This is a genomic window from Lentibacillus songyuanensis (assembly GCF_039548255.1).
GTDB classification, from domain to species: Bacteria; Bacillota; Bacilli; order Bacillales; family Amphibacillaceae; genus Lentibacillus_C; species Lentibacillus_C songyuanensis.
This window is the reverse complement of sequence record NZ_JBCLVH010000002.1, coordinates 1-57,671: the sequence shown is the minus strand read 5'-3', so window position 1 is coordinate 57,671 and position 57,671 is coordinate 1. Positions and strand designations below refer to the sequence as shown.

At 40.8% G+C, this 57,671-nt stretch carries 61 protein-coding genes (1 of these 61 running past the window's edge); all 61 read left to right on the top strand.

Translation table 11 applies throughout. The annotated features are described in order from the left end of the window. A protein-coding gene (locus WMZ97_RS02290; RefSeq protein ID WP_343270441.1) for a hypothetical protein crosses the window boundary here: on the top strand, positions 1–269 show its 3' portion. 43 nt of this gene lie to the left of the window's left edge; 269 of the gene's 312 nt are visible here — the last part of the coding sequence; its start codon lies beyond the left edge, outside the window; the stop codon is at positions 267–269. A gap of 410 nt (positions 270–679) precedes the next feature. Next, positions 680–1,624 carry a tyrosine recombinase XerC gene (gene xerC, locus WMZ97_RS02285; RefSeq protein WP_343270440.1) on the top strand — a complete coding sequence of 315 codons (945 nt, stop codon included), beginning with the start codon at positions 680–682 and terminating at the stop codon, positions 1,622–1,624. Next, a complete protein-coding gene (gene hslV / locus WMZ97_RS02280) occupies positions 1,614–2,159 on the top strand; it encodes an ATP-dependent protease subunit HslV (protein WP_343270439.1) in 546 nt (181 codons plus the stop codon). Before xerC ends, hslV begins: the two co-directional genes overlap by 11 nt. Before the next feature lie 15 nt (positions 2,160–2,174). Next, positions 2,175–3,569 (top strand): HslU--HslV peptidase ATPase subunit, encoded by a 1,395-nt coding sequence (gene hslU, locus WMZ97_RS02275; RefSeq protein ID WP_343270438.1) that lies wholly within the window; start codon positions 2,175–2,177, stop codon positions 3,567–3,569. Positions 3,570–3,595: 26 nt separating this feature from the next. Then, positions 3,596–4,375: a GTP-sensing pleiotropic transcriptional regulator CodY gene (codY, locus tag WMZ97_RS02270; RefSeq protein ID WP_343270437.1), complete on the top strand. Its 780-nt coding sequence runs from the start codon at positions 3,596–3,598 to the stop codon at positions 4,373–4,375. Between the two features lie 584 nt (positions 4,376–4,959). Then, positions 4,960–5,355, top strand: a complete 396-nt coding sequence (gene flgB, locus WMZ97_RS02265) for a flagellar basal body rod protein FlgB (protein WP_343270436.1) — start codon at positions 4,960–4,962, stop codon at positions 5,353–5,355. A 2-nt stretch (positions 5,356–5,357) separates the two neighbouring features. Beyond that, the gene (flgC, locus tag WMZ97_RS02260) at positions 5,358–5,813 is read left to right on the top strand and encodes a flagellar basal body rod protein FlgC (RefSeq protein WP_343270784.1); all 456 of its coding nucleotides are present in this window, start codon (positions 5,358–5,360) and stop codon (positions 5,811–5,813) included. Between the two features lie 90 nt (positions 5,814–5,903). Beyond that, positions 5,904–6,206 carry a flagellar hook-basal body complex protein FliE gene (gene fliE, locus WMZ97_RS02255; protein WP_343270435.1) on the top strand — a complete coding sequence of 101 codons (303 nt, stop codon included), beginning with the start codon at positions 5,904–5,906 and terminating at the stop codon, positions 6,204–6,206. Positions 6,207–6,611: 405 nt separating this feature from the next. Further along, entirely contained in the window at positions 6,612–8,210 is a 1,599-nt protein-coding gene (gene fliF / locus WMZ97_RS02250; protein ID WP_343270434.1) for a flagellar basal-body MS-ring/collar protein FliF, read from the top strand. A gap of 12 nt (positions 8,211–8,222) precedes the next feature. Then, positions 8,223–9,236, top strand: coding sequence for a flagellar motor switch protein FliG (gene fliG, locus WMZ97_RS02245; protein WP_343270433.1), 1,014 nt, complete (start codon positions 8,223–8,225; stop codon positions 9,234–9,236). Beyond that, the gene (fliH, locus tag WMZ97_RS02240) at positions 9,229–9,996 is read left to right on the top strand and encodes a flagellar assembly protein FliH (RefSeq protein WP_343270432.1); all 768 of its coding nucleotides are present in this window, start codon (positions 9,229–9,231) and stop codon (positions 9,994–9,996) included. The genes fliG and fliH overlap by 8 nt, the downstream gene beginning before the upstream one ends. Further along, a complete protein-coding gene (fliI, locus tag WMZ97_RS02235) occupies positions 9,993–11,315 on the top strand; it encodes a flagellar protein export ATPase FliI (protein ID WP_343270431.1) in 1,323 nt (440 codons plus the stop codon). Before fliH ends, fliI begins: the two co-directional genes overlap by 4 nt. Beyond that, positions 11,312–11,755 (top strand): flagellar export protein FliJ, encoded by a 444-nt coding sequence (gene fliJ / locus WMZ97_RS02230; protein WP_343270430.1) that lies wholly within the window; start codon positions 11,312–11,314, stop codon positions 11,753–11,755. Before fliI ends, fliJ begins: the two co-directional genes overlap by 4 nt. A 5-nt stretch (positions 11,756–11,760) precedes the next feature. Then, a complete protein-coding gene (locus tag WMZ97_RS02225; RefSeq protein ID WP_343270429.1) occupies positions 11,761–12,363 on the top strand; it encodes a MotE family protein in 603 nt (200 codons plus the stop codon). Between the two features lie 25 nt (positions 12,364–12,388). After that, entirely contained in the window at positions 12,389–13,891 is a 1,503-nt protein-coding gene (locus WMZ97_RS02220; protein ID WP_343270428.1) for a flagellar hook-length control protein FliK, read from the top strand. Positions 13,892–13,928: 37 nt separating this feature from the next. Then, positions 13,929–14,417, top strand: coding sequence for a flagellar hook assembly protein FlgD (gene flgD, locus WMZ97_RS02215; RefSeq protein ID WP_343270427.1), 489 nt, complete (start codon positions 13,929–13,931; stop codon positions 14,415–14,417). Position 14,418: 1 nt separating this feature from the next. Next, positions 14,419–14,790 carry a TIGR02530 family flagellar biosynthesis protein gene (locus WMZ97_RS02210; protein WP_343270426.1) on the top strand — a complete coding sequence of 124 codons (372 nt, stop codon included), beginning with the start codon at positions 14,419–14,421 and terminating at the stop codon, positions 14,788–14,790. A gap of 199 nt (positions 14,791–14,989) precedes the next feature. Further along, entirely contained in the window at positions 14,990–15,862 is an 873-nt protein-coding gene (gene flgG / locus WMZ97_RS02205; protein ID WP_343270425.1) for a flagellar basal body rod protein FlgG, read from the top strand. Positions 15,863–15,915: 53 nt separating this feature from the next. Then, positions 15,916–16,134: a flagellar FlbD family protein gene (locus tag WMZ97_RS02200; protein ID WP_343270424.1), complete on the top strand. Its 219-nt coding sequence runs from the start codon at positions 15,916–15,918 to the stop codon at positions 16,132–16,134. Next, positions 16,127–16,543 (top strand): flagellar basal body-associated protein FliL, encoded by a 417-nt coding sequence (gene fliL / locus WMZ97_RS02195; protein WP_343270423.1) that lies wholly within the window; start codon positions 16,127–16,129, stop codon positions 16,541–16,543. Before WMZ97_RS02200 ends, fliL begins: the two co-directional genes overlap by 8 nt. A gap of 66 nt (positions 16,544–16,609) precedes the next feature. Continuing rightward, positions 16,610–17,605, top strand: a complete 996-nt coding sequence (gene fliM, locus WMZ97_RS02190; RefSeq protein WP_343270422.1) for a flagellar motor switch protein FliM — start codon at positions 16,610–16,612, stop codon at positions 17,603–17,605. Then, a complete protein-coding gene (fliY, locus tag WMZ97_RS02185; RefSeq protein ID WP_343270783.1) occupies positions 17,595–18,749 on the top strand; it encodes a flagellar motor switch phosphatase FliY in 1,155 nt (384 codons plus the stop codon). Before fliM ends, fliY begins: the two co-directional genes overlap by 11 nt. A gap of 12 nt (positions 18,750–18,761) precedes the next feature. Continuing rightward, the gene (locus tag WMZ97_RS02180) at positions 18,762–19,124 is read left to right on the top strand and encodes a response regulator (protein ID WP_343270421.1); all 363 of its coding nucleotides are present in this window, start codon (positions 18,762–18,764) and stop codon (positions 19,122–19,124) included. A gap of 16 nt (positions 19,125–19,140) precedes the next feature. Further along, entirely contained in the window at positions 19,141–19,809 is a 669-nt protein-coding gene (locus tag WMZ97_RS02175) for a flagellar biosynthetic protein FliO (protein ID WP_343270420.1), read from the top strand. Further along, positions 19,802–20,470: a flagellar type III secretion system pore protein FliP gene (gene fliP, locus WMZ97_RS02170; RefSeq protein WP_343270419.1), complete on the top strand. Its 669-nt coding sequence runs from the start codon at positions 19,802–19,804 to the stop codon at positions 20,468–20,470. The genes WMZ97_RS02175 and fliP overlap by 8 nt, the downstream gene beginning before the upstream one ends. Before the next feature lie 104 nt (positions 20,471–20,574). Next, positions 20,575–20,844, top strand: coding sequence for a flagellar biosynthesis protein FliQ (fliQ, locus tag WMZ97_RS02165; RefSeq protein ID WP_343270418.1), 270 nt, complete (start codon positions 20,575–20,577; stop codon positions 20,842–20,844). A 4-nt stretch (positions 20,845–20,848) separates the two neighbouring features. Continuing rightward, positions 20,849–21,628, top strand: a complete 780-nt coding sequence (gene fliR / locus WMZ97_RS02160; protein ID WP_343270417.1) for a flagellar biosynthetic protein FliR — start codon at positions 20,849–20,851, stop codon at positions 21,626–21,628. Position 21,629: 1 nt separating this feature from the next. Beyond that, positions 21,630–22,709, top strand: a complete 1,080-nt coding sequence (flhB, locus tag WMZ97_RS02155; RefSeq protein WP_343270416.1) for a flagellar biosynthesis protein FlhB — start codon at positions 21,630–21,632, stop codon at positions 22,707–22,709. A 65-nt stretch (positions 22,710–22,774) separates the two neighbouring features. Further along, positions 22,775–24,808: a flagellar biosynthesis protein FlhA gene (gene flhA, locus WMZ97_RS02150; RefSeq protein ID WP_343270415.1), complete on the top strand. Its 2,034-nt coding sequence runs from the start codon at positions 22,775–22,777 to the stop codon at positions 24,806–24,808. After that, on the top strand, positions 24,805–25,914 hold the full coding sequence (flhF, locus tag WMZ97_RS02145; RefSeq protein WP_343270414.1) for a flagellar biosynthesis protein FlhF: 1,110 nt from the start codon (positions 24,805–24,807) through the stop codon (positions 25,912–25,914). Before flhA ends, flhF begins: the two co-directional genes overlap by 4 nt. Next, a complete protein-coding gene (locus tag WMZ97_RS02140; protein ID WP_343270413.1) occupies positions 25,904–26,770 on the top strand; it encodes a MinD/ParA family protein in 867 nt (288 codons plus the stop codon). Before flhF ends, WMZ97_RS02140 begins: the two co-directional genes overlap by 11 nt. A 5-nt stretch (positions 26,771–26,775) precedes the next feature. Further along, a complete protein-coding gene (locus WMZ97_RS02135; protein WP_343270412.1) occupies positions 26,776–27,381 on the top strand; it encodes a CheB methylesterase domain-containing protein in 606 nt (201 codons plus the stop codon). A gap of 1 nt (position 27,382) precedes the next feature. Further along, entirely contained in the window at positions 27,383–29,401 is a 2,019-nt protein-coding gene (locus tag WMZ97_RS02130; protein ID WP_343270411.1) for a chemotaxis protein CheA, read from the top strand. A 244-nt stretch (positions 29,402–29,645) separates the two neighbouring features. After that, positions 29,646–30,116: a chemotaxis protein CheW gene (locus WMZ97_RS02125; RefSeq protein WP_343270782.1), complete on the top strand. Its 471-nt coding sequence runs from the start codon at positions 29,646–29,648 to the stop codon at positions 30,114–30,116. Between the two features lie 8 nt (positions 30,117–30,124). Then, positions 30,125–30,763 (top strand): chemotaxis protein CheC, encoded by a 639-nt coding sequence (locus WMZ97_RS02120; RefSeq protein ID WP_343270410.1) that lies wholly within the window; start codon positions 30,125–30,127, stop codon positions 30,761–30,763. Continuing rightward, positions 30,756–31,250, top strand: a complete 495-nt coding sequence (locus WMZ97_RS02115; RefSeq protein WP_343270781.1) for a chemotaxis protein CheD — start codon at positions 30,756–30,758, stop codon at positions 31,248–31,250. Before WMZ97_RS02120 ends, WMZ97_RS02115 begins: the two co-directional genes overlap by 8 nt. 26 nt (positions 31,251–31,276) lie before the next feature. Continuing rightward, the gene (locus WMZ97_RS02110; protein ID WP_343270409.1) at positions 31,277–32,053 is read left to right on the top strand and encodes a FliA/WhiG family RNA polymerase sigma factor; all 777 of its coding nucleotides are present in this window, start codon (positions 31,277–31,279) and stop codon (positions 32,051–32,053) included. A gap of 77 nt (positions 32,054–32,130) precedes the next feature. After that, positions 32,131–32,418 carry a hypothetical protein gene (locus WMZ97_RS02105; protein WP_405027648.1) on the top strand — a complete coding sequence of 96 codons (288 nt, stop codon included), beginning with the start codon at positions 32,131–32,133 and terminating at the stop codon, positions 32,416–32,418. Between the two features lie 11 nt (positions 32,419–32,429). Further along, positions 32,430–32,879 carry a DUF6115 domain-containing protein gene (locus WMZ97_RS02100; RefSeq protein ID WP_343270407.1) on the top strand — a complete coding sequence of 150 codons (450 nt, stop codon included), beginning with the start codon at positions 32,430–32,432 and terminating at the stop codon, positions 32,877–32,879. A gap of 176 nt (positions 32,880–33,055) precedes the next feature. Then, positions 33,056–33,817: a 30S ribosomal protein S2 gene (gene rpsB, locus WMZ97_RS02095; RefSeq protein ID WP_343270406.1), complete on the top strand. Its 762-nt coding sequence runs from the start codon at positions 33,056–33,058 to the stop codon at positions 33,815–33,817. 153 nt (positions 33,818–33,970) lie between these two features. Continuing rightward, a complete protein-coding gene (gene tsf, locus WMZ97_RS02090; RefSeq protein WP_343270405.1) occupies positions 33,971–34,855 on the top strand; it encodes a translation elongation factor Ts in 885 nt (294 codons plus the stop codon). A gap of 131 nt (positions 34,856–34,986) precedes the next feature. Further along, positions 34,987–35,709: a UMP kinase gene (gene pyrH, locus WMZ97_RS02085; RefSeq protein ID WP_343270404.1), complete on the top strand. Its 723-nt coding sequence runs from the start codon at positions 34,987–34,989 to the stop codon at positions 35,707–35,709. Between the two features lie 3 nt (positions 35,710–35,712). Further along, the gene (gene frr, locus WMZ97_RS02080) at positions 35,713–36,270 is read left to right on the top strand and encodes a ribosome recycling factor (protein ID WP_343270403.1); all 558 of its coding nucleotides are present in this window, start codon (positions 35,713–35,715) and stop codon (positions 36,268–36,270) included. A gap of 433 nt (positions 36,271–36,703) precedes the next feature. Beyond that, positions 36,704–37,471 carry an isoprenyl transferase gene (locus tag WMZ97_RS02075; protein WP_343270402.1) on the top strand — a complete coding sequence of 256 codons (768 nt, stop codon included), beginning with the start codon at positions 36,704–36,706 and terminating at the stop codon, positions 37,469–37,471. Between the two features lie 14 nt (positions 37,472–37,485). After that, the gene (locus WMZ97_RS02070) at positions 37,486–38,280 is read left to right on the top strand and encodes a phosphatidate cytidylyltransferase (RefSeq protein ID WP_343270401.1); all 795 of its coding nucleotides are present in this window, start codon (positions 37,486–37,488) and stop codon (positions 38,278–38,280) included. A gap of 168 nt (positions 38,281–38,448) precedes the next feature. Next, a complete protein-coding gene (rseP, locus tag WMZ97_RS02065) occupies positions 38,449–39,711 on the top strand; it encodes an RIP metalloprotease RseP (RefSeq protein WP_343270400.1) in 1,263 nt (420 codons plus the stop codon). A gap of 91 nt (positions 39,712–39,802) precedes the next feature. After that, entirely contained in the window at positions 39,803–44,092 is a 4,290-nt protein-coding gene (locus tag WMZ97_RS02060) for a PolC-type DNA polymerase III (protein ID WP_343270399.1), read from the top strand. A gap of 497 nt (positions 44,093–44,589) precedes the next feature. Next, positions 44,590–45,060, top strand: a complete 471-nt coding sequence (gene rimP, locus WMZ97_RS02055; protein ID WP_343270398.1) for a ribosome maturation factor RimP — start codon at positions 44,590–44,592, stop codon at positions 45,058–45,060. 14 nt (positions 45,061–45,074) lie between these two features. Next, a complete protein-coding gene (gene nusA, locus WMZ97_RS02050; protein WP_343270397.1) occupies positions 45,075–46,196 on the top strand; it encodes a transcription termination factor NusA in 1,122 nt (373 codons plus the stop codon). 12 nt (positions 46,197–46,208) lie between these two features. Continuing rightward, entirely contained in the window at positions 46,209–46,481 is a 273-nt protein-coding gene (gene rnpM, locus WMZ97_RS02045; protein ID WP_343270396.1) for an RNase P modulator RnpM, read from the top strand. Then, complete coding sequence (locus tag WMZ97_RS02040; protein ID WP_343270395.1) at positions 46,481–46,783, top strand: YlxQ family RNA-binding protein; 303 nt, start codon at positions 46,481–46,483, stop codon at positions 46,781–46,783. Before rnpM ends, WMZ97_RS02040 begins: the two co-directional genes overlap by 1 nt. A gap of 20 nt (positions 46,784–46,803) precedes the next feature. Continuing rightward, positions 46,804–48,987: a translation initiation factor IF-2 gene (gene infB / locus WMZ97_RS02035; protein ID WP_343270394.1), complete on the top strand. Its 2,184-nt coding sequence runs from the start codon at positions 46,804–46,806 to the stop codon at positions 48,985–48,987. Then, positions 48,984–49,262 carry a DUF503 domain-containing protein gene (locus tag WMZ97_RS02030; RefSeq protein ID WP_343270393.1) on the top strand — a complete coding sequence of 93 codons (279 nt, stop codon included), beginning with the start codon at positions 48,984–48,986 and terminating at the stop codon, positions 49,260–49,262. Before infB ends, WMZ97_RS02030 begins: the two co-directional genes overlap by 4 nt. A 26-nt stretch (positions 49,263–49,288) precedes the next feature. Continuing rightward, positions 49,289–49,633: a 30S ribosome-binding factor RbfA gene (gene rbfA, locus WMZ97_RS02025; RefSeq protein ID WP_343270392.1), complete on the top strand. Its 345-nt coding sequence runs from the start codon at positions 49,289–49,291 to the stop codon at positions 49,631–49,633. Between the two features lie 281 nt (positions 49,634–49,914). Beyond that, complete coding sequence (gene truB, locus WMZ97_RS02020; RefSeq protein ID WP_343270391.1) at positions 49,915–50,802, top strand: tRNA pseudouridine(55) synthase TruB; 888 nt, start codon at positions 49,915–49,917, stop codon at positions 50,800–50,802. A gap of 57 nt (positions 50,803–50,859) precedes the next feature. After that, entirely contained in the window at positions 50,860–51,798 is a 939-nt protein-coding gene (locus WMZ97_RS02015) for a bifunctional riboflavin kinase/FAD synthetase (RefSeq protein WP_343270390.1), read from the top strand. Between the two features lie 151 nt (positions 51,799–51,949). Beyond that, complete coding sequence (rpsO, locus tag WMZ97_RS02010; protein WP_343270389.1) at positions 51,950–52,219, top strand: 30S ribosomal protein S15; 270 nt, start codon at positions 51,950–51,952, stop codon at positions 52,217–52,219. Positions 52,220–52,448: 229 nt separating this feature from the next. Then, positions 52,449–54,560 (top strand): polyribonucleotide nucleotidyltransferase, encoded by a 2,112-nt coding sequence (gene pnp / locus WMZ97_RS02005; protein WP_343270388.1) that lies wholly within the window; start codon positions 52,449–52,451, stop codon positions 54,558–54,560. Positions 54,561–54,902: 342 nt separating this feature from the next. Further along, entirely contained in the window at positions 54,903–55,853 is a 951-nt protein-coding gene (locus WMZ97_RS02000; protein ID WP_343270387.1) for a polysaccharide deacetylase family protein, read from the top strand. 30 nt (positions 55,854–55,883) lie between these two features. Continuing rightward, the gene (locus tag WMZ97_RS01995) at positions 55,884–57,104 is read left to right on the top strand and encodes a M16 family metallopeptidase (RefSeq protein WP_343270386.1); all 1,221 of its coding nucleotides are present in this window, start codon (positions 55,884–55,886) and stop codon (positions 57,102–57,104) included. A gap of 60 nt (positions 57,105–57,164) precedes the next feature. Further along, entirely contained in the window at positions 57,165–57,398 is a 234-nt protein-coding gene (locus WMZ97_RS01990) for a YlmC/YmxH family sporulation protein (protein WP_343270385.1), read from the top strand. The last annotated feature ends 273 nt before the right edge of the window (positions 57,399–57,671 follow it).

Genomic DNA, 57,671 nt, shown 5'->3' with positions numbered 1-57,671 from the left:
ACATTCGTGAGATTTCTTTACCTGAAAACGGTATTGAGTATGAAATAAATGCAACACCTGAAGAGGTCAAAGCTATTAAAATGTTATTTATGAAAAAAAATAAAAACGAAAAAGATGCGGTAAAATATCTGGGAAAACCATTTGACGAGTGGGGCGCTGATACCGAACGAAATAATTACGATGCCCATATTATTGCTATTTATGATAAATTGTATGAACTGGGTACGAATGAAACGAAAAATAAAATAAAAGAATTACATTTACTATAGAAATGTTGGTTTAACCGGTAATTTTGCTGCAAATAAAACATATTCGAATCATATAATAGTTCATTGTTGACTATTCCATTTGTAACAGCTATAATTACCAATTGGAAAGCCTGTTTACTTGACAGGGCGATTAAGAAAGGATAAGATTCACGAGTAGGATTGAGGTCAATTCAGAATTTTATTGCAATTTTGTTAAATATGTTGCTTTTCAAATTGTTATATGATATGATTTATTCGCTGTTTAGGGTATGAGATCTGTTTGTGACTTCGATTTTAATAGGCAGAACTGGATTTGGGTTTGTAACCGGTATGCTTTTTCTTAATCCGTGTGATAAGTCGAGGTAATAGGATTTATAGTCGGTTTAACGTCGGCTATTGTTGTGATGCTTCTAGCTTGGCGAGGTGAAATTTTGCATAAGTTTTCAAGAAATCGCGAGGCATTTACGGAGTATCTGCAAATAGAGAAGAATGCCTCGCCATATACCGTGAAGTATTATCTGAATGATCTGGAAACGTTTTTTCAATTTTTGGAGCGTGAGGGCATAGATAACCTGCAAAAGGTCGATACTCAAGCTGTACGACTTTTTTTAACCATGTTATATGACAGCAACCTAAGTAGACGGTCGGTTTCCAGAAAAATATCCAGCTTGCGTGCATTTTACAAATTTTTAGAGCGTGAAGGAGAAGCCGGCCAAAATCCATTCGTTCATGTTTCCTTACCGAAAGCATCCAAACCAATTCCAGGCTTTTTATATATGGAAGAACTCGAGAAGCTATTTGAGGTCAGTGATACAACAGACCCGATCGGCCAGCGGAATCAAGCGTTATTGGAGACGCTGTATGCAACGGGAATGCGAGTAAGTGAATGTCAGCAATTACGGATTTCAGATATCGATTTTTCGCTAAACACGATGTTTGTAACTGGGAAAGGCAGAAAAGAACGCTATGTTCCGTTTGGGCGATTTGCCGAAGTTGCATTGGAGACGTATATGAATGATGGGCGAGCAGTACTTCTTAACAAAGCAAAAGCTAACACTAATCATGTTTTTGTAAATGCCAGAGGTGCTCCAATAACGACAAGAGGAATTCGATTGGTTTTGGATAAAATGATGGCTAATACTGCATCAACGGTACATATCCATCCCCACAAACTACGGCATACATTTGCAACACATATGTTAAATGCGGGTGCGGATCTTCGGACTGTACAAGAAATGCTGGGGCATGAAAACCTATCGTCCACCCAAATATACACACATGTAACGAAGGATCACCTGCGCAATGTGTATATGAACAGTCATCCAAGGGCGAACAAACAAAAACGAAGGTCAAGAGGTGATGATCGTGAATCATGAAATGCATGCTACGACAATATTTGCTGTCATGCATGATGGTCAATGTGCAATGAGCGGTGATGGGCAAGTAACATTAGGAAATGCTGTAGTGATGAAGCATAAGGCCAAGAAAGTCCGAACATTATTCAATGGTCAGGTGCTAGCGGGCTTCGCTGGATCCGTTGCCGATGCATTTACCTTGTTTGAGAAATTTGAGGGTAAGCTGGAGACGTTTGACGGAAACCTGGCACGTGCTGCAGTCGAACTGGCCCAAGAATGGCGGAGCGATAAAGTACTTCGTAAACTGGAAGCCATGTTGATTGTGATGGACAAACAAAAAATGTTTTTGGTTTCTGGAACAGGTGAGGTTATTGAACCGGACGATGGAATGTTAGCAATCGGTTCCGGTGGTAATTATGCACTAAGCGCTGGTCGAGCACTACGCCGTCATGCAGACAATTTAACCGCGAAAGAAATTGCCCAGGCAGCTCTGGAAATTGCTGGTGAGATATGCGTGTATACGAATGATCATATCACATTGGAAGTTCTTGATTAATAAGGAGGCCTCTTTATGGGAATTGATTTAACCCCTAAGCAAATTGTTGACCAATTGGATAACTATATTATTGGTCAACAGCAGGCGAAAAAATCGGTTGCCGTTGCACTCAGAAACCGTTACCGCCGCATGAAGCTGGATGAATCGATTAAAGATGAAATTGTACCAAAAAATATTCTGATGATTGGTCCTACAGGGGTTGGTAAAACGGAGATTGCCAGAAGACTGGCAAAGCTTGTAGGGGCTCCGTTTGTTAAAGTGGAAGCCACAAAGTTTACCGAAGTTGGCTATGTTGGCCGGGATGTGGAATCAATGGTGCGTGATCTGGTAGAAATGGCGATGCGTATGGTGAAAGAGGAAAAAATGGCTGAGGTAGCAGGCAAGGCCGAGGTGGAGGCGAATAAGAAACTTGTTCAGCTATTAATGCCCCAAGCAAAAAAACAGGCCAGCGTTAAAAATCCATTTGAGATGCTTTTTTCGAACGCTTCTGAAGACGAGGATAATGAAAAGGATTCGGAGAAGACCGAAGAAATAAGAAACAAGCGTAAACGGATTGAGCATCAACTGGCCTTGGGAGAAATGGAAGATCACATGGTTACTGTTGAAATTGAGGAGCTGCCACCTTCCATGTTTGATATGTTGCAAGGTTCTGGTATGGAGCAAATGGGAATGAATATGCAAGACGCACTGGGACAGTTCATGCCAAAGAAAAAAAAGAAACGAAAACTTCCAGTATCTGAAGCACGAAAAGTATTGACCATGCAGGAAGCACAAAAGCTTGTGGATATGGAGGAAGCGGCACAAGTAGCAATTGAACGCGCCGAACAATCCGGTATTCTATTTATTGATGAAATCGATAAAGTAGCTGCAAAACAGGACAATTCTGCTAATGTGTCAAGGGAAGGCGTCCAACGTGATATTCTGCCAATCGTCGAAGGATCCACTGTGGTAACCAAGCACGGGCCGGTAAAGACAGACCATATGCTGTTTATTGCAGCAGGTGCTTTTCACATGTCAAAGCCGTCTGATTTAATCCCGGAACTGCAGGGCAGATTCCCAATTCGGGTAGAGCTGGAGAAATTGACGGTGGAAGATTTCAAGCGGATATTACAGGAACCATCCAACGCTTTATTGAAACAATACCGTGCTTTATTAAAAACAGAAGGTATAAATGTTGAATTTACTGACAATGCTGTAGTTAGACTTGCAGAAATTGCTTATCAAGTAAATCAGGAAACAGACAATATTGGAGCGCGCCGATTACACACGATTTTGGAAAAGCTTTTGGAGGATCTATCGTTTGAGGCACCAGATGTGACGATGGAAACCGTCAAGATTACCTCGGAATATGTTGACGAGAAACTAAATGTGATTGTAAAAAATAAAGATTTAAGCCAATTTATATTATAATGTAACCAATTGAATGGAGGATTATCATGGAACTTTTAGATCGAGCAAGAAAAATCAATGCAATGTTACAAAAGGCAACAGGGAAATCAGTAAACTTCAATGAAATGTCAGCATCACTTAGAGATGTTATCGGCGGGAATGTTTTTATCGTTAGCAGACGCGGGAAGTTATTAGGCATCGCAATTAATCAAGAAATCGAAAATGATCGCATGAAAGGGATGCTGGAAGAACGTCAATTTCCAGAAGAATATACACAAGGGCTGTTCGCGATTCATGAAACGACTGCCAACTTGGATATTGATAGCCAATTTACTGCATTCCCAGTTGAAAACAAAGAACTATTCCAAAATGGGTTAACAACGATTGTACCTATTATCGGTGGTGGTGACCGCCTTGGAACCCTCGTTTTAAGCAGGTTGAATGATAGCTTTAACGATGATGACCTATTACTTGCTGAATATGGTGCAACTGTAGTAGGTATGGAAATTCTTCATGAGAAATCAGAAGAAATTGAAATGGAAGCAAGAAGTAAAGCGGTTGTTCAGATGGCAATAAGCTCGTTGTCCTATAGTGAACTGGAAGCGATCGATCATATTTTTGAGGAATTAAACGGACACGAGGGCTTACTCGTAGCTAGTAAGATTGCGGACCGGGTTGGTATTACCCGATCAGTTATCGTTAATGCGCTTCGTAAATTGGAAAGTGCTGGTGTAATTGAATCACGCTCACTAGGTATGAAAGGAACATATATTAAGGTTCTAAATGATAAATTCCTGGTAGAACTGGAAAAATTACGTTCAAGGTAATACGTGAAAACGAATAAAGTATTTCTGATGTAATATACTTAAAAAGCCTGGCATAAATTTCGTGCCAGGCTTTTTAAGTGGAAATTTGACCATATGAATTCTAACGGGAAAGACCATGCTTACTAAATTTAGCAAATTATTGTCGATTGATGAAATAGAACTAGTAAAAATAGATAAAGCTTTATCCTTTATCCATTTAAATACATAAATCTACAGATAATACCATTTAAATAGTACTAAATAACTAGGTTTTTATAACTATTTATGTTTCCCAAGTCGGAACATGTCGAAAAATGATAGACATCTTAAGTCGTATAAATTACAATATTCGTGTGGGTATTTTTATTTATGTCGTTTACCAAGCAGAAAGACTTCAATTACAGATTTTGCAGTAAACCAGAAAGATAAGTTGAGTAAAATGCTTGATGAAGACTCGATTCGGGTCCTGAATATGCACGCCATTATAACGGTGTTGCAACAGAGTGTTTGAATTCAGTCTTTGTTCTTAATCATCAATAGGGGAAGGTATTACCGCTGAATGAAATTTATGTCTGCTCATGACGCTGGGTTAAGGGGGAATGACAATGGAATTGTTTGGTGGCACGTTCCGGACACTGGAGAATTCGCTTGATTATGCTACCGTTAAAAATCGAACAATCGCGAATAATATTGCCAATGCAGATACACCAAATTATAAGACAAAAGATGTAGCTTTTAAACATATTTTAACAAATGAGCTTAAAGGCTCCATAGAAGCCAAACGGACGCGGCCTGAACATTTGCCGTTTAAGGATACATTACATAATGACTATCGTATCGTTACGAAAAATAAGACAGCATACAATCATAATAGAAATAATGTTGATATCGATAAAGAAATGTCGGAGCTTGCCAAAAACCAACTCTATTATCAAGGGATGGTTGATCGTATAAATGGTAAGTTTCACAATCTACAAACAGTCATTAGAGGAGGTAAGTAATGATGTCAATTTTTGGCGGATTAAATACGAATGCCAGTGCATTGACTGCGCAACGATTACGAATGGATGTCATTTCCTCTAATATTGCCAACGCACAAACAACACGTGCTACAGTGAATGAGAACGGAGAATATCAACCGTATCGCAGAAAAATGGTCGTAGCTCAACCGAAAGAAAAAAGCTTCCATTCCTTCTTGCAACAAGCTTCGAATAGTACGGCATCTCCAGGTTCGGGAGTGAAAATCACGAAAATAACCGAGGATGATGAACCATTTAAGATTGTCTATAATCCTGCCCACCCTGATGCAAATGACGCTGGGTATGTACAAATGCCAAATGTTGATCCTTTAAAAGAGATGGTTGATTTAATGAGCACAACAAGATCATATGAAGCGAATGTCACAGCATTGAACGCGACAAAGAACATGCTGTTAAAAGCACTGGAAATAGGGAAATAGAGAAAATTGATTGAAATTGCCGTTGACGAATTTACGCAATAATTGTCGTTTTGTCATGGGGGATTTCTTTTATGGAAAAGGAGCGATGACATGAGCCAGCCAATAAGCGGAGTGACGCCGAGTGTATTACCAGCATCTAATGCTAATTCGGAAATTTCCCCTAATAAGGCGCAATCGGATTTTGCGACAATGTTAAAAAATGAAATTCAAGGTGTTAATGATACACAAGTCGCAGCAAACCAAAAAACAGAGGCGCTAGCAACGGGACAAATTGATGATTTACATGATGTCATGATTGCAGCACAAAAGGCAAGCATTACATTAGAGACCTCTGTCCAAGTTCAACAAAAAGTTATCGATGCTTATAACGAGATCATGCGCATGCAAGTATAGTCGACAGACAGGAAATCACGGATAGCAAGTGTGAAAATTGATCTTTAATCCACTCTTAACGGGCAGTAAGACTTCCACTTCCAGATTTTGAGGTGGAACGTAAAACGATAAGTGGGGGCAACAGGTTGACAAAGGTTCGATTCTGCTTAACGAACATTCAGTGCGGGGGGAAAGCACGTACTGAACGAAGTTTCACTTTAAAATCTTGTAATGCGAGAGCAGGTGTGGCAAAGGAGTATCAATACGTAATGATGCATCCGATTGCTTACCTTTTTTTTGAGTATTTTTGCTGGTAAAAATTACATGGATTCGGTGGATGATCGAATTGTGTTTCGTTGTAAACGATCCATTTGACAATGCTTAGCAGCGTATTAGTAATAGATATAGGATTTGGCGGGGGAATATATGAAAGAAAAAATTTTACATTTCAAAGATACAGCGAAATCCTTTTGGTTGAAGCGATCAAAGGGCCAAAAAGGAATATTCATCGGTTCTATTGTTATTGTTGTAGCTTTGATAGTTGGGATTGTCTTGTTTACATCCAATTCAACATTAGTACCGCTTTATAATAATCTATCTGCGCAAGAGGCAGGACAGGTAACATCTGAACTGGATTCGCGGGGGGTCCCATATGAATTAGAGGCTGGTGGGACAACGGTAACTGTACCAGAGGATCAAGTGGATACATTGCTGGTTGATTTGGCTGGGGAAGGGATACCGAATAGCGGAAACATTGATTATTCTTTTTTTAGTGACAATGCTTCATGGGGAACGACAGATAATGAGTTTAATATGATTAAATTGGATGCCATGCAAACAGAGCTTGCCAACTTGATCAAGGGTATTGAAGGAATCGATGACGCTAAAGTGATGATTAATATGCCGGAAGATCCTGTGTTTGTGAATGATGATGAAGAACAAGCAAGTGCATCGGTAGTCATTAACACTAAACCAGGCCAGAAAATTCAAAGCAATCAAATCGACACACTCTATCATTTAGTTTCAAAAGCAGTTCCCAATCTTCCGCCCGACAATATTGTGATCATGAATCAGTACTTTGAATATTACGATCAAACAGATCAGGAAACGTATGACAATCAAGATGCGTATACATATCAGCAAAACGTAAAAAAGGATATTGAGCGTGATGTTCAACGACGCGTACAGCAATTACTTGGGGCGATGGTAGGCCCGGAAAATGTCATTGTATCGGTTACGGCCGATGTCGATTTCACGAGGGAGAAACGAGAGGAAGAAATTGTTGATCCGGTAGACGTGGAGAATATGGAAGGTGTGCCGGTTAGTATTGAGTCTGTACATGAAACGTATACTGGTGGTAATCCTGCAGCTGGTGGAGTAGAGGGAACTGGTGAAGGGGACATCCCGGGATATGAGGCTGCTGATACCGATGATGATGGAGACTACGAACTTGTCAAAGAGACAATTAATAATGAATATAACCGTATTCATAAGGACATTGCTGAAAGTCCGTACAAATTACGTGATCTTGGTGTGCAAGTAGCCGTTGACAGTGTGAAAAACAAAGATGGCGATGAGTTGCAGTATTTATCGCAACAAGAAGAACGTACGGTAGAGGATGGCATTTCGTCCATTTTAAATTCTATTGTGACCACTTCGATTGATAAAGAATATGGGGATATAGAGCCAGAAGATAAGATATCCATTGTTTTTCAAGCATTTAATGGGGACAAATCAATGGATGAGCCAACCGAACCGGTTATCCCTTTATGGTTATACATTACCGGTGGAATATTATTGCTTGTGATTATCGCGCTAATCTTCCTGCTTTTCCGGAAGCGAAAAACAGAAGAGGAAGAAATGCAAGAAGAAGTAACAGAAACTCAGCCGGAGGTGCAAATTCCGGATATTGGCGAGACGCCTGAAACAGAAGCATTTGCCCGCAAAAAGCAACTGGAGAAAATGGCCAAGGAAAAACCGGAGGAATTTGCAAAGCTATTACGAAGCTGGATTTCGGATGATTAGGAGGGAGAAGCGATGGCAAGGCAAAAAGGTGCACTAAACGGAAAACAAAAAGCTGCAATTCTCTTAATTTCCCTAGGTCCGGATGTTTCTGCACAAATATACAAACACCTTAGTGAGGAGGAGATCGAAAAATTAAGCTTGGAGATTTCCTCCGTGAAGAAAGTGGAGTCCAATATCAAGGAAGATGTGCTGGAACAGTTTCATCAGATTGCCTTAGCGCAAGATTATATTTCGCAAGGCGGTATTGGTTATGCAAAAACCGTTTTAGAAAAAGCTTTCGGACAACAAGAAGCAACGAACATTATTAATCGGCTGACATCGTCGTTACAGGTTAGACCATTTGATTTTGCCAGACGGGCGGATCCACTGCAGGTACTGAACTTTATTCAAAATGAGCATCCACAAACGATTGCATTGGTATTAAGCTATCTTGATGCGGAACAGTCCGGTCAAATTTTATCTGCATTGCCACAAGAGATGCAGGCAGATATCGCAAGGCGCATTGCTACCATGGATTCCACATCACCGGAAATTATTAGTCAGGTGGAACAGGTGCTTGAGCGAAATCTTTCTTCTTCGCTAACCGAGGATTATACGCAAACCGGTGGTATCCAAGCGGTTGTTGAAGTATTAAATGGTGTCGATCGAAGCACGGAACGAACCATCTTGGATGCATTGGAAGTACAAGATCCAGAACTAGCGAATGATATTAAAAAGCGCATGTTTGTTTTTGAAGATATCGTTATTTTGGATAATCGGGCCATTCAACGCGTTGTTCGGGAAGTGGAAAATGAAGATTTGCGTTTAGCGCTTAAAGTAGCAAGTGAAGAAGTGAAAAGTATTGTGTTTAAGAACATGTCGCAACGTATGGCGGAAACATTTAAAGAAGAAATGGAATACATGGGGCCGGTTCGATTGCGTGATGTGGAAGAGGCCCAAACAAGAATTGTTTCCATTATTCGCCGGTTGGAGGATATTGGGGAAATTGTCATTGCACGTGGCGGAGGTGACGATATAATTGTTTGATACAAATGTACAGCACCAGCATCATTCCCTGCAAAAACAAATTAAACTTAAACCAATTGCCGAGTTTAAACAGAGAAAAGAACGAGAACAAAAGGAAACGATCGGGGATCACCACCTGGATTTGCAGCAGCAAATACAGGTTGCACAGCAAGAATTAGAGCAATTAATGCAGCGCAAGGAACAAGCGATTACCAGTACTCAAGAAGCCATTGCTGAAGAAAAAGCAGAATGGGAAAAAACAAGGGAAGCTTATATAAAGCAGGCACAGGAAGAAGGGTATCGTAATGGATTTGCGACAGGTAAACAAGAGAGTATAACAAAGTACCAGCAATTGCTTGATCAGGCTAATCAAATTATTGATGCAGCAACAGCGGATTATCACGCCAAGCTTGATCAGAGTGAGGACGCCATAATTGACTTGGCGATTCATACGTCTGAAAAAATCATTCAGCAGCAATTGGCAGAGCAGCCGCAGACTTTTTTATCCATCGTACAAGCGGCCATGAAAGAAATCAAAGACCAGTCACCTATAACCATTTATGTTCATCCGGATCAATATCCAGTTGTATTGCAGCAAAAGGAGGAATTAAGCCGATTGTTACATGGAAATACGGAGTTAATGATCCATGTTGATGAGGAAGCGGCATTGTACAGTTGTGTGATTGAACACCCGCTTGGAAAAATTGATGCAGGGATTGATACACAGCTCCAGCAACTAAGAGACATATTGCATGATCTGACACAGGAGAGGGAGTCATGAAACAATCCCGTTATGCAGCAGCCATTGAACAAGCGGATACATACAAACGGTATGGGAAGGTACTGCGTGTCGTTGGTTTAATGATTGAATCGCAGGGTCCTGATGCGAATATTGGTGAAGTTTGTCTAATTCATGCAGATAAGGTTAAAAAAAGAAAGGTAATGGCGGAAGTCGTTGGGTTTAATCGTGAAAAAATCATTCTTATGCCGTATGCAGAAGTTACAGAAATTGGACCGGGATGCCTGGTTGAATCTACGGGTCAATCGTTGACGGTCAAAATTGGGCGTGCATTGATCGGCAGTGTGCTTGATCCGCTGGGTAGAAGCCTTGATCAGAGCAAATTACCTAAAGGGTTGACAAGTTATTTAACGGAGCAAGCTCCGCCAAACCCTTTAACGAGACCACCAATCAACAAAGCTATTCAAGTTGGGGTGAAGGCCATTGATTCGCTACTAACGGTTGGTTGTGGCCAGCGGATAGGTATTTTTGCTGGAAGCGGAGTAGGAAAAAGTACCCTGTTGGGGATGATCGCTCGGAATAGCAATGCTGATATTAATGTAATTGCATTAATCGGTGAACGGGGCAGGGAGGTACGCGAATTTTTGGAACAGGATCTTGGGGAGGAAGGCCGCAAGAAATCCATTGTTGTTGTGGCAACCTCTGATCAGCCCGCCTTAATGCGGATTAAAGGTGCGTACACGGCAACCGCAATCAGCGAATATTTTAGAGATTTGGGTTTTCAAGTCAATTTGCTGATGGATTCGGTGACAAGAGTGGCAATGGCCCAGCGGGAAGTAGGGTTGGCAACTGGAGAACCACCGACAACAAAAGGGTATACACCTTCTGTTTTTGCCGCTTTACCTAAATTGCTTGAACGGACAGGAACCAGCAGTACCGGCACGATCACTGCATTTTACACGGTGCTTGTCGATGGAGATGACATGAATGAACCAATTGCTGATACGGTTCGCGGAATTTTGGACGGGCACTTTGTCCTGGATCGTAAGCTGGCCGAGAAGGGACAATTTCCAGCGATCAACATTTTAAAATCAATAAGTCGTGTGATGAACCAGATTACGAGTAACGATCACTTGCAGTCGGCTCAGGAGTTACGCCGATTATTGGCTACCTATGAAGATAACAGTGAATTGATTCAAATTGGTGCATATAAACGAGGCACAGATCGGGAAATAGATAAAGCAATTGCCTATTATCCTAAAATTCAACATCTATTACGGCAAGATGTATTGGAGTACGTTTCATTAGATGATTCAATCGCACAAATGCAGCAATTATTAAATGGAGGTGTTGGCGAATGACCAAGACATTGTCACTTGGGAAAATCTTGCACATTCGCGAGCGAGAAAAGCAAGATGCCCAAAAAGCATATCATTATTCGCAGGAACGGTTTGAGGATCATGCGATGCAGTTATATACACTTCTTCGTAAAAAAGAAGCGGCTGAAGCGTCTTATGAAACATGTTTGCACACAACAACGCCAATTAATCAGATTAAAGAACAGTTGGCCTATATTGAACAATTAGCGGTACAAATTATGCAAATGCAGCATGCTGTTCAAGACGCGCGTGATGAAATGGAATTAAACCAGCAATCGTTGACTGATGCACATGTTGAGGTAAAAAAGTTTGAAAAAATAATGGAATTACGACAGGAACAACGGAACGAAGTCAAGCGAAAAGAAGAAAAACAGACAATGGACGATATTTCGATACAACAGTATTTGCGAAAAAATGGGTGACATGAATGGTTAAAAAGAATAAGCCACAAGAAAATCAAAAAACAAATCCGGTTCTATGGTTTCTTTTTGCAATTGTTATTCCAATTATTGTCGCCATTACATTAGCAATCATCATTTTGACGGTGGCAGGTGTGAATGTGATCGATTGGTCTAAGAACACTGCGAGTCATATTCCCGGTTTGTCTGCCCTTGTAACATCGGATGAAGAGAAAAGTAATGAGCAAAGCAAGGAGCGAATGCAGTCAACCATCAATAAAAAGGATAAGAAAATAGAAGAGTTAACACAAAATATTGATGATCTTGAAGAAACCATCGAAGAAATGGAACTAAAGATAACAAAGCTGAAAAATAAAACGCCAGTGGATGGTGATGAGACCAAGACGGAGGCGAATGAGAAGAAGGAACAAGGCTCGGTAAAAACCATGGCTGCCTCCTTTAAGGATATGGATCCGAAACGAGCGGCACTAATTTTCCAAAAGCTTGATGATGATGTTTCGCTTGAGATTTTGCAAAAGCTTTCCAATCGGGTACGGGGGAAGATCTTTCAGGAGATGGACCCGGAGGCTGCTGCCAGCTTGACGAAAAAGTTTATGGATCTGGATGAATAATCAAATCTGAAAGGGGGTGAATAACATGAACACAATTGCAATGGTACCCCAGCAATCGCAGCAGGCAAGCTACCCGGACAGGGCATCCATTAGGGGGGAGACTGGAGCTGCCTCGTTGTTTCAACAACTATTAGAAACCCGTAGCTACCCAGCTTCATCTGATGATACCGGGGCAAATGATCCAACTACGACTGACAAGCAGGTGTTGATGAACATACTTCAGGAACGAATCGATGATAAAGCGATCGCATCAGATACGCGCGAACAATTAGAGCAACTAAAGGAAATGCTTGCTGCGGCTGGGAGTGATCCAAATCAAGAAATACCTGATGAACTGGACGTACTATTAAAAATGATGGTTGAACAGGCCGAAGAACTAGGATTGATGCCCGCGACAGCGACAGGTCCAGGAATGGAAAATATAATAGGCCTTATGCTGAATCCGGTTGAACAAGATGCGTTCATTGCCCAGCTTCGTGCAAGCATTGATGGAACAGACATCACTTCCAAAGAACAGATCCCTTTAATGGAGCAATGGAAAGGAATGCGGTCTAATGGACAATCAGAACCGGTACAGTTGACGGAAGATCAAAAAAGTCACATTCAACAGCAAATGCTTGCTATTGCTAAACAGGCCCAATCAATTATTGCCCAGGGGGCCAATGATAAGGATATGCTAAAGGCAGCACGCTCCATCTTGACGCTTTTGGAACAGTGGACAAACCATGCAAAAGAACTCCCTGATCAAAAGAATAGGATGGATACGCTAATGCCGGAAAAACATGCTGAAGGCAATAAAGTACAAGTGGCTTGGCGTGAATTAGTCCAATTTTATCAAAAGCGTAATCAGTTTGTTGCGAATCAGCAATATCAGATGAATGCGAAAGTGTCCAGTCAAGAGGTAGCAAAGGTCCTGCAAAATATCCAAAACCAGTTGCAAAGTGAAAAACAGACGACATTCCAAGAAGTAGCATTACCATCGATGCCGATGACGAAGGTGGAACAGTATGTGATTCATCTGCAAGCAAATGCAAATGCTGAGCCAATCGATCAGCAATTGATCAATCAGTTGCAGAAAGTGATGAAATCCAGTAGGTTCTTAACATTGCCCAATGGGAATTCGCAGTTAACCATATCGTTGAAGCCGGATAATCTGGGTGACATCCAGCTGAAAGTTATCCAAATGGATGGAGAAATGACCGTTAGAATTATAGTTGCGACCCAAGCAGCCAAGGATATGCTTGAATCTAACTTGCATCAGTTGAAGCATATGTTTTCACCTCAGCAGGTAGTAATTGAGAAACAGGACATGCCGCAACAAGCAGCCCAAGGATTTCAAGAAAAACAGGAAAATCAACAGTCCATGCATGATCAAGGGCAACAACAGGAACAGGGTCAGTCCAATCAGGACAAAACAAGTCAGCAGACAACCGGTGACGAGGACGTACCGTTTCATGAATTATTGATGAAGCAAAAAGGCGCCGAAGTCGAACAAGCACATCCGGTTACCCGCAGTATAAAAATTTGATTGTTTTCTAGACGATGTGAAAGCGCAGGTGTGTACCATGACCAAAATTGATCCGTCCCTGTATTTACGGAATCAATCGGAATCGAACAAACCAAGTCCTGAACTTGGGAAAGATGAATTTTTACAAATATTAATGACACAATTACAGAATCAGGATCCAACGAACCCGATGGATGATCGCGAATTTGTCTCGCAAATGGCTACATTTTCGTCACTGGAACAAATGATGAACATGGCAAAATCAATAGATACGCTCGTACAGAGTCAATTGATCTCCCCGGTTGTGCAGTATAGTCATATGATTGGAAAAGACGTATCCTATCAACGTTATGACAAGGAAACTGGTGAGAAGACTTCTGTCGAAACGAGTCAAGTGATTGCTGTCAGCCAAAAGGACGGCTGGGCAATTCTTGAACTGGAAGATGGGGAAAAGATTTATGCTGATTCGGTGTTAAAGATTCATGATTCTGGTGTTGATGAGGATGAGAACATGGAGGCAGATGCGGCTGCTAAAGGAAGTGATTAACATGGACCATCGTATCCATCAGCTATCATCCCAAGCGTTACCATTATCTCAGGCGAAAAAGCAATCCGGCTTGCAAGAACATATAAGCTTTAAAGATGTTTTGCAAGATGTGCAAACGGTAAAGCTTAGCAAGCATGCCAGTGAACGTTTAAATGAACGCGGAATAACAATTAATGAACATGGGTGGAAGCAAATAACAGCGAAAATGGCTGAAGCAAGACAAAAGGGGGTTACAGATTCACTTGTTATGATTAAGGACGCTGCATTACTGGTTAGTACCAAAAACAATACCGTTGTAACAGCAATGGACCGAAAAGAAGCATCCAGTAAGGTTTTTACCAACATCAATGGTGCCATTGTTATCGATGAATAGGCTGGACCCAGTTGGGAAGCCGTCAAGCTGTTGAACGAGTGATACAGCTGGTGTACAAAGGCTAAAGGCGTCCGGGGCACTGAATAAGTAACTAGTGCGGGGACGTTATCTACGCCGCGAAATTGATTGTTTATTAAATACGCAAACTAGACTGGATAGGATAATGTTTTCTATTCATCTATTAAAGGAGAGAAAAAATATGTTACGTTCCATGTATGCAGGTATTTCAGGTATGAAAGGTTTTCAGACACAATTGGATGTTATCGGCAATAATATTGCAAACGTGAATACGTCAGGCTTTAAAAAAGGCCGCGTTACGTTTCAGGATTTGATGAGTCAAATGACCTCGGGTGCGCAAGGTTCAACAGATGCACGTGGTGGTGTGAATGCCAAACAAGTGGGCTTGGGATCACAGTTAGGAAGTATTGATACGATCCATACACAAGGTTTCCGTCAGACAACTGAGAACCCGTTGGATTTTGCTATTGAAGGTGATGGCATGTTTGTCCTGGCAAGCGATCTGGATAATCAAACGAATATTGATCTGAACAATGCGGACGTGGCTTATTCACGAGCCGGAAACTTTTACTTAGACGACGATGGTCATATTGTTAATCCGCAGGGGCTTTATTTGGTTGGCTTTGCCGCGAATGAAGACGGGGAAATTGATGACAGACAATCCGTCCTGCAAATCCCGGAGGATGCGGAAAGTTTTAGTGTGGAAACAAATGGAACCGTACATTATATTCAAAACTCAGAGACAAAGGTAGCGGGCCAGGTTGCCCTAGCCAGTTTTTCTAATCCAGCCGGACTGGAGAAAGATGGGAACAATTTATACCGGGATTCACAAAACGCAGGTCTAGCGCGCGATGGGGATAATAATATCGATTTAATCACACCAGAAGAAAACGGCGCCGCCTCCATCGTCAGTGGGGCACTGGAAATGTCTAACGTTGATCTGTCAAATGAATTTACTGACATGATTACGGCACAACGTGGATTTCAGGCAAACACAAGAATTATTACCACATCGGATGAGATTTTACAGGAACTGGTTAATCTAAAACGATAAGTTAGGGGGCAGGTGGCTGTTAGAGTCACGTCTCTAACAGCCACCACTATACGATGATTACACTGACGCGATTAAACAATGAAACATTTACATTGAATGCCTGTCTGATTGAACAGCTGCAATCATATCCCGATACAACAATTACATTGGTGAATGGAAAAAAACTGGTGGTGAAGGAAACAGAAGCAAGGGTTGCAGAACTTATTACATATTATTATCGAAAAATCGGTTTTCACGTATTTGTTAATGAGGCAGGTGATGTGAATGAATAAGCTGGTAAAAACGATGTTGACTACATTGGCCATCCTTATCGTTGGAGGTGCGGTTGCCATCACTGTTGTATGGAATGTAAAGGATGACAAATCCAGCAGCGCCCAAAGCTTGGATAACATGGTGGAGTATTCCTATCAGACAGACGATATCACGACCGATTTAGAGGATGGTAGTTTTGTTCGGATCCAATTTCAACTTGTAACCGACAGTAAGAAGGCCAAAGCGGAAGTTGAAAAGCGCGAATTTCAAATTAAAAATATTTTAATTAAAGAATTGGCCACCATGAAAGAAGCTGATTTTAAAAGCGGACTCACCGATCTGGAAGATACTATAAAGCAAAAACTTAATGGTGTCATGGCAGAGGGGAAAGTTACCGATGTTTATACAATAAGCAAAATACTGCAATAAAGGAAGCTGTCGATGCGGTTTTCGTCATCGATGTATCGTAGTACTCCATCATGGAGGTGAAGGTGTTTGGTGGAAGAAGTATTATCACAAAATGAAATTGATGCGCTTCTGACGGCTATTTCATCTGGTGAGATGAACGCCGAGGAGTTAAAAAAGGAAGAAGAAGAAAAGAAAGTCCGTGTTTATGATTTTAAACGTGCATTACGATTTTCTAAGGATCAAATCCGCAGTCTATCACGAATTCATGAAAACTATGCTCGGTTGTTAACAACCTTCTTTTCCGCCCAATTACGCACGTATGTTGACATTTCGGTTGCATCGGTCGATCAAATTCCATATGAGGAGTTTATTCGGTCCATTCCAAAAATGACGGTGCTAAATATCTATAGTGTTGCCCCATTAGAAGGCAGGGTTGTAATGGAGGTAAATCCAAATATTGCATATGGTATGCTTGATCGGGTGCTTGGCGGCAGGGGAAGTAGTGTAAATAAGGTAGATAAGCTGACTGAAATCGAAACATTGCTGATGTCACAGTTATTCGAAAAGGCGATTGTCAATCTGAAAGAAGCCTGGTCATCATTAGTTGAGATGGATCCCGTATTAGAAGATTTTGAAGTGAATCCGCAATTTTTACAAATGGTAGCACCGAATGAAACAGTTGTGGTTGTCTCGTTAAATACAACCATTGGCGAAGCAAGCGGGATGATCAATATTTGTATTCCCCATATTGTGCTGGAACCGATTATCCCAAATTTGTCTGTCCATTACTGGATGCAAACATCAGCCAAAAATCGAGATCCTGAAAGCTATGAGAAAATAACGCATAGTATCCAGGAAGCAACAGTAGAGGCCAAAACGGTGCTTGGCGAGACATCCATTACGATTCAGCAATTTTTACAGCTTGGTCAAGAGGATATTATCGGGTTGAATCAAGCGATTGATGCACCGTTGACGTTAGAGATTAACCGAGAACCAAAGTTTTATGTACAGCCGGGTAAACTTAAAAATCGGGTGTCTGTACAAATATTAGAGGAAATTACAAGGAGGAGCGCTGATGAATGACGGAATGCTTTCACAGGATGAAATAGATGCCTTACTTAAAATCAGTGCGGATGAGGATGACGAGAATAAAGCCGAGGCGGTGGAACCGAAAAGTGTGGATGACTATTTATCTTCACTGGAAATCGATGCCCTTGGCGAGATTGGCAATATATCGTTCGGCAGTTCCGCTACAACGTTATCCACGCTATTAAATCAAAAAGTGGAAATAACAACACCGAAAGTTTCGATTATGCATAAGTCAGATATGATTGAAGAATTTACATTCGAACATGTCAGTATCGAAGTTAACTATATTGAAGGATTCAGTGGAAAAAATGTATTTGTCATCAAATCAGAGGACGCGGCAGTTATTTCTGATATTATGCTCGGTGGTGACGGGAAAGCCCCGGTTACGGAGCTGAACGATATACATTTAAGTGCTGTTCAGGAAGTAATGAATCAAATGATGGGTGCGGCCGCCACAAGTATGTCCACAATATTTACGAAGCGAATTGATATTTCACCGCCTGTCATTCATTTGATCAACTCGGAAAATGTGGCTGAAGCCGATATGCAGGAAGAGGAAGTATTTGTTAAAGTATTATTTCAATTTAAGGTTGGCAGTTTAATCGACTCCAATATGATGCAAATGATTCCACTTTCGTTTGCGAAACAGTTAGTGGAGAAACTGCTGCATGCTTCAGACAATAACCGGCAAAATGAAGTGGCTGCGGCTGTTGAACAATCGGAAGCGCCGACAACAGGTATACCAAAGGCGAAACCGAGCGAAAACGCGCAGCCAAGTTCCCCACAATTTTTGGGTGACTATGTTAATCAAGAAGGGGCGACGGTTCAGCAGGCGAATTTCTCAGAATTCACACCTGTTGAGCTTAATAAGCAGGAGCAGCGGAATTTGGACATGTTATTGGACATTCCGTTAAAAGTAACCGTTGAGCTTGGTCGCACAAAGCGTACTATCAAAGACATATTGGATCTGTCATCAGGGTCGATCATTGAATTAGATAAACTAGCTGGGGAGCCAGTTGATATTTTCGTCAATGAAAAGCTAATTGCAACTGGTGAAGTAGTTGTCATTGATGAAAACTTTGGTGTTCGTGTAACAGATATTATTAGCCAAACTGCTCGGTTAATGAAACTTCAATAGGAGGAATGAAAGATGGCAAACCGTATTTTAATTGTAGATGATGCAGCATTTATGCGAATGATGATTAAAGATATTCTGACGAAAAATGGCTTCGAAGTCGTTGGCGAAGCACAGGATGGCGCACAGGCTGTCGAGAAATATAATGAATTAATCCCTGATCTTGTGACAATGGACATTACCATGCCGGAAATGGACGGGATAACCGCGTTAAAAGAAATTAGGCAAACAAACCCGCAAGCGAAAATCATCATGTGTTCAGCAATGGGGCAGCAAGCAATGGTTATTGATGCTATCCAGGCAGGAGCAAAGGATTTTATTGTAAAACCATTTCAGGCTGATCGTGTAATTGAAGCAATTCAAAAGGCGCTTGATTAAGAAATGAGTGAGAATAGTGAGGAGAAAAATAGGTGTTATGGTGGGTTTATGGCTGTTGATCCTGCCATTTGTGCTTGATATACATGTACTTGCAGCAGCGCCAAACGCCAAGGATTGTATCGAAGGAAAGGTTGATTGTGCCGATCTGGATAATGGATCCGTAAATAAAGATCAGGATACTGGTGAAACATCTTCAAAAGCGGATAGTGGGGACAATAAAGGTTCATTAATTGTAGAGATAATGAAAACGGCACTTGCCTTACTGGTTGTGCTTGGCCTCATCTATGCATTGCTAAAATTTCTCAACAAGCGTAATCATTTTTCCCGGGTAAAAGCATTGGAGAATCTTGGTGGAATCAATGTTGGGACAAATAAGTCACTGCAAATTGTCCGGATTGGATCCAGGATGTATGTTATCGGTGTTGGTGAGAATGTCGAGATGCTTCAAGAGATAACGGATGAAGACGTCAAACAGGAATTTATCAAGCAGCAAGGGACAACGAATACACAAGGAGAAGGAATGATTACATCTTTATTTTCCTCGTTGAAAAATGACAGCCAGTCAACCGACACAATGAATATTAATGGATTTAAAAAGCGATTTGCATCTGAACTCGATAAATTAAAACAGACACGAAAACAGAGGATTCGACAATCCAAAGCGAAGGATGATAGCTATGAATGAAGTAATGGATATGTTTGCTGGTTCGGATCCCTCGTCTGTTGCAACATCGGTTAAGCTATTACTGTTGTTAACCGTTTTGTCATTAGCACCCAGTATTTTGATATTGATGACAAGCTTTACCCGAATCATTATTGTTCTATCCTTCGTCCGGACATCACTAGCAACCCAACAAATGCCGCCGAACCAGGTGTTGGTAGGAATTGCATTGTTTTTGACCTTTTTCATTATGGCACCAACGTTTCATCAGGTTTACGATGACGGATTAAAGCCATTATTTGATGATGAGATTACACTGGATGAAGCATATACAAAAGCGAGCGCTCCGATGAAAGATTTTATGGCTAAACATACGAGACAGAAGGATTTGGCCTTATTTATGAATTATGCGGAAATGGAAAAACCGGAAACGGTACAGGATATCCCGATTACCACACTTGTTCCCGCCTTTGCCATCAGTGAATTAAAAACAGCCTTTCAGATGGGTTTCATGATTTTTGTCCCTTTTTTAGTTATTGATATGGCTGTTGCGAGTGTGCTGATGTCTATGGGGATGATGATGTTACCACCAGTGATGATTTCACTGCCGTTTAAGATATTATTATTCGTGCTTGTGGATGGTTGGTACTTGATTACACATTCGTTACTTGAAGGTTTTCAGTAGGAAGGTACAAGGACGTTACTTTATGATGGCTTTCATGCAAGAGATATTTGAATGCTGTGTGCTTTATTTGGCAAGTAGGGAACAGGTAGAAGAGGTGTGTTTGGTTGAATAGTGAATTTGTTTTATCATTGGCAGAAAAAGGGATTTATACAATTTTATTAATAACGGGACCATTACTAATTTTGGCACTTGGTGTAGGACTTTTGGTGAGCATTTTTCAAGCAACCACACAAATCCAGGAACAAACGCTTGCTTTCGTTCCAAAGATTGTCGCTGTGTTGGTAGGTCTAGTATTTTTTGGTCCATGGATGTTAAGCCGGATGATCGAGTTCACCGTAGATCTCTATCAAAATCTTAATCAGTTTGTAGGGTAAATCCATGTTAGATACCATTTCGATTACAAGTATCCCGGCTTTTTTGCTCGTATTTGTTCGCGTCGTCTCGTTTTTTGTGGTGCTGCCATTATTCTCGTATCGAACGATTCCGCAAACGTTCAAAATTGGGTTTAGTTTTTTTCTCGCACTGGTCATGGTGAACACTGTTGATGCAGGGAATATTCCATTGGACGATACATATTTTTTGTTATTAATGAAAGAAGCACTGGTCGGTTTGTTTGTCGGGCTTATCGCATATATTATTTTAGCCGCGGTACAGATTGCCGGCGGGTTTATTGATTTCCAAATGGGTTTTGCGATTGCCAATGTGATCGATCCGCAAACCGGTGCACAAAGTCCGTTGACAGGTCAATATTTTTATATGTTTGCTTTGCTCTTTTTATTATCGGTCAATGGACACTATTTGTTAATCGATGGGATCTATTATAGTTATCAGCTGATTCCGCTTGATCACTTTATTCCTTTTCGTGACGGGTCTATCGCTGATTTCCTTATCGACACATTTAATCAAATGTTTGTAATTGCTTTTCAAATGGCTGTTCCGATTGTGGGCTGTCTGTTTCTTGTCGATGTAGCGTTGGGGATTATTGCGCGAACGGTACCGCAATTGAATGTATTTGTGGTTGGTTTGCCATTAAAAATTGGTGTCAGTTTTATTGCTATTTTATTTTTCTTAAGTTTATATATCCTATTGGTAAAGAAATTGTTTGCAACGATGTTTGACACGATGCGTGGTCTTATGCAGTTATTCGGAGGTGCTTGATTTGCCATTACAACTGGATTTGCAATTTTTTTCCGGCGAGAAAACAGAGAAGGCAACACCGAAAAAACGACAGGATTCACGAAAAAAAGGACAAGTTGCCAAAAGCCAGGACGTAAACACAGCTATTTTGTTATTATTATGCTTTATGCTGCTCTTTTTTTTCGGCGGATATATGAAGGACCAAATAATAGCTTTTTACCGGCATGCGTTTACCGAGTATATTCAATGGGATGTTACACCGGACACGGTTCAGCGGGTTTTTACAGAATCGGTTTTGGAAGCTGCAAAATTTATTTCACCCCTTATGGCCATGGCAATTGTTGCGGCCTTGGCTGCTAATTTTATGCAAATTGGCTTTATGTTTACGACCGAGCCACTGAAGTTTGATGTAAAGAAAATCGATCCAATAAAAGGTGCAAAGAAAATTTTCTCTATTCGTGCCTTGGTCGAGTTGTTAAAATCACTCCTTAAAATTGTTTTTATTGGCACCATTACCTTTGCCGTAATTTGGATATACAAAGATAACATGATGATGCTTGCGTTTAAAAATGCAGATAATGCACTAGGTTTTTTTGGCAAAGTAACAATTGTGATGGGGATATCTGCGACACTTGTCTTACTTATTCTAGCAGTATTTGATTATGTTTATCAGCGCTATGATTTTGAGAAAAATATAAAAATGTCTAAACAGGATATTAAAGATGAATACAAGAATATCGAAGGGGACCCATTAATCAAATCAAAGATCCGAGAACGGCAACGGCAAATGGCAACGAGAAGGATGATGAGTGAAGTACCAGCAGCTGATGTTGTCATTACCAATCCAACCCATTTTGCGATCGCTATTAAATATGATGAGGAAAAAGCAAGTGCCCCATATGTTGTTGCTAAAGGTGCGGATCACCTGGCATTTCGTATCAAGGAGATTGCTAGAAATCATCGTGTCATGACAGTAGAAAATAGACTATTGGCACGAAAACTATACGACTCAATCGACATCGGTGACGTCATACCAGAAGAATTTTACCAAGCAGTAGCTGAGATTCTGGCGTATGTTTATCAAATGGAGAAAAAAATGTAACAAAGAAACGAACGAAGGCGCCCATTTGCGGCGAAAGAAACACCTAAAAGCAGGAGGAATCATCCGTGAAAGCACGTGACTTATCCGTTTTAATTGCCGTTATTTTAATTATAGTTATGCTTGTTGTCCCGCTTCCAGGATGGCTCTTAAGTGTGCTTATTTTAGGGAATATTTCCATCGCATTAATCGTTATTTTAGTATCGATGAATACCCAGGAAACATTGCAATTCTCCGTGTTTCCAACCTTGATCTTATTGTTAACCTTATTTCGGCTCGGGTTAAATGTATCAACTACACGATCGATTTTGTCAGAAGGGAATGCTGGTGGTGTTGTGGATACGTTTGGTTCCTTTGTTATTGGTGATAACCCACTTGTTGGGTTTGTTGTATTTATCATCTTGGTCATAATTAACTTCTTGGTTATTACCAAGGGGTCGGAACGTGTATCGGAAGTTGCGGCACGATTTTCACTTGATGCCATGCCAGGTAAACAAATGAGTATCGATGCTGATTTGAATGCCGGATTGATTTCCGAACAGCAGGCAAAAGAGCGGCGGGAAAAAGTAGAATCAGAGGCAGATTTTCATGGTTCGATGGATGGAGCCAGTAAGTTTGTGAAAGGGGATGCGATTGCCGGGATCATCATTGTTTTGATAAACATCGGTTTTGGTCTGATTATTGGTATGGTGCAAATGGGCATGTCATTTCAGGAAGCGATCAATACGTTTATGCGTCTAACAGTCGGAGATGGTTTGGTTAGTCAGATTCCAGCATTACTGATATCTACTGCAACAGGTATTGTTGTCACCAGAGCCAGCAGTGACGGCAACCTCGGTACAGAGGTGACTGGACAATTGCTGCGCTACCCGAAACTATTATACATTGCGGCTAGTACTATTTTTCTATTAGGTCTTACGCCAATAAATTTCTTCTTAACCACGATACTGGCGGCACTTTTGGCCTTTAGTGGTTACTTTTTGGAAAAACAATCGCAAGCACCTGATACACCGGACCAAGAGGAAGAAGAAGTCCAGGAAGCTTCAAGCATGAAATCGCCGGAAAATGTGGTTAACTTGTTAAGTATGGATCCTATCGAATTTGAGTTTGGTTATGCGTTGATTCCACTGGTTGATACGAGTCAAGGTGGGGACTTGCTGGATCGTGTAATTATGATCCGACGACAATTGGCTATTGAATTGGGAATTGTGATCCCCGTTGTACGAATTCGTGATAATATTCAACTGGAGCCAAATGCCTATCGTCTAAAGATAAAAGGTGACGAAATTGCCTCTGGAGAATTGCTGCTTGATCATTATCTAGCCATGACCCCAGACATGGATGAGGATACACTGGAAGGGGTTGAAACAAAAGAGCCTGCATTTGGATTGCCAGCTAAATGGATCAGTGAGGACCTTAAAGATGAGGCGGAATTATCTGGTTATACAGTGGTTGATCCACCATCGGTCGTGTCAACGCATATTACGGAAATATTGAAACGATATGCACATACACTGTTAGGTCGACAGGAAACGAAACAACTCATTGACCATGTAAAGGAAAGTTATCCGATCTTGGTGGAAGAAGTTACCCCAGATCCATTAGCTATTGGAGATGTACAAAAAGTGCTCGCAAAATTATTAAAAGAGAATGTGTCCATACGAAATTTGCCTGTTATTTTTGAAACACTTGCTGATTTTTCAAAGATGACCAACGATACCGAACTGCTGACGGAATATGTACGTCAGGCATTATCGGCACAAATTACCAAACAATATGCAACCGATGATGACATGATCAAAGTAATTACTATTTCCGGGAAAGTTGAAAAACGGATGGCAGAAAGTATACAACAAACTGAGCACGGCAATTATTTATCGTTGGATCCAGATGGACAGCAGGAAATCATTAAAAATCTCCATGAGGAGGTAGAAAAATTAACACTGGCGGAGGATACAGCAGTTGTATTATGTTCGCCAGCGATCCGGATGTATCTTAAACAATTGGTTGACCGCTTTTTACCACAGGTTGTCGTACTGTCGTATAATGAATTGGAGCCGGATGTTCAAGTACAAAGTGTTGGGGTGGTGAATGTAGCATGAAAGTGAAAAAATTTGTAGCACCAACAATGCCTGAAGCGATGCAGCAAATTCGTAAAGAGCTGGGCAAAGATGCTGTTATCCTTCATTCTAAGGAAGTCCGGGGCAGTGGAGTGCTAAAACGATTTAAAAAACGAAAAATCGAAGTCGTTGCGGCGCTTGATCCTGATCCGCCAAAGCACAAGCAGGGAAATAGTGCTGGTTCATTCACAAATTCTTCTCTAACGAGGAATGATGCCCCATCAGAGCAAGTATTGACAGAAATTAAACAACTGAAGAAATTGGTGGAGGCACAAACAGCTGCAACACAGGTAACCTTCCCACCAGACTACAAAATTGTCTATCAGCATTTACTTGATCAGGAGGTTACCGAGGAGTTGGTTAAGGTTTGGATGACGGAAATTCTCGATCAACATCGAGAGAAAGAAAGCATCCCAACACAAGCGGAGATTAGGCATGATGTGCAACGAATCATCCAGGATAAGCTTCGTGATTTGCCATTTCAGGGTATATCGTATACGAACAAACTGGTTCAATTTGTCGGTCCGACAGGCGTTGGAAAAACAACCACGCTTGCTAAGCTTGCAGCCCGATGTGTCTTACAGGATCATAAAAAAGTAGCCTTTATAACACAAGATACATACCGTATTGCAGCTATTGAACAGTTGAAGACGTATGCGAGAATATTGGATGTGCCGATGGAGGTAGCTTATAATTGGACAGACTATCAAGCGGCGATTGCCAAGTTTCAAGATTATGATTTGATTTTTGTTGATACAGCTGGACGGAATTTTCGGGATAGTACATATGTGGATGATTTAAATAGGATGATTCATCCAAATGCACAAACGTACCTCGTGTTATCTTTAACAGCGAAACCAAAAGATATTTGTGAAATTTATCAGCAGTTTCAACATGTTCCATTGAAATCACTTATCTTTACGAAAATTGATGAAACGAGACAATATGGAAGTATTGTCAACCTTATGTGTCATTATCAGATTGGCGTTGCTTATTTAACAAATGGACAGGGTGTGCCCGATGATCTACTCGTTCCAACACCAGAAGTAATTGCATCGTACATGATAGGTGATCCTGATGAAACATGATCAAGCTGCACATCTAAGAGAAAGACTAGCCGTAACGAATCATCCACATCAAGCGAAGACAATTGCGGTTATAAGTGGGAAAGGTGGTGTCGGAAAATCAAATGTTGCCTTGAATTTTTCCATCACACTGTTACAAAACCAAAAAAAGGTGCTGTTAATTGACCTTGATGTTGGTATGGGGAATATAGACATTTTGCTTGGACAACAAACAAATCGAAGTCTTGTTGATATGCTTGCGGAGCAACGAACGATTCATGAGGTAATCCAAAGCGGACCAAATGGCTTGCATTATATTGCTGCTGGCAGCGGGTTGACTGAGCTGTTTATCATGGATGAAGCGAAAATGAATTATTTTCTTCACCAATATCACGAACTAGTTCTTTTGTACGATTATATTATTTTTGATATGGGTGCCGGTGCAACGAGTGAAAGTCTGGCATTTGTACTGGCTGCTGATGAATGTATGGTTGTGACAACCCCTGAGCCGACTGCAATTACGGATGCATATGGCATGATTAAGCATGTTTTAAACAAACAGCAAAAAATGCCGATATATGTAGTAATGAATCGATCATTGACAAACAAACAAGGGGCAAAAGCACTAGCACGTTTTCAGTGTGTGGTGTTCCAGTTTTTGCGAGTAACGATATCCCCAATGGGCGTGTTGCCTGACGATAAAGCCGTTCAAACAGCAGTTATCCGGCAAATTCCATATGTATTGCTGAATGATAAGGCGCCCATTACCACAGCAATGAAACGGCTCACAGCAACGTACCTGGCAAACGATGAACAATGGCAGCAAACCGCGTCCCTTTCGTTTGTACAAAAAATAAAACGATTCATCATGAAGAGGTAACAGACATGAAATCGATTCGTGCTAAAACATTCGTTGCAGTTGGAACATCAACAGGTGGACCAAGAGCACTGGAAAAAATGTTAACTGATCTGCCGCCAAACTTTCAAGCCTCGCTCTTGATTGTACAGCACATGCCGGCAGGGTTTACAAAGTCGTTGGCAGAACGCTTAAATAGGCTGACAAGACTTCATGTGAAAGAGGCTGTTCATGGAGAAGTTATCCATCCATCAACAGCTTATATTGCGCCAGGTAACTTTCATATGAAAATACAAAGGGCAGGTGCTGGATATGTAATCGAATTAACCAAGGAAAAGGAACGAAATGGTCATCGGCCAGCCGTTGATGTGCTGTTTGAGTCGTTAGCCGTACTGGATAACGTAAATAAGATTGCTGTTATACTGACTGGAATGGGACATGATGGCTCCCAAGGAATAATCCAGTTGAAAACGAAAGATGTAAACACAATTGTCATTGCTGAGGCAGAAGCGTCTGCGATTGTATATGGAATGCCAAAAGCAGCTCTAGGTACGAATTTTGTTGATCATATTCGACATTTACATAAAATTGGGGAGACGATAAACGGGCTCGTAAATAGCTCAAGGGGGATGTAATATGGATACGACAGAGTATTTAGATGTGTTTATCGATGAAAGCAGAGAGCATTTGGAATCATTATACCAGCATTTGTTATCTTTAGAGAAAAACCCGTCGGAAAAGGCAATCATTGATGAGATATTTCGGTCAGCACATACGTTAAAAGGGATGTCGGCAACGATGGGATATCACGACTTGGCTAATTTAACCCACAAATTGGAAAATGTATTTGATGGGATTCGTTACGACAAGATTGTGGTACAAACCAAAATGATGGACGTACTATTTGACACGGTTGACCATTTAACTGCAATGGTGGACGACATTGCAGCTGGTGGCAACGGAACAAAGGATATCAGCCATGTTACAGCAAAACTTGATGCCATTGAGGACCCGGATCAGCCGATTGAACAGGACATCGCTCAACATGCCTCTGGTCAGCCGGACAAGGCTCATTCTCCGACAACCGTTACATCGCTCAATGAATTTGAAATATCGATATTAAACGAATCTATGGATCGAGGCTTCACCAACTATGAAATCAAGGTGAAACTTAGAGAGGATTGTCTATTAAAAGGCGCCCGTGTGTTTATGGTGTTTGATGTATTAGAGAAGCTTGGCGAGGTCATCAAGTCAGATCCCGCGGTTAGTGACCTGGAAGAGGAGAATTTTGACTATTCATTTACTGTTCTCTTCATTTCCAACTATCCAAAAGCAGAAATTGAGGCTAATATTTATAAAGTATCCGAAATTGATCATGTCGCTGTACAGTCATTTTCCATTTCAGCCTATAAAGAAGAGATGGAACAACAGCAAACAATCGATCAACAAAAGGAGCAAACACCAGCGGACAAACCTGCTAAAACTGGTCAACAAGAAGGAAAAACACATCACAGTAAAACAATTCGCGTGAATATTGATCGTCTGGATGCGCTGATGAATCTATTTGAAGAATTGGTCATTGATCGTGGCCGGTTAGAGCAAATTTCATTAGATCTAAATCATCAGGAACTAAAGGAAACAGTGGAGCGTATGACACGTGTATCCGGTGATTTGCAGTCGATTATTCTAAAAATACGGATGGTACCGATTGATCAGGTGTTTAATCGGTTCCCGCGGATGATTCGTCAGTTGGCACGTGAATTAAATAAGGATGTGGAAATTAATATTATCGGTGCCGAAACGGAACTTGATCGGACGGTGATAGATGAGATCGGGGATCCATTAGTCCATTTGATTCGAAATGCGATGGATCATGGTATTGAAACCCCTGACGTACGCAGACAAAATGGCAAGCCAAAACAAGGGACAATCAGGCTTGAGGCCTATCATAGCGGGAATCATGTGTTTATTGAAATCTCCGATGATGGAGCTGGGATCAATAAAGAGAGAGTCTTGCATAAAGCAATAACAAACAAGGTTATTACCAAGGAACAGGCGAATTCATTAGCGGATAATCAGGTCTACGATTTAATCCTGGAAAGTGGTTTTTCTACTGCAGAGACCATTTCAGATCTATCAGGGCGTGGTGTGGGACTAGATGTTGTCAAAAATACGATTGAATCGTTAGGTGGGAATATTTCGATCGATTCGTTTGCTGGTAAGGGATCGACATTTTCTATCCAGCTGCCGTTAACATTATCGATTATATCCGTATTGTTAATTGAACTTCAGGAGGAAAAATATGCGATTCCCTTATCCTCAATCATCGAAACAGTGATCATTCACCAGGATAAAATGATGCATGCACATCACAAAAAGGTGATTGACTTTCGTGGAAAGGTTATTCCATTGGTATTCTTAAAGGATATCTTTGCTACCAAAGGAGCCGAGGCATCGGAATATGAATCCATTGTTATCGTTCGTAAAGGCGACAAACTAGCCGGAATCGTTGTGGATACCTTTATCGGTCAACAAGAAATCGTACTGAAATCACTTGGCAATTATTTAACAGATGTATTCGCGATTTCCGGAGCAACGATTCTTGGCGATGGGCAGGTGGCATTAATTGTTGATTGTAATTCCTTGATAAGGTAAATCATAGGTTAGTTGATTTAATAAAGTGAAACTTCATTCAGTGGGGGTTTTCGACGAACAGGACGTGGCGTTCTTAGCCTGCCTTTTCTCCCCCACTGAACGTTAGTTGAACAGAATCGGGCCTTTACGGGCCGTTGACCCCCACCTATCTTTTTTAGTTCCACCTCGAAATCTTGAGGTGGGGGTCTTACTGCCCGTTAAGGCGGGATAACTATAACAAGTGATACATGATGGAGGGATCATGATGAAAAATGAACAGGGCATCGATAGAAAAGTGATCGTATTTCAACTGAAAGATGAAGAATATGCTGTACCAGTCAATCAAGTTGGATCGATTGAGCGGTTTCAATCGATTACACGAGTTCCGCAAACAGCAGATTTTGTAAAGGGGGTTATCAACATGCGTGGGGTGGTTACCCCAATCATTGATTTAAGGACACGGTTTGGTATGGAAGCAACCGAGCATGATGATACGTCTAGAATAATCATTGTAAATATGGATGACGTCGAAGTAGGGCTAATTGTTGATGCCGCGAATGATGTCATTGATATTCCGGAAAACGCGATCGAACCCGCACCAGAAGTGGTAGGAACCGTTGATGTCGATTATATCGAAGGGGTTGCCAAATTGGAAAATCGATTATTGATCCTGCTTAATTTGCAAAAAGTGCTGGCTAAAAATGAGATCGATCAACTGAAGACGGTGGAAGGATAGGAAGATATATGAAATTCATCAATCAAATGTCCAATATGCAGATGGATGTTTTACGTGAAATCGGAAATATTGGTGCCGGCAATGCTGCCACATCGATGGCAACGTTACTCAATAAAAAGATCGATATGCAAGTTCCGTTAGTCAAAATTGTTGAGTTTGATGAAGTGATGGATTTGATTGGCGGTCCTGAAGAACTAATTGTGGCAATTTATATTCGTATTCAAGGGGAAGCACCAGGGACCGTATATTTTATTTTATCCAAAGATGAAGCAGAATTCTTGGTTAGGGAAATAACAGCTGATAATGCATTTAGCCTGACCAGTAATCAAGCACCAAATGAGCTGGCTATTTCAGCGCTGCATGAAGCAGGGAATATCTTGGCTGGTTCCTATCTTTCTGCGTTATCAGACTTTACCAATATTAATATGCAGCCCTCTGTGCCGTCTTTGAGTGTGGATATGGCGGGGGCGATTCTGACAGTTGGTTTGCTTGAATTATCACAGGTAACCGATTACGCTATCATCATCGATACAACTATAAAAGAACAAGCATCAATGAACGGAATACACGGTCATTTTTTACTGCTTCCAGATCCGGATTCATTTGCCAAGATATTTACCAGTTTAGGAATTGATGATGATGCATGATATCCAAACTGTTATCAAAGTTGGGATAGCCGACTTAAACATGGTAGAAGCACCGAACATCATACGTACATCAGGTCTCGGATCCTGTGTTGGTGTGGTGCTTTATGATCTATCAAGACAGCTGGGAGGTCTTGCACATATCATGCTGCCGGATTCTAATTTGGCTAAAAAAAGAACGAATGACTATAAATATGCTGATACTGCATTGGATATCCTTGTTGCCAGGATGTGTATGAATAGTGCCAGGAAGTGCGCGTTACAGGCCAAGCTTGCAGGTGGGGCCCAGATGTTTCAATTTGCATCCTCATCAGATATTATGCGTATTGGTCCACGAAATGTAGAGGCTGTTGAGAAAAAACTTCACGAACACCGAATTCCAATTATGGCAGCAGATACGGGTGGAAATTGTGGGAGAACCATTGAATTTAATCCGGCAACGGGGAAACTGAAGATTCGTACAGTAAATCAAGGGGAAACGTACATTTAAGGCAATGCAGGGGGGGTGAGGTATAGATGGTGATAACGAACAAATCTCCTCAAGAACAACAAATATGGGATCAATGGGTAAAACACCATGATCATGATGCTGCAAATGCATTAATCCAGCATTATATGTATCTAGTAACCTTCCATGTTGAACGAATAGCCAGTCATTTACCGACGAGTGTGAGCAAGGATGATATTAAAAGTTTTGGTCTGATTGGTTTATTTGATGCGATAAAAAAGTTTGATCCTAATCGGGACCTGAAGTTTGACACGTATGCATCATTTCGAGTCCGCGGTGCGATTATTGATGGTTTAAGGAGAGAAGACTGGCTTCCCAGATCTATTCGCGATAAAACAAAACGAATCGAAAAAGTTTCAAGAGAACTTGAACAACACTTACAGCGCTCACCAAGTTCACAGGAAATCGCCGATAGATTAGGCATTGACGCAAAGGAAGTAGAAACATTGGTTCGTGATACACTGTTTGCCAATATTTTATCGATTGAAGAGAACCCAAATGATTCGTCAAGTGATCATAAAGAGGGAATTGGGTACATCATACCTGATGAAATGTCGGTCATACCGGATGAACAAATCGTGCAATCAGAACTTTATGGTGAACTGGCTAAGGGCATTCAATCATTAAATGAAAAAGAGCAGTTGGTAATTAGCTTATTTTATCACAAGGAATTAACACTAACCGAGATTGGAGAGGTCTTGGGATTAACAACCTCAAGAATCTCGCAGATACATCGAAAATCGATATTTAAGTTACGCAACACATTGCAAAAGATTCATGCATAATTATAGAATGTTTTTAATCGAATAAACTCGCATATAACGAAATAATGATTCGCCCATTCTAATAATGGCAGGATGTGATGCATGTGAGTTGGAAATCTGTTGAAATGCAAGTGGCACTTCCACGAACAGTTGATGCAGGGAAAATACAAGAGCAAATGCACAAACAACCACAGCATGTACAGGAATCTGCTGCAGTAATCGGACAAAAGCAGATTGATCAAAAACGAAAACAAGTAAATAAATTTGAGAAATCAGGGAAAAGCAAACGATACGCAGACCCGTCTGAAACGAAACCGATGGATTCGCAACATACAAAAGATGAAGATCATCCCTATTTAGGGACGAATATTGACTTTTCTGGATAGAAGGGATTTCTTTGACAATAGCTTTATTATTGCTTATTAGTTTTATATTGCATATTATTACATTAACCGCCATCTACCAGCTTGTGAAGCAAATAAACGCCATAAAACAAAATAGTACAGACGATATTCTGGAGCTTATGGAAACCTATTTGGAAGAAATAAAGGAAGAAAACCGTTTGTTAGAAGCAAAGCTTACCCACACCCATGCTAAGGAATATACGGTGCAATCGGAGACGGAAAATACATCAGGAACCGGGATGTTGAAAGAGGACAATCCATTACCGGACTGGACATCTGATCCGAAGATAACGGATACCTTTGAAACGTCCTTGCAATCAAGGGTTCTTCAACTTCATGAAGAAGGACTATCGCTAGACAAAATTGCCAGTCAACTTCATTGTGGGAAAACAGAAGTGGAACTGATCATAAAATTACATGCAAAAAACGACAATAACACTTGATTGCTTGGATGCCATATGATATATTTATTTTTGGTGTAAATACTACGTTGAAAATTACGTAGGCATGTTTATCACACACGTTTGCTGATTTGCAAAAGGGGTGCCGTAACGGAAATCACGGTCCTTGTGCAAAAATGATGTAAACGGAGGAATAAAACCAATAGGAGGAATTTATCATGTCAGTAATTTCTATGAAGCAATTACTTGAAGCTGGTGTACACTTTGGACATCAGACACGCCGTTGGAACCCTAAGATGAAAAAATACATCTTTACCGAGCGTAACGGCATTTATATCATTGACCTGCAAAAAACAGTGAAAAAGGTTGATGAAGCGTACAAATATGTAAAAGATATTGTTGCCGATGGTGGAACGATTCTTTTCGTTGGAACAAAAAAACAAGCACAGGATTCTGTTCGTGATGAAGCAACACGTTCAGGAATGTACTATGTTAACCAGCGCTGGTTAGGAGGTACGTTAACAAACTTCCAAACAATCCGTAAACGTATCAATCGTTTGAAAGACATTGAACGTATGGAAGAAGATGGAACATTCGATGTGCTTCCTAAAAAAGAAGTTGTTGGGCTATTAAAAGAAAAAGATCGTCTTGTGAAATTTTTAGGCGGTATTAAAGAAATGAACAAGCTTCCCGATGCAATGTTTGTCATTGATCCACGTAAGGAGCGCATTGCTATCGCTGAAGCACATAAATTAAACATTCCAATCATCGGTATTGTGGATACGAACTGTGATCCCGATGAAATCGATTATGTTATCCCAGCCAATGATGATGCAATCCGCGCAGTTAAATTGTTGACTTCAAAAATGGCTGATGCCATCCTTGAAGTAAAACAAGGTGAAGAAGTGGAAGAAGTTGGCGAAGTAATTACAGAAGAACCGGTTAAAGTAGAAGAAACTGCTGACGCAACCGAAGAGTAATTTTTAAAAGGATGGGTGATAAGAGGATAAGCCTTTTATCACCTTTTTTAAACACAAAGGCGAAAAGCGCTGCTGGGCGTTGGATCCGGACGAGGCTTGTTCTCGTATAAACTTTAGGATTTCCCAGGCTTAAAAAAATAGGAGGAAATAAACATGGCAATTTCTGCAAAAATGGTAAAAGAACTTCGTGAAAAAACGGGAGCAGGTATGATGGATTGCAAAAAGGCACTCCAGGAAACAGATGGCGATATGGAAAAAGCGATTGATTATTTGCGTGAGAAAGGAATTTCAAAGGCTGCAAAAAAAGCCGATCGAATTGCTGCGGAAGGTTCCACATATATTGAGGTTGAAGGGAACACGGCGGTGCTTTTAGAGGTGAATTGTGAAACAGACTTTGTAACCAAAAATGATCAGTTTAAACAATTATTGTCTGAATTAGGAAAACACATTGTTCAAACAAAACCGGCGACAGTTGAAGAAGCATTGCAACAACAATTACATGGCGAAGGGGATACAGTGGAAACTTACATCAAATCTGTTATCGCAAAAATCGGTGAAAAAATTTCCCTGCGTCGCTTCACTGTTATGGACAAAACGAATAATGATGTATTTGGTGCTTACCTTCATATGGGAGGCCGCATTGGTGTTCTATCCTTATTGGAAGGTACGACTGATGAAACATTGGCAAAGGACATTGCGATGCATGCAGCTGCAGTAAACCCACGCTATGTTTCCCGTGATGATGTGGCAAAAGAAGATGTCGATCATGAACGTGAAGTGTTAAAGTCTCAAGCGCTAAATGAGGGTAAACCGGAAAAAATCGTCGAAAAAATGGTAGAAGGCCGCTTAGGTAAGTTCTTCGAGGAAATTTGTTTGTTAGAACAAGATTTTGTCAAAGACCCTGATCAGAAAGTTAAAAAATATGTCGCTGATAAAGGTGCGACAGTTAAAGCGTTTGTTCGTTATGAAGTTGGCGAAGGAATGGAAAAACGAGAAGAGAACTTTGCTGAAGAAGTAATGAGTCAAATGAAAAAATAATCGCCTTCGGACTTATTTTTGTCCCTAGGGGAGATAGTACTTCTTAAGTGAATGTAGGGGACACAGCCGTTGTTCCCTCTTTCCTTATTATGATTTTTTGGCAAACTATATAAATTTCCATGGAGGTTACTATGACAACAGCACGTTACCGTAGAATAGTGTTAAAATTAAGCGGTGAAGCATTAAGCGGACAACAGGGTTATGGAATTGAACCGGCGGTGATTCAATCTGTAGCATCACAAGTGAAAGAAGTAGCCGAATTAGGCGTAGAGATCGCCATCGTTGTCGGAGGGGGAAATATTTGGCGTGGCAAAGTAGGCAGTGAAATGGGAATGGATCGTGCTACTGCTGACTATATGGGAATGCTTGCAACCATTATGAATTCTCTCGCCCTACAGGACAGCCTGGAAAATATAGGGATACCAACGCGTGTGCAAACATCCATTGAAATGCGACAGGTGGCAGAACCCTACATACGTCGAAAAGCTATTCGCCATTTAGAGAAAAAACGTGTTGTGATTTTTGCAGCAGGAACCGGAAATCCGTACTTTTCTACCGATACAACTGCTGCCTTACGAGCTGCTGAAATTGAAGCAGAAGTTATTTTAATGGCTAAAAATAATGTGGACGGCGTGTATACCGATGATCCGAAAATCAATAAGGATGCCGAAAAATATGAAATTCTCTCCTATCTGGAAATGTTAAATGCTGGATTAGGAGTAATGGATTCAACCGCATCATCGCTATGTATGGATAACGATATTCCATTGATTGTCTTTTCGATCACAGATGAAGGAAACATCAAACGGGTGGTTCTTGGTGAAACCATTGGTACAACAATAAGGGGGAAATAAATTATGTCAGACGCTATTCTAAAGCAAATGCAAGATAAAATGGAACAAGCTATTCAAGCTTTTTCGAAAAATTTAGCTACGGTACGCGCCGGTCGTGCAAACCCGTCTTTATTGAATAGTATTTATGTTGATTATTATGGCGCATCAACGCCACTGAATCAATTAGCAACCATTTCTGCACCAGAAGCTCGGCTGCTGGTTGTTTCACCATTTGATAAATCTTCCGTTGGCGATGTGGAAAAGGCAATTCAAAAAGCCGATCTTGGGTTGTCCCCATCGAATGACGGCCAGGTCATCCGCATTAATATTCCTGCGCTAACGGAAGAACGGCGTAAAGAATTGGTCAAAGTTGTCGGAAAGTATCTGGAAGAAGCGCGTGTACAAGTAAGAAATATTCGTCGTGATGCGAATGATCAATTAAAAAAAGCGGAAAAGAATGGTGACCTGACTGAGGACGAACTCCGCAGTGAGCAGGATAACGTGCAAAAAGAAACCGATAATCATATTGCACAATTAGATCAACTCGCTAAAAACAAAGAAGAAGAAATCATGGAAGTTTAAAGCTGATTATTTATTGGTTAATGGCTGGTGTGAATATGTACGCATCGTTCACACATGATGATAATAAAAAGCCTTGCCCTCTTGTTTAAGGGGGCTTTTGCTTTTAGCAAGAAATTACGGCAATTTCGTTATCGAACACGCTTTGGCCGTTTGCATTTCGTCGTTGTTTGAGCAGAATTTGCTTGATGATCTATTATGTTTGCAGGCATGAAAAACACTGTATACTTGCTAACTATCTGTTGCTAAAAACCTCGAAATTATAATCCAATTTATTCCCGCTTTTAAACATACGAATAAAATTCATGATATAATAAGGTGCGACTTGCGAATGAGTTACATAACGAACCATCAAGTCATATAATTCTTTTTTCCTTCATATTGATTATAGTTGAAAGGATTGTATAAGATAATCAACATACTCGGAGGACAAAACATGTCACTGAAACTTCCTTTTTTTAAAAATAAACAAATCGATACAAATGAATTAGAAATAAGTGAACAAGACAATATTCCAAAACATGTTGCCATTATTATGGATGGAAATGGACGATGGGCGAAAAAGCGCGGCCTCCCCCGAATAGCTGGTCATAAAGAAGGGATGAATGTCGTCAAAGAAATTGTAAAAACAGCTAGTGCATGTCACGTGGAAATATTGACACTTTATGCTTTTTCAACGGAGAATTGGAAACGTCCTAAACCAGAAGTTGAGTTTTTAATGAAACTGCCTAAGGAATTCTTGCATATTTATTTACCGGAATTAATGGAAAATAACGTTCGAATCGACACGATTGGTAATTTTGATGGTTTGCCGAACCATACAAAAGAGGCGATCCAATATGCTAAGAAGAAAACGAGAAATAATAATGGATTATTATTAAATTTTGCCTTAAACTATGGAAGTAGATACGAAATTATGCAAGCTATTAAGGAAATTATGACGGATATTGACGGTAAGAAATTGTCGTTTGATGCACTTGATGAACAGACATTTTCCGAATATCTGTACACAACCGGGTTGACAGATCCCGATTTATTAATCCGAACAAGCGGGGAGCAACGATTAAGTAACTTTTTACTTTGGCAGGTAGCTTATTCGGAGTTCTGGTTTACCGATGTCCTTTGGCCAGACTTTAATGAAGAAATATTTCGAAAGGCTCTCCATGACTATCAACAGCGTAAACGGCGCTATGGAGGTATATAGGTGTTGATGAGAAAATGAAACAGCGAATTTTGACAGCAATTGTTGCATTGATTGTATTTGTACCATTTGTATTATATGGTAACTTGCCGTTTACTTTATTGGTATATTTATTAGCAGCTATTGGCATCTGGGAGCTAATGAAAATGCGAAAAATAAAAGGCAAGCTAGTTCCCGCACTTTTTGCTATCCTTTATGTATGGATAATATTAGCAGACTTCATTACTGGAGATATGGAATTTTTTGGCTTAACGAAGTCCGAGTTAACGATCATATTCATAATCGTATTATTAACATATATTGTATTCGTCAAGAATAAGTTTAATTTTGATGATGCAGCATTTATGTTACTGTCAGCCTGTTATGTTGGAATGGGTTTTTATTTCTTAATTGCAGCTAGGGAAAATGGCTTGGATTATATTTTCTATGTATTGTTTGTGATTTGGGCTACGGATACAGGTGCTTATTTTGTTGGCCGAGCATTGGGTAAACATAAATTATGGCCGAAAATAAGTCCGAATAAAACCATTGAAGGAGCAATCGGCGGTATTATTCTTGCGTGTGTAGTAGGCATTATTTTTCAACTTGTTCATCCGTTCCCTTATTCTTTGGCAATCATGGTGGGAATTACGATCCTTGTTTCAGCCTTTGGGCAAATTGGTGACCTGGTTGAATCAGCGTACAAGCGGCATTATGATGTGAAAGACTCCGGTAATATCCTGCCGGGCCATGGAGGGATCCTAGATCGGTTGGATAGTTTGTTGTTTGTTTTACCAATTCTATATTTGCTTGGTTTTATTTCATTCGCTTGAAAAGCATGAATGAATTGAATTGGTACTGCTAACAGCGTAAAATAAACGATAGCTTCATCTTTAGTACTGAAGAAAATACCATCACCGAAATTTTACGACTGAAAAATGGACAGGTAAGAGCAACAGTTATGAAAAGACGTTTTACTCTAATAAAGGAAGGTGCCTCTTTTGACGACAGTTATTGCGTTTATTTTAATGTTTGGATTGCTTGTTTTCATTCACGAGTTTGGCCATTTGATTTTTGCAAAACGAGCTGGAATGCTGGCGCGCGAATTTGCGATTGGTTTTGGACCAAAGATATTTTCGTTTATCAAGAATGAAACGGTTTATACGATCCGGTTACTGCCGGTTGGTGGCTATGTCCGTGTGGCTGGCGATGATCCGGAAATGGTTGAATTAAAGCCTGGACACCATATTGGCCTTGAGTTTAATGATTTAGGAAAAGTTAATAAAATTATCGTTAATAATAAATCCAAACATCCAAACGCACGAGTGATTGAGGTGGAATATGCTGATCTTGATCACAAATTGCTGATTGAGGGGTATGAATTAGATGATGAAGACCATAAATTGCAATTCTCGGTTGATGAGAAAGCATTTATGGTTGTCGATGAAAAAGAAACGCAAATTGCACCATATGATCGTCAGTTCGCCTCTAAAAGTGCAGGGAAACGAGCTATGCAGTTGTTTGCAGGGCCAATGATGAACTTTCTATTGGCGATGGTGATATTCGTTATTCTTGGCATGATTCAGGGAGTGCCGACGGATAGGGCAATTATTGATGATGCACAGCCGGGTTCTCCTGCAGCAGAAGCAGGATTTCAGCATGGAGATGAAATCGTACAAATTGATGGCAAGACTATTACAACATGGGAAGCCTTTACGAAGATTGTCCAGGATCATCCGGAAGAAGAATTAAGTATGAAGGTTAAACGGACAAATGGGGAGACAGATGACATTACGGTAACACCGGCTAAACAGGAAGCCCAAGGAGTCACATTTGGACAATTGGGCGTTACCCATATGTTTGAGAAATCGTTTTTGGGCACATTCAAATATGGTTTTATGGAAACCTATCATACGACCAAAATGATAGTGACGAATTTGGTTATGCTGATCACCGGTCAATTATCCTTTGACATGATATCTGGTCCAGTTGGTATTTATGACGTGACCAATCAGGCAGTACAAACCGGTTTCAATACCTTTTTAATGTGGACGGCAATGCTTAGTGTGAACCTTGGAATCGTCAATTTAGTCCCACTTCCGGCACTTGATGGTGGGCGCCTGTTGTTTGTTGGAATTGAAGCGGTTCGTGGGAAGCCGATTGACCCGCAAAAAGAAGGAATTGTCCATTTTATCGGTTTTGCATTACTGATGTTATTAATGATCGTTGTCACTTGGAATGATATCCAACGATTATTTTTATAAAAAGGCTTAAACATCGGGAACCCTTGGCTTTGGTCAAGGGTTCCCGAGTATAATTGGAATAGGTGATTTTACGATACGGGAGAGTTGTGCGATGGCTATTACGAGCATTGAGAAAATGAATGTATTATTAACCCAGCTTGATATGCCTGCTGAATATATGGAACATTTCCAGGATAGTGAGTTAGTTCGTCTGGAGGTTTATAAAAAAACACAAACTTGGCATTTTCATATTAAAATCAGCCATATTTTGCCGCAGCAAGTATATCATCTATTATTTGCTAAATTACAGGATTCATTTAAGCAAATTGCTAAGGTGGATTTGACATTAACGACGGTCGATAAACAGTGTGATGAACAGACGATATGTGATTATTGGCAGAGTTTTATCCAATCACGTACTAATCTGTCTCCAGCCTATAAGGACCTGGTACATAACCAAACCCCAAAAGTTAATAATAATAATCTTATGTTAACTGCGAGGAATGAAGCGGAGGCTAACGCTCTTAAACGGCGACTGGAAGAAGAGTTTCGAGTCTATTGTAAAAAAATCGGTGCTGTTGCTTATACACTTGTCATAAATGTTAAGACAGAGGAATTAGAAATAAAGAAATTCCGGGAACAAAAAGCACTGGAAGATCAGCAAATTATTTTAAAAACGGTCCAGGAGAAAGAAAAGCGAGAACAACATAAAGTGGATGAAGAAACCAATCAACCATTTGCACTCGGGTATAGCATTAAGGATGATCCGTTACCGATGGAAGAGATCTTGGAAGAAGAGCGTCGGGTTACGGTTCAGGGCTATGTATTTGCTTCAGAGGTCCGTAAATTGCGTTCTGGAAGAAGCTTATTGATTGCGAAGGCGACGGATTACACCGATTCCTTGCAAATCAAAATGTTTTCCAAAGGTGATGATGATGCGCGAGTCTTTGAACAGTTGAAAAAGGGAATGTGGATCAAGGCAAGAGGTAGCATCCAAACGGACATGTATACAAATGAGTTAGCGATGATGGCCAATGACATGCATGAAGTGCAAGTAGAAACACGAAAAGACACCGCTTCCGAGGGTGAAAAACGGGTAGAATTACATGCCCACACTACCATGAGTCAGATGGATGCCGTAGTTTCGCCGGGGCGTTTAGTAGAGCAAGCAGCCAAATGGGGCCATAAAGCGGTAACGATTACCGACCATGCAGGAGTACAAGGCTTTCCTGAAGCACAAGCAGCTGGAAAGAAGCATGGTATCAAGGTGTTATATGGTGTGGAAGCCAATTTGGTCGATGATGGGGTGCCGATTGCTTATAATGAACAAGACAGAGATCTGGCAAATGGAACATATGTGGTATTTGACGTGGAGACAACCGGCCTTTCTGCTGTTTATGATACGATTATCGAGCTAGCGGCAGTAAAGATCCATCAAGGCGAAATTGTGGATCGGTTTGAATCATTCGCCAACCCACATCATCCCTTATCCCAAACAACCACTGATTTAACCGGGATTACCGATGAGATGGTGGAAAAAGCCCCGGAAATTGGCGATGTGTTGAAGGATTTTTACACCTGGTGTAAGGATGACATTCTTGTAGCCCACAATGCAAGTTTTGATATTGGCTTTTTGAACGCGGGTTATAAGCGGATTGATTATCCAAAAGTGGTTAGTCCTGTAGTCGATACCCTGGAGCTTGCCCGGTTTTTGTATCCGGAATTGAAGAATCATCGGTTAAACACGATGTGTAAACGTTTGGATATTGAATTAACACAGCATCACCGAGCAATCTATGATGCGGAGGCTACTGGTTATTTACTATGGAAACTCATCCAGCAATTATTGGAAAAAGAGATTACCAATCATGCACATTTAAATAATCATATGGGTGAAGGAAATGCATACCAGCGTTCCCGTCCATTTCATTGTACATTGCTTGCCCAAAATCAGGAAGGCTTAAAAAACATCTATAAAATCGTTTCTCTCGCACATGTGGATTATTTTTATCGGGTTCCCCGGGTTCCACGCTCAAAATTACAAAAGCTTCGTAATGGTATTTTAGTAGGGACCGCCTGTGATAAAGGTGAGGTATTTGAAACGATGATGCAAAAATCAGCCGAGGAAGCGGAAAAAGTAGCGGAATTCTATGATTATATCGAAGTACAACCACCAAGCAATTATGCCCATCTGGCAGAGAAAGAATTGGTGCAAAACGAAGCACAAGTGTTGGATATTATTAAAAAATTGGTAGATTTAGGGAAACGGATGAATAAACCGGTTGTAGCTACCGGAAACACCCATTATATTGATGAGCAGGACAAATTATATCGGCAAATATTAATCGCATCGCAAGCCGGTAATCCGCTGAATCGTCAAACGCTGCCTGATACACCATTTCGGACGACCACCGAAATGCTTGATTGTTTTCAGTTTTTAGGAAAAGAAACTGCCAAAGAGATCGTTGTAACGAATACTCAGCAGCTTGCCGATGAAATAGACGAGATTTCCCCTGTCAAGGATGGATTGTTTACACCCACCATTGAAGGTGCAGAAGAGGAGATGCGGACGCTTTGTTACACACGTGCGGAATATATTTATGGCAATCCGATCCCGGATATCGTGACTGAGCGGCTGGAAAAAGAATTAAGCAGTATCATTGGTCACGGCTTTGCGGTTATTTATTTAATTTCTCATAAGCTAGTGAAGAAGTCGCTGGATGATGGTTACCTTGTTGGATCAAGAGGATCAGTGGGGTCATCGTTAGTAGCGACGATGTCGGAAATAACTGAGGTTAATCCATTGCCGCCGCATTATGTTTGCATGCAGTGTCACTATCACGAATTCATTACCGACGGATCGGTCGGCAGCGGATATGATTTACCGGATAAGCAATGCCCGAATTGTGGTACCTCCTTAACAAAGGATGGCCAGGATATACCGTTTGAAACCTTTCTTGGCTTTAAAGGGGACAAGGTGCCGGATATCGATTTAAACTTTTCCGGTGATTACCAGCCAAGGGCGCACAATTATACCAAGGTATTGTTTGGGGAAGACAAAGTCTATCGAGCAGGAACGATTGGGACCATCGCAGAAAAAACGGCATACGGCTATGTAAAAGGGTATGCCTCAGATAAATCACTCGTGTATAAAAATGCGGAGGTGGACCGGCTTGTTCAAGGATGCACTGGAGTAAAACGGACAACCGGTCAGCATCCGGGGGGGATCATTGTTGTTCCCGATGATAAGGAGATCTATGATTTCACGCCGATTCAATTTCCGGCAGATGATCGGAACAGCGAGTGGCGAACCACACATTTTGATTTTCACTCGATACACGATAATTTGCTGAAATTGGATATTCTTGGTCACGATGATCCGACCGTTATCCGTATGCTTCAGGATTTAAGCGGTATTGATCCAAAGACTGTTCCGACTAATGATGCCGAAGTCATGAAGATATTTTCTGGACCGGAGCCATTAGGGGTAACGGCTGACCAAATTAACTGCAAGACGGGTACATTGGGTGTGCCGGAATTTGGGACCAAATTTGTCCGTCAAATGCTGGAGGATACCAAACCGACTACGTTTGCTGAATTGTTGATTATTTCCGGTCTTTCACATGGAACCGACGTATGGTTAGGAAATGCCCAAGAACTGATTAATGATGGTATCTGTCAGCTGCCTGATGTGATTGGTTGCCGGGATGATATTATGGTTTATTTGATGCACAAGGGATTGGAAGCGTCCCTGGCGTTTAAAATAATGGAGTTTGTGCGAAAGGGTAAAGGACTGCAGGATGAATGGATCGAGGAAATGAAGAAGCATGATGTACCGGACTGGTATATCGAATCATGTAAAAAAATCAAATATATGTTTCCAAAAGCACACGCGGCGGCTTATGTATTGATGGCCCTTCGTATTGCTTATTTTAAAGTTCATCATCCTATTCTCTTTTACGCTGCTTACTTTACGGTCAGAGCGGGCGATTTCGAACTGGATACCATGATCAAAGGGACAACTGCTATAAAATCGCGAATCGAAGCCATCGTAGCTAAAGGAAATGATGCACCGCCAAAAGAAAAAAGTTTGCTGACGGTATTGGAACTCTCTCTTGAGATGTGCGCGCGAGGCTTTTCATTTGAAAAGGTGGATTTGTACAAGTCAAGTGCGACTGATTTTATCGTTAATGGCAATTCCCTTATTCCGCCATTTAATGCGGTTGATGGTTTAGGAACAAATGCGGCGTTGAATATTGTTAAGGCACGTGAAGAAGGTGAATTTCTTTCTAAAGAAGATCTTCGGGAACGCAGTAAGATCTCAAAAACCGTCCTGGAATATTTGGATAACCATGGTTGTTTAGAAGGAATGGCAGAGAAAAACCAGTTATCATTGTTTTAGAGAAAAGGCGACGGGTATAATTCGTTCCGTGTACTCGTCGTTTTTAATTCTGTTCCACTACTAGAGACATGATTCAGCATTTTTCTATGATACTTTCCCAACAAACATGTCCATAAAGGCTCTAAGTACACACGCGAGCCTTGCAAGATTTTTTCTCTTATGATATAGTTTTTATTGGTAAGTAATACGAACGGTTAAAAGAGTGGGGTTTCCCACTCTTTCTTCTTACTTCAACATTTCTTTTACGTCAAACCTCTCCCTTGCCACATCATCCGGCAGGGGTTTTATATTGAGAAGTGCAAAAAGCACTCGTTTGTAAAAGGAAGTCCATTAGGTGCGGTGGTACAGATGCCAGGTAGAATCGTTTAATGGTTGAAGCTGTTCGTTGGATACGTGCTACTCGTCGTTTTACGTAATCAAACGGCAATTTTAAATGAAATGAAGATGAATGCTAATAATAAGGTAACTGGAGGACGCCATGAAGGAGGATATGAGCTTTGAGTTCACAGGTAATAAAAACAACTGAAGAGTTACTTCAGCCGATTTTACAAGAAAATAACCTTGAATTAGTTGACATTGAATATGTAAAAGAAGGTAAAAACTGGTTTTTACGTGTGTATATCGATAAGGAAGGCGGCGTCGATATTATGGAATGTGGGCGTGTGTCCGAACAATTAAGCGAGGAACTGGATAAACTTGATCCTATTAAAGCGCCTTATTTCCTTGAGGTATCCTCGCCTGGTGCGGAACGGCCGTTGAAAACCGAGAAAGATTTCCTGAAATATGTGAACAATAATGTTTATGTGAAGCTTTACGAACCAATTGACGGTGAAAAAGAATATCAAGGGTTGTTAACAGCGTTTGCCGACAACATTGCAACGATTGAGTATAAGATCAAAACCCAAAAAAAGCAAGTGGAAATACCGTACAATAAAATAGCGAAGGCAAGACTTGCTGTAACGCTATAAAAGGGGGAGAAGACGTGAAAAGTCAGTTGTTTGACGCGATTGATTATTTAGAAAAAGAAAAAGGTATCGATAAAGGCATATTGTTGGAAGCTTTGGAAGCGGCATTGATTTCTGCCTATAAGAAAAACTTCAAATCTGCAACAAATGTCCGAGTTGACCTTGATGAAGATGCAGGTACAATGCGTGTGTTTGCCAGAAAAACAGTTGTTGACGAAGTAGAAGATTCCCAGCAGGAGATCTCGTTGGAAGAAGCAAAAGCGATCAACCAAAATTATGAGCCCGAGGATGTTATTGAAGTAGAAGTAACTCCAAAGGATTTTGGTCGAATCGCGGCCCAGGCTGCAAAGCAAGTGGTGACGCAACGAATTCGTGAAGCTGAACGGGGCGTTATTTTCAGCGAATATGCAGATCGGGAAGAGGATGTCATGACAGGGATCATTCAGCGGATGGATCCTCGCTTTATCTATGTCAACCTTGGCAAAATTGAAGCGAAGTTGTCCGAACAGGAGCAAATGGCTGCTGATGATTATCAAATTCACGATCGGTTAAAAGTATATGTAACAAAGGTTGAAAATACCAGTAAAGGACCGCAAATTTATGTATCACGGTCCCATCCAGGGCTGTTGAAGCGCTTATTTGAAATGGAAGTACCGGAAATTTATGACGGTACGGTAGAGATTAAGTCGGTTTCTCGTGAAGCTGGGGATCGTTCCAAAATCTCGGTCTATGCAGAGGATCCTGAAATTGATCCGGTTGGCTCGTGTGTGGGACAAAAAGGACAACGTGTTCAAGCAATTGTTAATGAGCTAAAAGGCGAAAAAATTGATATCGTGGAATGGTCAGAAGATCCTAAAGTCTATGTTTCCAACGCCTTAAGTCCGTCTAAAGTAGTTGATGTACTTGTTGATGAGGATGATAAGGCAACAACCGTAATCGTACCGGATTATCAGCTATCATTAGCGATTGGAAAACGCGGGCAAAATGCGAGATTAGCCGCCAAATTGACCGGTTGGAAAATTGACATTAAAAGTGAAACCCAAGCAATAGAAGAAGGATTAATAGTTGATGATCATTTCACAATTGCGGATGAAGAAGATGATACCTATTCCGACAATGTTGACGATTTGTTTGAATAAGGAGGCAATCTGATGGCACAAAAAAGAAAAATTCCACAGCGGAAATGTATTGTAACAAATGAAATGCGCCCTAAAAAGGAATTAATTCGGATTGTCCGAACAAAAGAGGGCGAGGTTTTTGTGGATGAAACTGGTAAGAAAAACGGACGGGGTGCCTATTTGTCACGAGATAGAAGTGTCATCGACCAGGCAGAAAAAACAAATGCGCTAAGCCGCCAGTTTAATGGTGAAGTTGGACCGGAAATCTATGAAGAACTAAGAAAGATCGTTGATGGTAACGTATAATGCAGAAGAGTAATTATCTGAATATGATCGGCTTAGCATACCGGGCACGGAAATGTTCTTTAGGTGAAGAAACAATCGTCAAGGATATTCAGCAAGGGCGCGCTAAACTGATTCTTCTGGCAAGTGATATAGGTCCACAAACAAGGAAAAAGATAACAGATAAATGTAAAACGTACAATATTCCTTTTCGAATCGTTGATGATCGACATACTCTGTCACATGCGATTGGAAAGACACAGAGAGTAGCAGTTGCTATTTTAGATGCAGGATTTGCCGCTAAGATTAAATCGCTGCTCGGGTAAATAAATTCGGGGGTGAACGTATGACAAAAATGCGTGTATATGAATATGCCAAGAAAAATAATATAACAAGTAAAGATGTAATTGAACATTTAAAAAAACTAAATGTAGAAGTTTCCAACCATATGTCAACCATTTCAGATGATGTGATTTCGAAACTGGATGCACAATTTCAGAAGAAAGCAGCACCAGGTCAAAAGAATTTAAAAAATAAGAATCCTAAGCCAAATGGACAACCCAAAAAACAATCAAGTCATTCATCTAATCAAACCAAGGATGTGAAAAAAAAGCCGGCTGGAAATCAGCGATATAAAGGCGGAAATGTACAACAAAATTCTGCGCAATCAAGGCCGAAAAAGAATAATCAACAGCAAATGAAACAACAAAAGGGCAAAAATCAAAAGCGTAACCACAAGCCTGTGCAAAGTCCCAAACAGCCTGTTGTAAAGGAAACTCCGAAAGAAATTAAATACAGCGGAACACTAACGGTAAGTGAATTAGCGGAAAAACTGAATAAAGAGTCTTCCGAAGTAATTAAAAAGCTAATGTTCCTTGGTGTTATGGCAACCAAAAACCAAGATCTAGATGATGAAGCGGTAGAGTTGATTTGTGATGAATTTAATGTGGCGGTAGAGAAAGAAATCATTTTAGAAGATACCGATTTTGATAAATATCGGGAAGAAGACGATAAGAAAGATCTGATTGAGCGTCCAGCAGTAGTGACGATCATGGGTCATGTTGATCATGGGAAAACCACATTACTCGATTCGATTCGCCATACCAAGGTAACTGCAGGTGAAGCAGGGGGAATTACGCAGCATATTGGAGCTTATCAGGTTGAGAATAAAGGCAAGAAAATTACGTTCCTTGATACACCAGGTCACGCTGCATTTACAAGTATGCGTTCAAGGGGGGCCCAGGTTACGGATATCGCGATTTTGGTAGTTGCTGCTGATGATGGCGTGATGCCACAAACCGTCGAGGCAATCAACCATGCAAAAGCTGCAGAGGTACCAATCATCGTTGCCGTTAACAAAATCGATAAAGAAGGTGCCAATCCTGATCGGGTGATGCAGGAATTAACGGAATACGAATTAATCCCTGAGGACTGGGGTGGCGAGACAATTTTTGTTCAGCTTTCTGCCAAGAAACAAGAAGGCATCGATGATCTTCTGGAAATGATTTTGCTCATTTCGGAGGTAGAAGAGCTTAAAGCAAATCCAAAATCAAGTGCGTTTGGTACAGTTATTGATGCTCAGCTTGATAAGGGAAGAGGCTCGGTCGCAACATTGCTTGTCCAAAATGGAACATTGCATGTAAGTGATTCCGTTGTAGTCGGTAATACGTTTGGACGGGTACGGGCTATGGTAAATGATATTGGGAAACGGGTCAAAGAAGCAGGCCCATCAACACCGGTGGAAATCACAGGTCTGAACGATGTCCCACAAGCAGGTGATCAATTCTTAGTATTTGCCGATGAGAAAAAAGCCCGCCATATTGGAGAAGCACGTCAGCAAAAGTTTATTCAGGAAAACCGGTCCGAGCAGACAAAAGTAAGCCTTGATGACTTGTTCGAAAAAATTAAACAAGGCGAAATGAAAGAAATTAATATCATCGTCAAGGCAGATGTTCAAGGTTCAGCCGAGGCAATGGCATCCTCGTTACGTAAGATTGAAGTAGAAGGCGTTAAAATTAAGATTATTCATACAGGTGTCGGTGCCATCACAGAATCGGATATTATTTTAGCGTCCGCTTCGAATGCGATTGTTATTGGGTTTAATGTCCGCCCAGATGCAAATGCTAAAAAAGCAGCTGAATCAGAAAAAGTGGACGTACGCTTGCATCGAGTTATTTATAAAGTCATTGAAGAAATCGAAGCTGCCATGAAAGGTATGCTTGATCCTGAATATGAAGAGAAAGTTATTGGGCAGGCAGAAGTTCGAGAGACATTTAAAGTATCGCGCATTGGAACCATTGCCGGTTCATATGTAACAGATGGAAAAATCACTCGTGATGCTGGTGTGCGCCTGATTCGGGAAGGTATTGTCCAGTTTGAAGGGGAAATCGATACCCTCAAACGCTTTAAGGACGATGTTAAGGAAGTTGCCCAAGGATACGAATGTGGAATAACTATTGCTAACTTTAACGATATTAAAGAGGGCGATACAATCGAGGCATTTGTGATGGAGGAAATAGAACGCAAATGATCGTCTATGCAGAGGTTGAGTGTATGCTGTATGAAGGCCATTCACTGAAGCAGAAACGATCGGTGTTGAAACGATTGATCAAAAGACTGCAACATGAGTTGAACGTTGCTGTAACAGAACTGGACCATCATGATCTGTGGCAGCGTACGAAACTGGGCATTGTGACCATTTCCAATCAGTCTACCCATGCGGAGCAGGTCATTCAGGCTGCGTTAAAGGTGATCGATCGTTTTGAGGAACTGGAGCGAACTATTACAAATACAGAACATCGATAGTTGTTAGTGATTATGAGGTGATGTTAATGAGTGATTTACGTGCAAACCGCGTTGCTGAACAAATGAAAAAGGAACTCGGCGATATTCTTAACCGCAAGATAAAAGACCCGCGTGTTGGTTTTGTAACAGTTACCGATGTTGAAGTAACCGGAGACTTACAACAGGCAAAAATATTCATTTCTGTTCTTGGTGACGACCAGCAAAAACATGATACGCTGGTTGGTCTTGCTAAGGCAAAGGGATTTATTCGCTCTGAGCTTGGACAGCGGATACGTTTGCGAAAAACGCCGGAGATTGGGTTTGAATTTGATGAAACACTAGAACAAGGGAATCGGATTGAAACCATTTTACGTGATTTGAATAAGAAATAAAATGAAACTCCATTCAGTCGGGTACCTTTCCCCGCTGAAATAGGGAATAATAATAAGGCTAAATTCTAAGGGCGTTCGAGTTGCAATGTCTTTGTGACCTCACTGTCGCCAAACCTTTGTCAAGCAGTTAACTCTCACGTATTTATCATTTTATCGGAACATGTTGAGATGAGAGTCTTACTGCCCGTAAGAGTGGGGTAAATGGGGTGGAAAATCTGACTCAGGAAATGTTGATGGGTCAGATTTTTCCTTTGAGTAAACAGGAATTGGGGGTGGCTGATATGAATGGGATAATACCACTATGGAAGCCTAAAGGACTAACCTCACATGATTGTGTTGTAAAAATAAGAAAGCTGTTACATACCAAAAAAGTAGGTCATACTGGTACACTAGATCCAGCTGCAGAGGGAGTACTGCCTATTTGTATTGGACAAGCGACCAAAATCGTTCCTTTCTTAACGGATACGAATAAAACATATCTTGCAGAAGTTTCCCTAGGAGCGGCAACTGAAACAGAGGATGCTACAGGTGACGTGGTGGAGCAGCAGACGGTTGATAAACGCCCGGCACAAGAAGAAATAGAGAGAGTCCTAGCATCGTTTACTGGTGAAGTCACGCAAATTCCGCCAATGTATTCTGCGGTTAAGGTGAACGGTAAGAAATTGTATGAATATGCACGCGCAAATGAAGCCGTGGACCGTCCACAGCGGACAATCATTATTGATGAACTGACATTCTTAGGGTTTACCAGTGATACGTCATTTCGAATCAAAGTTATCTGCTCCAAGGGAACGTATATTCGAACATTATGTGTTGATATCGGTAAAGCGTTGGGCTACCCAGCACATATGTCTGATCTGACACGAACAGCAACAGGAGCGATCGATCAGGATGATGCGATTACATTGGATACGATTGCCCTAGAAGCGGAAAAAGGGAACGCTGAAAAATTATTATTGCCTATTACTAGAGGATTGACCCACCTAGATAGTATAATAGTGGATGATGATATGAAAAAGCGGGTATTGTTTGGACAAAAGCTGGCAAAGCCAGATAAACAGCCAAAATCGGATCCTTTTGTGTTAATGCATCAGGGGGAAGTTTTAGCCATTTATCAAATACATCCCGAAAATGATCAACAAATGAAGCCGGTCCGTGTCTTTTCTTAAATGTAAATGTGTTACGATAAATAAAAAGCAGGAATAAAAAAGTGTAGGTGAATAACGTTGCAAACAATTGAATTGACGTATCCCCATTCCTTAACAGTGAATGATCTTCCGCAGACAGTGGCGGCGATTGGTTTTTTTGATGGTATTCATTTAGGACATCAAAAAGTGATTAGCCATGCTGTATCTGAAGCAAACAAGCGAAACATGGAGAGCGCGGTGATTACGTTTCATCCGCATCCATCTGTTGTATTAAAGAAAGACGTGCAGCATGTACAATACATAACACCGTTACAGGAAAAACGCTCTATTTTAGCGAAGATGGATGTCGACCGCCTTTATATTATTACGTTTAATAAAGAGTTGTCATCTCTTTCGCCGCAACAATTTATTGATGATTTTATTATTGGACTTAATATTAAACATTTGGTCGCAGGTTTTGATTATTCATTTGGATTTAAAGGAAAAGGAAACATGAATAACATTGCTGCATATACCAGAGATGCCTTTACCTATACGACAATCTCAAAAGTAGAAATGGATGACGAAAAGATCAGTTCGACAAAAATTCGGGGACTCCTTAAAACTGGAAATGTACAGGCAGTGAGGGAATTATTAGGGCGGCCATTGACGGTAAGTGGGGTGGTCATGCAAGGGGCGAAGCGTGGAAAAGAACTAGGTTTTCCAACCGCCAATATTCATGTTAATCAGAATGCGTTGTTACCGGCTGCAGGTATCTATGCAGTCAAAGTCAGGCATAAACAAAATTATTATGATGGAATGGCAAGCTTGGGCTTTAATCCAACATTTACAGAGGATAGGACAAATTTGTCATTAGAAGTAAATATTTTTGATTATAAAAATGATTTGTATGGTGAAGAACTACAAGTAGAATGGTGGAAGTATATCCGGGAAGAAGTCAAGTTTGATCATGTGGATGCATTAATCGACCAGATGGCTGATGACGAGAACGTGATTCGTAATTATTTCGCTGATTAATATCGGGTATTTTTCCCGTTAGTTGAACTAACACTTGCAATTTGTCGTGAAAAGTTGTATTCTTGTAAACGATAAAACCTTCGCTTGGCAAATCGAAGCTCCGACGATTGCTGGGGGACAGGGGTTATATATAAAATAGGAGGTGAACAGGATGGCTATCACAAAAGAACGTAAAAACGAAATTATTTCTGAGTATAAGGTGCATGATACAGATACCGGATCCCCAGAAGTACAAATTGCTGTCCTTACAGAGGAAATCACAACATTAAATGAACATTTACGCGTTCATAAAAAAGACCATCATTCGCGTCGTGGTCTATTAAAAATGGTTGGTAAACGCCGTAATTTACTAAACTATTTGCGGAACAAAGATGTTACGCGTTATCGTGACCTAATCCGAAAACTTGGTTTACGCAGATAATTGCCAGAAAAAAGCAGGAGAAATCCTGCTTTTTTTGCAGTTATTTTGCTAAAAATTTCAACATGTATCGACATAAAGAAACATTTATAAAATGATAGGTAGCAGGGTGTGCTGAATGTGTAACAAAACGATTAAATAGGTGACTAAGCAGTTTTCGACCGTTGATCAGTAAAGAAAGGTTGACTTGCTTTACGGTTCAGCACGCTTATTGAAAGGAGTACTATTACTAATGGCAGAAGAAAAACAAGTATTCTCCACCGAAATTGCCGGTAAAACCTTTATCGTTGAAATCGGGGAGTTAGCAAAACAGGCCAATGGTGCATGTATGATTCGTTACGGAGATACTTCTGTATTATCTGTTGCGACGGCATCACAGGAGCCTAAAGACTTACCGTTCTTTCCGTTGACGGTTAATTATGAAGAACGGTTGTATGCAGTTGGGAAAATTCCAGGAGGATTTATTAAACGGGAAGGCAGACCAAGTGAAAAGGCAATACTTGCTTCGCGGTTAATTGATCGGCCGATCCGCCCGCTGTTTCCAGATGGTTTCCGAAATGAAGTGCAGGTGATCAGTACAGTAATGAGTGTTGATCAGGATTGTTCCACTGAAATTGCCGCGATGGTGGGTTCATCGATTGCCCTAAGCATTTCCGATATACCATTTGAAGAACCGATTGCTGGTGTTCATGTTGGACGAGTTGATGGTGAATTTATTATTAATCCGTCCGTTGAACAAGAAGCAAAAAGCGATATTGATCTAACGGTTGCAGGCACCAAAGACGCGATCAATATGGTGGAGGCAGGTGCCGAGGAAGTACCGGAAGAGGTTATGCTGGAAGCAATCATGTTTGGTCATGAGGAAATTAAACGGCTGGTTCAGTTTCAAGAAGAAATAGTGCAAGCTTGCGGGATGGAAAAAACAGAAGTAACGCTGTTCCAAGCTGATGAATCATTAGCAGAACAAGTTGCTGCGCAAGCAAAGGATAAATTAAATGCCGCTATTCAAGTGCAAGAAAAACTTGCACGAGAACAGGCAATTGACCAGGCAAAAGCGGAAATTACCGCGTTATATGAGGAAGACGACGATGATGAACGTTTGAAGCAGGTTAAATCCATTTTAGATAAAATGGTGAAAGAAGAAGTCCGTCGTTTGATAACAAAAGAAAAGATTCGTCCAGATGGTCGAAAAATTGATGAGATAAGACCTTTATCATCTCGTATTGGCGTGTTGCCGCGAACACATGGATCAGGACTGTTTACCCGCGGACAAACCCAGGCCTTAAGTATATGTACACTTGGAGCGTTAGGTGATGTACAAATTTTAGATGGACTGGATTTGGAAGAATCGAAACGGTTTATGCACCATTATAATTTTCCACAATATAGTGTCGGTGCAACAGGTCCAATTCGTGGGCCAGGCCGCCGGGAAATTGGTCACGGGGCATTAGGCGAACGGGCTTTGGAAAAAGTAGTCCCATCAGAAAAAGTATTCCCATATACGATTCGTTTGGTATCTGAAGTATTGGAATCAAATGGTTCCACTTCACAGGCCAGTATTTGTGCCAGCACATTAGCGATGATGGATGCCGGGGTCCCTATTAAATCGCCAGTTGCCGGGATTGCGATGGGGCTTGTCAAGTCTGGTGATGATTACACGATTTTAACGGATATCCAAGGAATGGAAGATGCCTTAGGTGACATGGACTTCAAGGTTGCTGGAACCGAACAAGGGGTTACTGCCCTGCAAATGGATATTAAAATTGATGGATTATCACGAGAAATTCTTGCTGAAGCATTAACGCAGGCGAAAAAGGGCCGGATGCAAATTCTGGATTCGATGCTTGCTACGATTAAAGAACCAAAACAAGAGCTTTCCGCATATGCACCGAAAATTTTAACAATGAAGATTAATCCAGATAAAATTCGCGATGTCATTGGTCCAAGCGGTAAACAAATAAATCAAATCATTGATGAAACGGGAGTCAAAATTGATATTGAGCAAGATGGCAGTGTGTTTATTTCTTCAACCGATGCCAAAATGAATGATCGGGCTAAACAAATTATCGAGGATCTCGTTCGTGAAGTGGAAGTCGGTCAAATGTATTTAGGAACAGTTAAGCGGATTGAAAAATTTGGTGCATTTGTAGAATTATTCAAAGGAAAAGATGGATTAGTTCATATTTCCGAATTAGCCGAAGAACGAACCAACAAAGTAGAAGATGTGGTATCAATCGGTGATAAGATCATGGTGAAAGTAAAAGAAATCGATAACCATGGCAGGATAAACCTTTCCCGAAAAGCCGTGTTAAAAGAAGAACGCGAAAAAGCAAAATCCAAATAATAAAAACAAGAAGCTGGCAAACCAGTTTCTTTTTTTATGAAGAAAAAGAGCAGCGGGGCCGTTTAGCGACGGAAGCCACAAGCAAAGGGACGTAGAGCGCAAGGGTTTGGCGCTCGGAGTGCCATTGCTTGTGGCAGTAGTCGTTGGCCTCACGCGCAACTGGATTAAAAAGAGCAGCGGGGCCGTTCGATGTTTCCTAAAATCAAGTAGATGCTGACGCTCCACGGTTGATGTTCACGATCTTGGGTCGCGCATGGGCATTTCTCCATCCATGAATCCCTCCAACTTTTCTGAGCATACCTTGTCCTCATCGCTCATATAGATGATTGAGGAGGGATTTGGATGTATCGGAAGCTTATCCATGTCGTTGTTTTTGTCATCATCGTGGTAATTTCCTTTCATAATAATTATAATCCGTTTGAAACGAATGATGTTACGACGTTTTCTAATGAAGTACAGCAAGTAACCAATGAAGAGGATGCCTTGTATAAAGAAATTCAAGCAAATAGTACCAAGTTTTCGGAAGCTCCTCAAGATGCAGTCATCGACCGGGTTTGGAAGAAAACGCCAGGAAGGAATGGCGTAAAAGTGAATGTGGAGAAATCTTATGAGCAAATGAAGAAAAAAGGAACATTTGACAAAACATTACTTGTCTATGATGAGGTACCGCCGAAGGTTACCTTAACGGATTTGCCTCCTGCCCCTATATATCGGGGACATCCGGAGAAAGAAATGACAGCCTTTCTCATCAATGTTTCCTGGGGAACGGAATATATTCCGACCATTCTAAGCATATTGAAAGAGAATAATGTGAAAGCGACATTTTTTATTGAGGGAAAGTGGGCAAAAGAAAATAGTGATTTTGTGAAAATGATTGCGGAACAAGGGCATGTTATTGGTAACCATGCTTATAATCATCCGGATATGGCCCATTTGTCAAAAGTGGAAATGACGAAACAAATTCAGCAAACCAATGATATTATCAAGGCTATTACCGGAAAAACGCCAACATTATTTGCACCGCCTAGTGGCAGCTTTAATGATCAGGTTGTGACGGTTGCCCATGAGAATAAGATGCAGACTATATTATGGACGGTAGACACAATTGATTGGAAGAATCCGACTGTTTCTGTTATGGTAAATAGGGTAAATGAGAAGGTTCATCCAGGTGCCACGGTTCTGATGCATCCGACATCGGCTACTGCACAAGGACTGGATTCTCTTATAACCGTTATCAAGGATAAAGGATATAAAATTGGTACGGTTGATACATTACTAAATGAAGAACGATGATTTCAGGCCGAAACATAGGAGGATTAGATTTTGATTGAGAAACATACATGTAAGAACGGATTACGCGTAGTAATGGAAACTGTTCCAGCAGTCCGTTCGGTGACAATCGGTATTTGGGTGTTGACGGGGTCCCGCAACGAAAACGAGCAAAATAATGGTATTTCGCATTTTTTGGAGCATATGTTTTTCAAGGGAACCAAGACACGATCAGCAAAAGACATTGCGGAGGCATTTGATGCGATTGGTGGACAAGTCAATGCGTTTACATCGAAGGAATATACGTGCTTTTACGCAAAAGTATTAGATAGCCATAAAGAATTGGCATTGGATATTTTAGCAGACATGTTCTTCCACTCTGCTTTTGATGAGGAAGAAATGGAACGTGAGAAAAAAGTGGTACTCGAAGAAATAAAAATGTATGAGGATACACCAGATGATATTGTCCATGACTTACTGGCACGGGCTTCATATGGCAGCCATCCATTAGGTTACCCAATCCTGGGAACTGAGGCACATCTAGCGTCATTTAAACCGGAGACACTACGACACTATATTGAGGAACAATATGTACCTGAGCATGTCGTTGTTTCTGTCGCTGGTAACGTGGATGATTCGTTTGTCAATAAGGTGGATCAGTATTTTGGCACATATCAATCCACTTATAGGCGGGAGAATATAACGAAACCGGCCTTTATGGCGGATAGTATTGAGCGAAATAAGGATACAGAGCAGGCGCATCTATGCTTAGGATTTGACGGACTGGCAATTGATGATAAACATATGTACAGCTTAATCATTATGAATAATGTACTTGGCGGAAGTATGAGTTCGCGATTATTTCAAGATATCAGGGAGCAGCAAGGGCTGGCGTATGCGGTGTTTTCTTATCATTCATCGTTTTTGGATACAGGTTTACTGACAATTTATGCTGGCACCGGTAAAGAACAGTTGCCGCAGCTGCAGGACACTATTTGGCAAACCATCGATACACTAGTTACAGGTGGATTAAGTGATAAAGAATTGACAAATAGCAAGGAACAATTGAAAGGGAATTTAGTTTTGAGTCTGGAAAGCACCAATAGCCGGATGAGTCGTAACGGAAGAAATGAATTATTATTGAATCGTCACCGAACGATGGATGAAATGATTCAGGAAATTGATGCGGTTAATCATGATTCCATTCAAATGATGATTGATCGGATATTTAAGCAGTCTACTGCCAAAGCATTAATCGCACCTAAGGGGAGTTGAGATTAATGTAGCATGAACTACTATTCGTTTGCATAAGATGATAGTACGGAGGTGGTGTACATGCGGTATAAAGACATAAGCGGAAAAGAAATTGTGAATATTAACCAAGGCTCAAGACTTGGGGTTCTAGGGCAAACCGATTTGGAAATTAATGAACATACAGGTCAAATTGAATCATTTATTATTCCTAACTACAAATGGTTTGGTTTGAAAAAAGAAGGGGCCGAAACTAAAATCCGCTGGGACTCCATCAAAAAAATCGGTGAAGATATGATTATGGTTGAATGGGATTAAGTGAAAGATAAAAGTACTTATTGGCAAGGGAAAATTATTCATAACAGTGTTATAGAGAAATCCGATGATGATTCAAATTTCTTTCCCGGAATTTGTATTCGTGCGGATTTCTCTTTTTGTGTGTTTAGAACGTATAAAGTTTCAGTAATAAAGGGTCTTGACGGTATAAAGACTTCTTAGTACCAAGTATCCATAAACTCCCTCAGATAGATCCATTTTACTAGTAAATGCTCGCTTATTCGCAGGATTTCAAATCCCTTGTAAGGATAATGA

Bases quoted from the DNA above. Each gene is read 5' to 3' on its own strand.
- truB (WP_343270391.1), top strand. From the start codon at position 49,915: ATGAATGGGATAATACCACTATGGAAGCCTAAAGGACTAACCTCACAT.
- WMZ97_RS02040 (WP_343270395.1), top strand. From the start codon at position 46,481: ATGCAGAAGAGTAATTATCTGAATATGATCGGCTTAGCATACCGGGCA.
- flgG (WP_343270425.1), top strand. From the start codon at position 14,990: ATGTTACGTTCCATGTATGCAGGTATTTCAGGTATGAAAGGTTTTCAG.
- WMZ97_RS02070 (WP_343270401.1), top strand. From the start codon at position 37,486: ATGAAACAGCGAATTTTGACAGCAATTGTTGCATTGATTGTATTTGTA.
- flgB (WP_343270436.1), top strand. From the start codon at position 4,960: ATGGAATTGTTTGGTGGCACGTTCCGGACACTGGAGAATTCGCTTGAT.
- WMZ97_RS02060 (WP_343270399.1), top strand. From the start codon at position 39,803: ATGGCTATTACGAGCATTGAGAAAATGAATGTATTATTAACCCAGCTT.
- flgD (WP_343270427.1), top strand. From the start codon at position 13,929: ATGACCAAAATTGATCCGTCCCTGTATTTACGGAATCAATCGGAATCG.
- fliG (WP_343270433.1), top strand. From the start codon at position 8,223: ATGGCAAGGCAAAAAGGTGCACTAAACGGAAAACAAAAAGCTGCAATT.
- rpsO (WP_343270389.1), top strand. From the start codon at position 51,950: ATGGCTATCACAAAAGAACGTAAAAACGAAATTATTTCTGAGTATAAG.
- flhF (WP_343270414.1), top strand. From the start codon at position 24,805: ATGAAAGTGAAAAAATTTGTAGCACCAACAATGCCTGAAGCGATGCAG.
- flgC (WP_343270784.1), top strand. From the start codon at position 5,358: ATGTCAATTTTTGGCGGATTAAATACGAATGCCAGTGCATTGACTGCG.
- WMZ97_RS02180 (WP_343270421.1), top strand. From the start codon at position 18,762: ATGGCAAACCGTATTTTAATTGTAGATGATGCAGCATTTATGCGAATG.
- frr (WP_343270403.1), top strand. From the start codon at position 35,713: ATGTCAGACGCTATTCTAAAGCAAATGCAAGATAAAATGGAACAAGCT.
- hslU (WP_343270438.1), top strand. From the start codon at position 2,175: ATGGGAATTGATTTAACCCCTAAGCAAATTGTTGACCAATTGGATAAC.
- WMZ97_RS02225 (WP_343270429.1), top strand. From the start codon at position 11,761: ATGGTTAAAAAGAATAAGCCACAAGAAAATCAAAAAACAAATCCGGTT.
- WMZ97_RS02200 (WP_343270424.1), top strand. From the start codon at position 15,916: ATGATTACACTGACGCGATTAAACAATGAAACATTTACATTGAATGCC.
- fliJ (WP_343270430.1), top strand. From the start codon at position 11,312: ATGACCAAGACATTGTCACTTGGGAAAATCTTGCACATTCGCGAGCGA.
- WMZ97_RS02030 (WP_343270393.1), top strand. From the start codon at position 48,984: ATGATCGTCTATGCAGAGGTTGAGTGTATGCTGTATGAAGGCCATTCA.
- fliE (WP_343270435.1), top strand. From the start codon at position 5,904: ATGAGCCAGCCAATAAGCGGAGTGACGCCGAGTGTATTACCAGCATCT.
- rnpM (WP_343270396.1), top strand. From the start codon at position 46,209: ATGGCACAAAAAAGAAAAATTCCACAGCGGAAATGTATTGTAACAAAT.
- WMZ97_RS02000 (WP_343270387.1), top strand. From the start codon at position 54,903: ATGTATCGGAAGCTTATCCATGTCGTTGTTTTTGTCATCATCGTGGTA.
- codY (WP_343270437.1), top strand. From the start codon at position 3,596: ATGGAACTTTTAGATCGAGCAAGAAAAATCAATGCAATGTTACAAAAG.
- WMZ97_RS02075 (WP_343270402.1), top strand. From the start codon at position 36,704: ATGTCACTGAAACTTCCTTTTTTTAAAAATAAACAAATCGATACAAAT.
- rbfA (WP_343270392.1), top strand. From the start codon at position 49,289: ATGAGTGATTTACGTGCAAACCGCGTTGCTGAACAAATGAAAAAGGAA.
- WMZ97_RS02125 (WP_343270782.1), top strand. From the start codon at position 29,646: ATGAAAAATGAACAGGGCATCGATAGAAAAGTGATCGTATTTCAACTG.
- WMZ97_RS02210 (WP_343270426.1), top strand. From the start codon at position 14,419: ATGGACCATCGTATCCATCAGCTATCATCCCAAGCGTTACCATTATCT.
- fliI (WP_343270431.1), top strand. From the start codon at position 9,993: ATGAAACAATCCCGTTATGCAGCAGCCATTGAACAAGCGGATACATAC.
- WMZ97_RS02120 (WP_343270410.1), top strand. From the start codon at position 30,125: ATGAAATTCATCAATCAAATGTCCAATATGCAGATGGATGTTTTACGT.
- WMZ97_RS02130 (WP_343270411.1), top strand. From the start codon at position 27,383: ATGGATACGACAGAGTATTTAGATGTGTTTATCGATGAAAGCAGAGAG.
- pyrH (WP_343270404.1), top strand. From the start codon at position 34,987: ATGACAACAGCACGTTACCGTAGAATAGTGTTAAAATTAAGCGGTGAA.
- fliR (WP_343270417.1), top strand. From the start codon at position 20,849: ATGTTAGATACCATTTCGATTACAAGTATCCCGGCTTTTTTGCTCGTA.
- infB (WP_343270394.1), top strand. From the start codon at position 46,804: ATGACAAAAATGCGTGTATATGAATATGCCAAGAAAAATAATATAACA.
- fliL (WP_343270423.1), top strand. From the start codon at position 16,127: ATGAATAAGCTGGTAAAAACGATGTTGACTACATTGGCCATCCTTATC.
- WMZ97_RS02115 (WP_343270781.1), top strand. From the start codon at position 30,756: ATGCATGATATCCAAACTGTTATCAAAGTTGGGATAGCCGACTTAAAC.
- WMZ97_RS02105 (WP_405027648.1), top strand. From the start codon at position 32,131: ATGCATGTGAGTTGGAAATCTGTTGAAATGCAAGTGGCACTTCCACGA.
- fliP (WP_343270419.1), top strand. From the start codon at position 19,802: ATGAATGAAGTAATGGATATGTTTGCTGGTTCGGATCCCTCGTCTGTT.
- WMZ97_RS02140 (WP_343270413.1), top strand. From the start codon at position 25,904: ATGAAACATGATCAAGCTGCACATCTAAGAGAAAGACTAGCCGTAACG.
- WMZ97_RS01990 (WP_343270385.1), top strand. From the start codon at position 57,165: ATGCGGTATAAAGACATAAGCGGAAAAGAAATTGTGAATATTAACCAA.
- WMZ97_RS02135 (WP_343270412.1), top strand. From the start codon at position 26,776: ATGAAATCGATTCGTGCTAAAACATTCGTTGCAGTTGGAACATCAACA.
- fliF (WP_343270434.1), top strand. From the start codon at position 6,612: ATGAAAGAAAAAATTTTACATTTCAAAGATACAGCGAAATCCTTTTGG.
- tsf (WP_343270405.1), top strand. From the start codon at position 33,971: ATGGCAATTTCTGCAAAAATGGTAAAAGAACTTCGTGAAAAAACGGGA.
- WMZ97_RS02110 (WP_343270409.1), top strand. From the start codon at position 31,277: ATGGTGATAACGAACAAATCTCCTCAAGAACAACAAATATGGGATCAA.
- WMZ97_RS02220 (WP_343270428.1), top strand. From the start codon at position 12,389: ATGAACACAATTGCAATGGTACCCCAGCAATCGCAGCAGGCAAGCTAC.
- rpsB (WP_343270406.1), top strand. From the start codon at position 33,056: ATGTCAGTAATTTCTATGAAGCAATTACTTGAAGCTGGTGTACACTTT.
- pnp (WP_343270388.1), top strand. From the start codon at position 52,449: ATGGCAGAAGAAAAACAAGTATTCTCCACCGAAATTGCCGGTAAAACC.